Raw genomic sequence first — 56,305 nt, forward strand, 5'->3', positions numbered from 1 at the left:
GCATTCCCGCCGATGGCGGATACCGCAGGACAAGCACTCCCGACATCCTGCGGCAGGCCCCACAGGACCTTGAGCGCTGGCGGATGCAGTACGCGCTGTACAAGAGCGATCCGGATCTCCAGGCCGCGCATGCCCGGTTCCCCTGGGCGGTCACGTGGGACGATCATGAGGTAAAAAACGACTACGCGGGCACGCGCCAGGAACACGCGGGCGACATCAGCGCGTTGCGTGCCGCCGCTTACCAGGCGTGGTATGAGCATCAGCCGGTGCGGTTCCGGTCGCACATCTACCGGCGGCTGCACTGGGGCAGGCTCGCCCAGCTCGATCTACTCGACGGTCGGCAGTACCGCAGCGTGCCGCCGTGCGGCTGGGGCGAGGCGGACGCCTGCACCGGTGGTTACGCGCCGGACGTGACCATGCTCGGTTTTCCGCAGGAGAAGTGGCTGTACAGCGGGCTTGCCACGTCGTTGGCGCGGTGGAACATCATCGGCAGCAACGTGATGGTGGGGCGGTTGGACCACGACGGCGCCAGCGGCAACAAGCTGTGGCACGACGCGTGGGACGGCTATCCCGCCGCGCGCAACCGGCTCACTGACGCGTGGACGCGCCACCGCGTGAGCAATCCGGTTGTGGTGACTGGGGACTGGCATTCGACATTCGTCAACGACATCCACGAGGACTTCGACCGGCCGTCGTCCCGAGTTGTCGCGACGGAGTTCGTCGGTACGTCCATCTCGTCCAACGGGGACGGTGAGGTGTACGGGCCGTACTACGGTCCGATGATCAAGTACAACCCGCACATCAAGTTCTTCGACGGCGACCGGCGCGGGTACTTCCGCTGCCACGTGCGATCCACGCAAATGACCGCGGACCTGTGGATCGTCAGCACGGTCAGCCGCCGGGACGCGCCGGAGTCGACCTACGCCTCCTTCGAGGTGGAATCCGGACGACCCGGGGCCATCAAGCGGTAAATCTTTCACCTGTTCGGTCCATTGAGGAAACGGATCATCCCGGCGCACGCTGGGGATCCCTGCATCGACGCTGGAGGACACCATGCGCCGGTTATCCGTGCTGTTCCTGTTGGTCGCGTTACCGAGTGTGCTCGGTATCCAAAGCGCACAAGCCGCTGCGGGCGCGTACACCGCGCTGGGCGACTCGTACTCGTCGGGAACGGGCTCGCGGACCTACTACCCCGACAGCGGCGACTGCCTACGCTCGCAGTACGCCTACCCCGTCCTCGTCGCGCAGCGCAACGGTTCCGCGCTCACTTTCGCGGCGTGCTCGGGTGCCCGGATCGCCGACGTGCAGAACAACCAGCTCGGCAGCCTCAACTCCGGCACCGCCTACGTGACCGTGTCCGCCGGGGGCAACGACGCCGGGTTCAGCTCGGTGATCACGCAGTGCGCCAAGCCATGGCCGTACACCTGCACGAACGAGATCAACGCCGCCAACACGACCATCCGGGACGCCATCCCGGGCCGGCTGGACGGTTTGTACAACGCCATCAAGGGACGCGCGCCGAACGCGAAGGTGGTCGTGGTCGGCTACCCGCGCCTGTTCAACGGCGAGGAGTGCAACGCGCTGGCCAGGATCAGCCCCGGCGAGCAGGCCGAGTTGAACAAGAGCGCGGACCTGCTCGCCGGGGTGATCTCGGCACGGGCCGCCGCACACGGATTCGCTTTCGTCGACCCGCGTCCAGCGTTCACGGGTCACGCCGTGTGCGACGACACCGAATGGCTCAACGGCCTGTCCAACCCGATCTCGGAGTCCTACCACCCCAACCGGACCGGCCAGTCATCCGGCTACACGCCGTTGGTCGCCGCCAAGCTGTAACTCTGTCACGACGCGGCGTTGAGCGGCAGGTGAGCCGCCAGCGCCGTGCCGCGGCGGATCTGGAACTCGTCCAGCGCCCCCGTGAGGCGGTTGGTGCCGTCCGGCTTGGCGCCGAGCCTGAAGCCCTGCACGACGAACGTGTCACCGTAGGTCGCCGATCCGCTCGCAGCCGTGCCGCCCACCGGGTTGCCGTCCACACTCAGGGTCAGTGCCCCGGCTTTGCGCGAGGCCACGTCGTGCGCCTGCGTGTACTGACCTTCGAAACCCCACCACAGGGCAGGCAGGTCGCCGGGGAACCTGCCGGTCGCCGCCTGGTCGAGTTCGACCGCCGTCAGCGCCCTGCGGTACAGCCGGAAGTCGTCCAACGCGCCCTGCATCACGTCCGTCCCGTCCATCTTGGACCCGAGACGCAGTCCCTTGGTGGCGTCGGCCTGGTCGGCGCTCACCGATCCGGTCAGCCCGGTGGCTGTCGCGGGTGTGCCGCCGTCGACGCTGAGCTGGACCTGGTCACCGGTGCGCGTCAACGCCAGCAGATGCCAGTGGTTGTCGCCGAAAGCGACACGGCTTGTGTTGTCCACCAACGGGATCGCGACTTGGGCCGTGTCCGTCCGCACCCACGCGTAGAGCCGGTCCTGACCCGTCGGCGGAGAACGACACGCCGCCCTCGTAGAGCGCGCCGATCTCGCCGCCGGTCAGCTCGGCGGCCGTCGTTGGCCGACCGGCGCACCACCAGGTCGATGTCACCCCGGTCGGCACGACGGGGACTTTCGGGCCTCGGCGAAGGCCAGCAGCGTCCCAGCGGTGGTCCTTGCCAGGACTGGGATCCGGAAGCAGCCGTATCCGGCTGTGCCGCCCCGGTAGAGCACCTGCTGGACGCCGACCAGCGCCGACGACTGCGAGACGCCGCTTGCCACCGCAGTCGACACCGCAGTCGCAGGTAAGGCCACGAGAAGAGCGCAGACGAGTGCCAGAAGTCTTCGAGACACGATGATTCCCTTGCTCCCCCAAGCCTGGGGATACCGTATCGCGGAACGGAACCGTTGCCGGTACGTTTCGCTGATCACCGAAAACCCGTGGCCGCGGTGAGCACCTACCTGGCATCGTCCGCGCCGTGCGCCTTGCGACTGTCGGGGATGTCCCGGGGATCGGGGCGCTGATGCGTGCCTCGGCGACGGAACTGTTCCCCTTGTTCTACTCCGAACAGCAGGCGGCCAGTGCCGCGATCCACCTGACCGAGCCGGACCTGGCGTTGATCGAGGACGGTACGTACTTCGTGCACGAAGCGGGCGGCGAGATCGTCGCGTGCGGCGGCTGGAGCAGGCGCAACAAGCTCCACGCGGGATCAGGCGCGCGGTCCGACGACGACCGCGTGCTCGATCCCGCCACCGAGCCCGCGCGGGTGCGCGCGATGTTCGTGCGCCACGACTGGACTCGGCGAGGTCTCGCCAAGGCGATCCTCGACGCCTGCGTCCAGGCAGCGCGTGACGAGGGATTTCGCTCACTCGCGCTGATGGCCACGCTGCCCGGCGTGCCGCTCTATCGCGCGTTCGGCTTCTCCGAAACAGGCAAGGTCATGCTTCCACTACCCGACGGAGTGCGCCTCGAAGGCGTGGCGATGACGTTGGACCTCGTCTCCTAATCACTTCTCCCGCGTTTTCGCAGATAAAGTGGCGCGATCGGCACAATGCGAGATCCGATGATCCCCACGGCCTGTCAAGAGAATGTGACCAACATTTCCCCTGTGGTCACGTTCACCCGACCGGAGCACCGGGGCCCATACCTGCGATGATCACGCAGCGTCTCCATTTCCCACGTCCCACCTGCACACGGCGCGCCCGAGCTGTGATAGAACTCCCCGGCTCGGTTAGTCCAGGAAGACCAGACGAAAGGGAAGCCGGACGTGCGGACAGACCCTGCGCCAGCCGGATTCTCCCGGTCCGGAAATGATTGTGTTCGCCATCATTCGAAAGAAGCCAGCCCGCCGATGTCGAATTCCAGGTGAACACGAAACAGCGGGGAACCCATTTCATGAAACAGAAACCCGATCTGAACTGGCTGCTCGACGACATCGTCGGCCGGGTGATCGGCATCCAGCACGCCGTCGTGTTGTCCGCGGACGGCCTGGTGCTCGGCCGCTCGGCGGGGATGGGCGAGGACGACTCCGACCGGCTGTCGGCCGTCGCGTCCAGCCTGCAGAGCCTCGCCAAGGGGGTGAGCAGGCACTTCGACCGGGGCCAGGTGCTGCAGAACGTCATCGAGATGGAACAGGGCTACCTGTTCGTGTCCGCAGCGGGCCACGGCGCCTGTCTCGCGGTGCTCGCCGAGCAGAGCGCGGACGTCGAGATGATCGCCTATGAGATGAACCGCCTGGTCAAGCGGGTCGGCGGCTACCTCGTCCCCGCGCCGCGGGTCGCCGCGAAGACGGCGGAGAGGGCGTAGCCGTGAGCGAGGCGACCGCGACCGGCACCGGCCCGATCCCGACCCCGGTCAAGATCATCGTCGCGGGCGGCTTCGGCGTCGGGAAGACCACACTGGTCGCCTCGGTCAGCGAGATACCGCCGTTGACGACCGAGGAACTGCTGACCGAGGCGAGTGCCGGGATCGACGACCTCGCCGGGATCGAAAGCAAAACCGCGACGACGGTGGCGCTGGACTTCGGCCGGATCACCGTCTCGCCGGAGTACGTGCTCTACCTGTTCGGCGCGCCGGGCCAGGAGCGCTTCTGGTTCATGTGGGACGAACTGGCCCGCGGCGCGATCGGTTGCGTCGTGCTCGTCGACACGCGGCGGCTGGACAGCAGCTTCGCGGCCATCGACTTCTTCGAACGGCGCCGCATCCCCTTCATCGTCGCGGTGAACCGCTTCGACGACGCCGAACGGTACGCGGTGAACGAGATCCGCGCGGCACTGGCCGTTCCCGCGCGCGTCCCGATCATCCTGTGCGACGCGCGCGACCGGGCCTCGGCCAAGCTGGCGCTGATCCGCCTGCTCGAGCACGCGATGAGCGAGTTGCCCATCGGCTGAGCCGCGCAAGGCTCACCACGCCACCCATTCGGGGAGCTGTTCACACGCTTGGAGCCACGTGCCCGGCACAGTCGCGAAACCGGGACCCGCGGCGATGATCCCGCCTGTGATGGCGCACACGGTGTCCAGATCCGACGCGACCCGCGCGGCCGTCCACAGTGCCTCCTCGTAGGCGCCGAGGTTGCGCGCTGCCAGCCACATCGCCAGCGGCACGGTGTCCTGCGCACTGGTGCTGTGCCCGGTGCCCAGCCGCGCCCCCGCGTCCGCCGGATCGTCGGCGCCGAGTACGTCCAACGCCGCGTGGATTCCGCGCCGCACCTCGCTTCCGGGCACGCGGGACGCGACCGCCCGCAGGAATTCGCCAGGCGCGATTCCCGGTGTGGTCGCGGCGATCGCCGCGGCCACCGCGACGGCGATCGCGCCCGCGACGCCCTCGGCGTGGGTGTGGGTCACGACCGCGGACTTCGCGGCCTCGTTCACCACAACGTCCAGGTCCGGCCCGTACCACGCGCCCAGCGGCGCCACCCGCATCGCGGCACCGTTGCCCCACGACCCCGTGCCGCCGAACATGGCGGGAGCGACCTCCCGCCACGACTCGCCTTTGCGGTAACGCAACAGCATCCGCTCGGCACCGCTGCCGTAGCCGCGATCCGGATCGAGGTGCGTGGCGAACGACATGGCCAGCGCGTCCTGTTCGATGTGGCCGTACCGCGCCAGTGTCGAGTAGATCGAGCACGCCATCTCGGTGTCGTCGGTCCAGTTCCACGGGGTGGGCGGCAACCGCCGTTCGAGCACCGCCGGGTGGTCGCCCGGCATCAGGATCCCGCTTCCGAACGCGTCGCCGACCGCGAGCCCGAACAGGCTTCGCACGGCTGGGTGGCTGGTGTCCACGGCCAACACCGTAGCGAGCTCACTCACTGAACCATTCGCGGACGTCGTCGCGGCTGAACATCGACAGCACCCCGATCGCGATCGCGATCCCGGCGATCGCGGTGAGCTGTCCGCTGAACAGGTTGATCACCCCGCTGATCAGCCCGATGACCTCGATCCCGATCACGGTCGGCCGGATCCACCGCTGCCGCGTCGCGGCCATCAGCACGCACCCGAGCAGGACGAGCGCGATCCCGACGGACAGGAAGCCGACGAAGTACAGCAGGCCGGAGTTCGGCGTGCGCGCGCCGTGGCTGCCGCGCCCGGTGACCGTGTCGATGATCAGGTATCCGATGAAGCCGTTCGACAGCGCCTGGAACACCAGGATGCCCATCGCCAGCTTCAGCTTTCCCGGCATACGCTGCCGGTCGGTGCCGTTCGCCATTTCGTGCTTTGTTTCGTTCGCCATGGCCAGAACACTGACGAGTCGCCCCCGACGCCGACAACCGGAACATTCCGCTTGTGCCCGCAGTCGCCGACGTCCGCCGTGTGGCGGATTCGGGCGCCCGGTCAGTGCCGGGATCCAGCCGTCGGTTGCCGACGCGGCCGCGAAGCTCTGCGGGACATCCACACCCGGCTGGTTTGAACACCCGGCCGGCCTGGGCACCTGCGTGCCATGAAGCGACTGCTCAGTGTCCTGGTCGGCGCACTGGCCGCCGGTGTCGCCGGGTACATCAAGAGTGGTGACGAGGCCACGGCGAGCGGCGTCGCCGTGGCGTTCGCGATCCCGGTGGCCATCAACACGATCGGGCTGCCCGGTCTGCGCGCACTGGTGCCCGCCGCGGTGTACGTGGCGTTGATGCTGGTCTTCGGGCCGACCTCCCGGCCGGAAGGCGCGAACATCCTCAGCGGCTGGGCGTTCCTGTGGATGTGCTGCACGATCGCGGCCCTCGTGGTGACGGTGTGGTTGCTGGTCAGTCGCCGCCGGAAAACGTCACGGCCGCAGTAGCAATCCTCGCCTGACGAGACAAACGCCATCCGCCACAGCACCCACGCAGGGCCTCCGGGACGGGTGGCGCTCTGCCATATAGTCCGCTTAGACTATTCCGGTCAGACTATCGATGCAGGGGGACGGATGCGGACACTCACCTCGCTGGGGCTGACGGTGTTGCGGTTGCTCGACACGCAGCCACAGCACCCGTATGAACTGCGGCAACAGATGCGGGAGCAAGGGCTCGACCGCATCGTCAAGGTGACGCACGGCGCGCTCTACCACACGGTCGAGACGCTGGCGAAGGCCGAACTGATCATGCCGACGGAAACCACGAGAGAGGGGAAGCGGCCGGAACGGACGGTCTACGCGATCACCGGCGCCGGGCGGGAGGCTGCGCGCGACCGGCTGCGTGAACTGCTGATCACGGTCACGCCTGAGTATCCGGCGTATCGGGCCGCACTGGCGTTCATGGGGATGCTGCCGGAAAAGGATGCCGCTGACCTCCTCGAACGCCGGGCCATCACGCTGGACGGCGAACTCGCGGCACTCCAGGCCGGCTACGACGCCGCCATCAAGCAAGGCCTGCCCGCGATCGCCCTCGTCGAACTCCAGCACATGCAGGCCCACGTCCGCGCGGACGTGGAGCTGACCAAGGCGCTGGCCGACGACATCAGGGAAGGCAGGCTCACATGGCGGTGAAGGGCAACCCCTGGGCGGTCCTCGTCGCGTTGTGCCTCGGCTTCTTCATGACACTGCTGGACACGACGGTCATCGGCGTCGCGGTCCCGGACATCCTCAGCCAACTGGGCATCACCTACAACGAAGTGCTCTGGGTCAGCAACGCGTATGTGCTGGTCCTCGCCGTCCTGCTGATCGTCGGCGGCAGACTCGGCGACCTGTTCGGCAAACGGCGGATGTACCTCGTCGGCGTCGCCGTGTTCACCGTGGCGTCCTTGATGTGCGCGCTCGCGCAGGACGCGCCCCAGCTGATCGCGGCACGGTCCCTGCAAGGGCTCGGTGCGGCTTTGCTGATCCCGCAGACGATGTCGATCATCTTCATGGTCTTTCCCGCCGAACGGCGTGGCTCGGCACTCGGTGTGTGGGGCGCGATCGCCGGGCTGGCCACGATCGCCGGGCCACCGCTCGGCGGGTTCCTGGTCAGCGCGTTCGGCTGGCGGTGGATCTTCACCATCAACGTCCCGATCGGACTCGTCGTGCTCGCGACGGCACCGCTGATCATCCCGTTGTTCGACAAGGCACCGCGGGCGGGCAGGTTCGACCTGCGCGGCACGGCCTTGCTCGTCGCGGGACTGACCTGCGTGACACTCGGGCTGCAGGAAGGGCAGCGGCTCGAGTGGAACCTGACCGTGCAACTGCTGCTGGTTGCCGGAGTGGCGCTGGTGGTGGGGTTCGTCCTGGTCGAGCGCAGACCGGGTGGACGGCAGCCGCTCGTTCCGTTGACGCTGTTCGGCAACAGGAACTTCTCGCTGATGAACACCGCCGCGGTGACGTTGTCGGTGGGGATCATGAGCATGGCCATCGGCTTCCAGTTGTACGCGCAGACCGTGCTGGGGATGTCCGCGCTGGAAGCGGGCGCGGTCAACGCCCCGCTGTCGTTGATGACCGTCGTCCTCGGGCCGTATGCCGGGCGGCTCACGGACTCCTACGGCGGGAAGTTCATCGTCCTGAGTGGGCTTTCACTCTTCACGGCCGGGGTGGTGCTCTGCGGCCTGACGACCGGCGTGGACAGTGCGGTGTGGGATTTTCTGCCGAGCCTGGTGGTGATGGGCGCCGGTCTCGGCCTGACGTTCGCGCCGCTCAGCGCGGTGGCGATGCACGGTGTCGAGCCGATGTCGGCGGGCGCCGCGTCCGGGATGATCAACGCGACCCGCCAGTTCGGCTCGGTGCTGGGCACGGCGGGGTTCGGTGTGCTGCTGCAGAACCAGCTCGTCGGGTCGCTTTCGGCGCACGCGCGGGCCGTCGCAGGGGATTTGCCCGCCGAGGTGCGCCAGGGGTTCGTCACGGGTGTCGAGCAGGCCGCCGGGCGTGGCGTCGACTTCGACCGGTTGCGGGACGGGACCGCTGTCGCCGTGCCGGACGGGGCGTCCGACGAGACCGTCCGGGTGATCGGGGACACCGCCAAACGGGTGTTCTCCGGCGGGTTCGTCGACGCTTTCCACACCGCACTGGCGTTTCCGGTGATCGCGCTGGTCATCGGCGTCGGCTGCTGCCTTTTCGTCCGGGTCAGTCGCAGGTCCTTTGTGGACGTGTAACGAAGCCCGCCGCGACGTGGATGGGATGGTGTGTCAGTCGGCAGCCCAGGAGGTTCGATGAGTGGCCTGTTCATGCTTCCGACCGAGGTGGCGGTCACTGTCACCCGCGAGGAAGACCACCAGCAGCACCTCACGCGATATCCCGTCGAGGGTGGCCAACTCGTCGCCGAACTGGCGTGGTGCACCGTCCCATCCGGCAGACACCAAGGGCAGCGCAGGATCGAGGTCCGGCTCGACGGGGTGCGGGTCGGCGAGCTGACCGCCGCGATGTCGGACCGCTACGCCGCGCTGGTGACCGAAGTGACCGACCGCGGCCACCGGCCGGGTTGTGTGGCCGTGCTGCACGAGGGAAAACGTGGCACCGAGGTCACGTTACGCATGCCGCGAGCGGACACCGTCGTCGTTGTCCCGCTCGCACAACCCGCGGACTCGCCCCAACCGTCGCGGCCACGCCGCCGCAAGCCGGTGGTGATCGCGGCGGGCGTGGTCGGCGCGTTGCTGATCATCGGCGCGATCGCCTCGAACGAGGACGAACCCGCTCCCACGGCCAACGGGGTGACCTCCACCTCGACGCCCGCCACGACAACGACAACCTCCGTGGTGGCGTCCCCTCCACCGCCGTCCCCGGTTGTCACCACAACGGTTCCCACGACGCAGAAACCAACCACTACCAGGCAGACACCGACGACGACCCGTGCACCGGAACCTCCGGCCGAGCCGCAGAACGCGCTCGGTTGCGACCCGAACTACGACCCGTGCGTCCCGATCGCCTCGGACGTCGACTGCGCAGGCGGAAGCGGCAACGGCCCCGCGTACGTCAAGGGCCCGGTTCGCGTGATCGGCAGGGACATCTACAAACTCGACAACAACGGCGACGGCGTCGGCTGCGAGAAGTAGCCGCCGCGGCGGTGGGAACCCCGCACCGCGAGGGCATGATGACTTCCGTCATGGATTTCACTCCGCCGGAAAAGGGGCAGACATGATCGGGGTACTGGGGCCGGGCGGGATCGGTGGCATGGTGGCCGGGCGGTTGGCGGCGGCCGGGCAAGACGTGACCATCGTGGCCAGTGAGACCACCGCCGCGCAGATCACCGCCCGCGGCTTGAGCTTCACCGCGCCCGGGGCGCCCGAGGCCGTTTCCCACCCGGACGCGCGGACGTACCTCACCGAGCCGGTGGAGGTCTTGTTCGTCGCGGTCAAGGCCACTGACCTGCTGCCCGCGTTGCAACGGGTTCCGGCCGCGGTGCTGGGCAACGCGACGGTTGTCCCGTTTCTCAACGGGGTGGACCACTTGCCTTTGTTGCGGGCGACGTACCCGGCGGCGAACGTCGTGGCCGCCACGATCTCGGTCGAGGCCACGCGGCACCGGCCTGGCGTCGTCGAGCAGGTCAGCGAGATGAACGCCGTGGTCACCACGGACGAAGCCGTCGCCGAGTTGCTCGGCAAGGCCGGGATCGACGCGTCCACTCACTCCGACGAGGACACGGTGATGTGGCGCAAACTGGCTTTCCTCGCACCGTTCGCCTTGCTGACGACGAGCGCCAACGCCGCGCTGGGCGAAGCGAGGGACAAGCGCGGCGAGCAGCTGAGGCCCTTGGTGCGTGAAGCGGCCGCGGCCGCCGGGACGCGGAAGGCCGACGTGGACGCCGACGCGATCGAGGCTCGCCTGCGAGGCATGCCCGCCTCGTTCCGGTCGTCGATGCTCAAGGACTTCGCCGCCGGGCGGCAGCTGGAGCTGGACGCGATCGCCGGGCCCGTCATCCGCGCACTCGGTGCGGACAACGCCCCGGCCACCGTGGACACCGTGCGGACGATCCTGGACGCCCGCAGGCCCTGAGTCTCTGGACTCCGGCGCCCCTGACGAGCATCTCCACCGCGAGGTCCGCCGCCTGGGGCGCCGGGATCCGCGGGGAGCCTGACCGATGCGTGGTGCCGGTGTCCGGGAGATCGCGAAGGGGCGTGCCCCGCCGGGACACGCCCCTTTTCACGATCGCGTCACGAGGTCAGCAGCGTGACCCCGTAGTAGTTCGCCGCGTCCACGACTGGCTGGTAGAACGAGTAGAAGCCGGTCGCGTTGGCACCCTGGTTGTAGCCGCACTCCGAGTTGCTCGGGCCGCCGGAGGTCATGCCCTGTGCGGTGTTGCCGGAGATGTACGCGCCGCCGCTGTCGCCGCCTTCGGTGCAGACCGTCGAACGGGCCAGCCCGGTGGTGGTCACGGACTCACCGGAGTACTGCACGGACTGGTTGTAGTGCGTGATCTTGCCGCAGGTCCAGCCGGTGGTGTTGCCCGCCTTGCAGATCGTGGTGCCGACCGGGGCCTTCGACGAACCCGTGATCCGGACCGTCGTGCCGTTCCGGGTGTCCACATAGGCCCGTTGGGTGTCCTCGGCGTCGATCTTCACGATGCCCATGTCCACCGACGGGAAGCGGGTGCCCGCGCCCTTGCCGATGTGGGTGCCGTTGGCGTCCAGGATGTCCGGGTTGCCCTCGACGCAGTGGCCCGCGGTCAGCAGGACCTTGGCGCCGTTGCGCGTGCCGTTGAAGCCGAGCGAGCAGTTGGTTCCCGGGACGAGGTCCATGATCCGGCCGGGCACGACGTCGGCGTTGCGGACCAGCTTGGCCGAGCCGGTCTCGACGACCACGCCGTCCATCTGCGACAGCCGCAGCACCAGCGCGTCACTGGCGGTCGGTTCGACGGTCACCACGACGCGGTCGATGGCGACGTCCGGGCCCCAAGTCTGCACCTGCGCCTTGTCCGCGCCGATCGCCTGCTGCACGCGACCTGACAGGTCGTTGAGCGCGCGCTCGCCCTTCACCCCGGCACGCGGGGTCAGCCCTGCGTCCTTGGCGCGCTTGGCGTCCGAAGTGGTCACGACCAGCGCGCCGGTCGAGTCGAAGAACGCGCCGTCGGTCGGCATTCCGGACGCCTGCAGGTCGGCGAGCGTGCGGGACAGCCGCTGCTCCTGGTCGAGGCGCTGCGCGGCCCGCGCGGGAGACAGTCCCAGCTGGACCGCCGCGGCGTTGACCATGGCCTGGTCGAACTGCGGCGCGGCGACCGCCGAAGGCGCCATGAACACAGCACTCACCGCGGCACCTGCCGCGAGACAGGCGCCGAGAATACGAGTTTTCATTTGTTGTCCATCTTCTTCGCAGGGGAAAGAATGCGGGAATCGCCCTCGGTGAATCATTCCCGTGGCGTTCACGGTAGCGTCGCGATCTGGCCACCAATACCTTCGAAAGTAGGCCGTTCGGCCGGGCGTCGTACGGCTGAACGCGCACGCCACTGGCGCCGGGCACCGCGGTGTGTTCTCATTCGCCCGCGCCGCCTGTTCGCTTGCCGCACAACCGCGGTGAGCCCCTGCCGCAGAAGACAGGAGGTCGGAGTGCGACCACAGCACGTCCGAAAACATATTCGCCGATGGCCATCAGTGATGCTGGCCACGATCCTCGGAATGCTTTTCGTTTTCGCCGGAACAGCGCTCGCGGAACCGCCGAAGGCAGTGGACTGGAACGCGCCGACGCCTGACCGGACCTACGAACCCGCCTTCGACTACGACGGCGACGGCTGCTACCCGACACCGGCGATCGGCCGTGACGGCACCATCGCGCCGGGCCTCGACCCGGGCGGTGCGGTGAACGGCCAGTGCCACGACCAGTCCGATTTGGACAACACCAACGCCTACTCGCGCGTGAAGTGCGACAACGGCTGGTGCGCTTACCTCTACGCGCTGTACTTCGAGAAGGACCAGGCACTGCCGGGGTCCGGACTCGGCGGGCACAAGCACGACTGGGAGCACGTGGTCGTGTGGGTACCGGACGGCGGCTTGCCGCAGTACGTCTCGGCGTCCGCGCACGGCAAGTACAACACCAAGTCCCGCAACGACATCCCGTGGGACGACAGCGGGACCCACCCGAGAATCATCTACCACAAGGACGGCATCGGCACGCACTGCTTCCGGTTCGCCGCGTTCGGCGAGCAGCCGGAGAACCACGAGAAGGCGTGGCAGTACCCACCGCTGGTCGGCTGGGACAACTACCCGACTGGCCTGCGCGACAAGCTCACCGGCGCCGATTTCGGTGCCGCGCGACTGGGCATCCGGGAGGGTTCGTTCAGCAACGAGCTCTCGAAGGCCAAACCGGCCGGGATTCCGTTCAACCCCAACGCTTGAGTGCCACGGGGATGACTCAGGCAACAGCCTGGGTCATCCCCGCCACAGTTTGTCGTCGGCGATGACGAAGACGCGGTCGCCTGCCTTCACCGCGGACGTGACCGTCCCGCCCGGACCGGCGATGGGCTCGGCCGTCCACTTGTCGCCGTCCGCGCGGACGATCTTCACCTGGCCGTTGTCCGAGACGACCTGGGTCAGCTGTTCGTCCAGCGGCGGCGCCAGTTTGTCGCTGTCCTTGACCGGGATCGGCGGCGTCCCGGGGAGCCGTTTCCAGACGCCGTCGGCCAGCCGCCACAACGCCAGCGTGCCGTCGACGGACCCGGCGGCGCCGCACACCGCGCCCCAGCACCGGATCGCCGACACGACCCCGAGCTTTCCCCCGTCCGGCAACGATGTGGCCGTCCAGCCCGTGCCCGACGCGGCAGGCTGCCACACCATCGGGATCTCGCGGCCGTCGGTCAGCCTCATCCCGGCGAGCAGCGCGCCTTTCCCGTAGGGCGCGACGCCGTTCGCGAAGTTGAGGGTGTGCCGGTCGCTCTGCAGCTCCGTCCCGGCCGAGTCCCGGCGTGTCCAGGTGTCGCCGTCGGGTGTCCACACCGCGACGTCCAAACCGGCCTTGGCGCTCTGCCACGACCCGACCAGCATCGGCGTGGACGGCGTCAGCACGGCACCGGTCAGCTCGCCCGCTCCCCAGCCGCCGAACGTGCTGAACCCCTGCACCTTCTCGGTGATCCCGGCGGCCGTTCCCGTCCACACCGACCACCGGACGTTCGCGTGCGCGCCGCCGCGTTCGCCGCCGACGGCCAGTATCCGCTCACCGTCGGAGTCGATGGCGTACCACTTCGCCAGCAACGCGTACGGACTCTCACCGCGCACCGGGATCTCGCTGATCGCGCCGTCCTTGGTGGCCCGCAACAAGCCGGGCACGACCGGTTGCCCGTCACGACGGACACCGATCAGCACGTCACCGCCGAAGGCCGCCAGGAGCACCGGGCGCGCGCCCGGGGGCAGGTCCACCGCGCTGTACGCGGCCGGTTGCGCACCGCAGCCACCCACCAGGACAAGCAGGACGCACACCACCAGCAGACGCATCCGTCCATAGTCCAGGATCAACGCCGCTCGTCCACCGCCAATCGCTAATGCAGTGGCATGATCGGACAAACACTCCATAGTGTGTCGGGGTGAGTGACTCGAAGTCGAGCGGCAAACGCCTGGACACGCGTGCGCCCGGCACACGCACCTTCCTGCGGCTGCTGGTCAACACCGTGCTCGTGTCGGTCACCAACTACACCGTGTGGTTCGCGATCACGTTCTACGTGTACCTGGAGACCAAGTCGGTCTTCGCCACTGGGGTGCTCGCCGGGCTGTTCCTGCTGATGACCTCGGCGACCGGCATCTGGTTCGGCAGCCTGGTCGACCACCACGACAAGAAGACGATGATGCTGCTGTCGGGCATCGGGTCGCTGGGGTTCTACGCCCTGTCGTTCATCGTGTACCTCAGCGCCCCGGACGGCACGTTCAAGAACCCGGCCAGCGTCTGGCTGTGGGGGCTGGTCCTGCTGCTGATGCTCGGGGTGATCACCGGCAACATCCGCACCATCGCGCTGCCGACCATGGTCACCGCCCTGATCGACGAGGGCAGCAGGGACCGGGCCAACGGACTGGTCGGCACGACGACGGGCATATCGTTCCTGGTCACGTCGGTGATCAGCGGTGTGCTCGTGGCACAGGGCGGCATGACGTACGTGCTCATCGTCGCCCTCGCCGTGCTGACGCTGGCCAGCCTGGACATCTCCGCGACCAAGGTGCCGCGGATCGTCGCGTCGGAGGGGACCGACGGGCCCAAACGCGCGGACGTGCGCGGCACAGTGCGGATCATCCGCGGCATTCCCGGCCTGATGGCGATGGTGCTGTTCGCGACGCTGAACAACTTCCTCGGCGGCGCGTTCATGGCGCTGATGGACCCGTACGGCCTGTCGCTGGTGTCCGTCGAGGTCTGGGGCTTCCTGTGGGGCGCGCTGAGCGGTGCCATGATCATCGGCGGGCTCGTGGTGGCCAGGACGGGTCTCGGGCGCAACCCGGTACGCACGCTGCTGCTGGTCAACATGGTGCTGTGGACGGTCTTGATCGTGTTCCCGATCCAGGCGTCGTTGGGACTGCTGATCGGCGGTCTGCTGGTCTACCTGCTCCTGATGCCCGCCGCGGAGGCCGCCGAGCAGACGATCCTGCAGAAGGTCGTGCCCTACGAGCGCCAAGGCCGGGTCTTCGGCTTCGCGCAGAGCGTCGAGCAGGCCGCGTCGCCGCTGACGGCGTTCCTGATCAGCCCGATCGCCCAGTTCGTGTTCATCCCGTTCATGACGACCGGCTCGGGCGTCGACCTGATCGGCGACTGGTTCGGCACCGGCCCCGACCGTGGCATGGCCCTCGTCTTCATCATCACCGGGTTCCTCGGCGTGCTCGTCACCGTCTTCGCGTTGCGGTCCAAGTACTACCGGGGCCTGGCACGCCAGTACCTGGAGACGGACGAGGTCGTCACGCACTGAGCGGGTGCGGTCCCAGGTCGATGCCCCACTGCAGGCGCAGGTAGGTCTCCACCAGTTCGATCAGCGACTGCTCACGGACCAGCCGCGCGAAGTGCCAGGACATCCGGGAGTCGTAGGCGTCGGTCAGGTGCACGACCCGCCTGCGCAGCACCGGCCGTAGCTCACTGTCGGTGACCACGTACTCCAGGTGGTACAGGGGTTGCTCGGTGCCTGCCCACTCGTGCGTGCCATCCGGCGTGGTCATGTGCGCGGTTCCCAGGTGGAACACCGCGTGCCTGTCCCTGTCGACGTACACGCGCTGGATCACCTGGGTGTAGCGGGATTCGTCGGTCCACAGACGCTGGTCGGACACACGGACGAAGTCGGGTTCCTCGGTGGAGTACATACGCGCGCTGCCCGGCCGGACGCGGCCGGGTATGTAGGTCTCCGGTGCGTACGCCTGACGCACAAGCATGTCCCACACCATGCTTTGCGTGACCACGACGGTGCCACCAGCTCGGCGGTGCCGTCTGACCAGCGCGTTGACGTCCAATGGCGGGAACTCGACCGGGGTGTTCTCCGCCGCGGTCCACTCCCGGTGGAATTCCGCCGCGTAGTCCTGTGCCAGTTCCGTCGCCATACCGGGCTCCTGTCCCCGACGGGCCGGTGATCACCGGCCCTCAGTGATCACGAGACTATCCCCGCGACCTGTTGACCTACAATGACTCGTGCCTCACACGACGCGCTGACCAGCACGTTCCCACGGCACGAAGACGCCACTTGCGTCAACTGCACGCAATCCGCCCGTGCCCGGGGAAAAGGGACGCCGGGGCACAGCGTCCCTTTTCGACAGTGTCAGTCAGCCGCCGGTGTCACAGCACCCCGGGCGGGATTGGTCACCGAGTCGTATAGTCACCAAGAATGACTAATCGCGGAGCCAAGGGCGCGAATCTGCCCGGTATCAAGGCGTCCTTCGACAGCATCGAGTCGCTCGTGTCGGCGGAGGAAGGCACCCTCGCCGACGGCTGATCACTGTGTGAATGACCAGCCGCCGCGATCAGAGGGTGTTCACACCTGGTCGGGCACCCGCTCCGCCTCCGGTGGCGGTCCCGGCGGGGTGCCGTCGCCGAACGGCCTGCCGCCCAGGTCCTCCCGGCCGTGCGGTGTCAGCCAGCCGGAGTTGTCCGGGCCGACCGGCACGATCCCGGTCGGGTTGATCGTCGTGTGCACCACGTAGTAGTGCTCCTTGATCTGCGGGAAGTGCGTGGTGTCGCCGAATCCGGGCGTCTGGAACAGGTCCCGCGTGTACGCCCAGAGCGCGGGCATCTCGGTCAGCTTCTGCCGGTTGGTCTTGAAGTGCCCGTGGTAGACCGCGTCGAACCGGACCAGCGTGGTGAACAGCCGCACGTCCGCCTCGGTGATCGTGTCGCCGACCAGGTAGCGGCGGGTGGTCAGCCGCTCCTCCAGCCAGTCCAGGCGATCCCACAGCCGCTCGTAGGCCCGCTCGTACGCCTCCTGCGACGAGGCGAACCCGCACCGGTACACGCCGTTGTTGACGTCCTGGAACACCTTCTCGGCCACGTCGTCGATCTCGTCACGCAGGTTGTCCGGGTAGAGCTCCGGCGCGCCCTGCCGGTGGTACGCCGTCCACTCCGTCGACAGGTCCAGCGTCATCTGGGCGAAGTCGTTCGTCACCACCGCGCCGGTCGGGATGTCCACGATCGCCGGGACCGTGATGCCACGCGGGTACTCGGGGTCGCGCTTGAAGAACGCCTCCTGCAGCCGTTCGATCCCCAGCACCGGGTCCTTGCCGCCCGGGTCGAGGTCGAACGTCCAACTGCGCTCGTCGTGCGTCGGCCCGGCGATCCCCATGGACAGCACGTCCTCGAGGCCCAACAGCCTGCGCACGATCGCCGCCCGGTTCGCCCACGGGCACGCCCTGGCCACCACCAGGCGGTACCGGCCGGGTTCGACGGGGTAGCCATCTCGTCCGTCCGCTGTGATCCGTGTGGTGATGTAGTTCTGGTCGCGCTTGTACTCGCCGTCGCCTGCCATGGGCTCAAGTTTCCCAGCGCTGGGCCGCGGCGCGAGCCGAACAATCGAGCCGCTCGCGATATTCCGCCCACCACGCCTCGTCGCCGGGAACCATAGTGGACATGCCGGGCAGCCGACCGGCGGCGCCGTCGATCGTCTCGCGCAGGATGTCGGCGTGCCCGGCGTGCCGGTGGGTCTCGGCGATCATGTGGATCATCGCCCGGTGCAGGGTGATCTCGGCGCGGTCGGCGGGCCAGTGCGGCACGCGGGCGGTCGCGTCGAGGTCGAATGCCTCGATGGTGGCGTCGGAGTGCGCCCAGACGTCGCGGTACAACGTGACGATCTGTTCGCGCGACTCGTCCTCGGTCGCCCACATGTCGGCGTTGGCGTCGGCGTCGTCCGCGAACCACGACGGCTCGGGGGTCGAACGGCCGCCCCCAGGTCAGGCCGAAGTACCCGATCTCGCACGAGGCCACGTGCTTGACCAGGCCGAGCAGGTTCGTGCCCGTCGACGTCATCGGGCGCCGGATGTCGTACTCGCCGAGCCCGTCCATCTTCCACAGCAGTGCGTCACGGGCGTCCTGCAGGTACAGCCGCAGCTGCGCTTTCGGATCCGTGCTGTTCATCCTCAAAGCATCTCAAGCCGGGCGCACCCGTGTCAGACTTCCGGGTGTGACCGAACCGGCGTTTTCCGAACCGCCCAGCCCGCCCCCGCCGCCTGCCCCGAAACGCCAGCCGTGGTTGCTGTACGTCATCGTGCTCGTGGCGGTCGCGGGCGCGGGAGTCGCGGTCGGCGCGCTGATCTGGGGCGGCGACTCGAGGAACCAGGCCACCGAGCCGACTCCCGAGGAGGTCCGCGTGCAGGCCGCCCGCGACCTGTGCGTCCGGTCCGTGAACATGTACTTCAACGACAGGTCGGGCGCGGACGAGAAGATGCGGCAGGCCGCGGACCACCTGCGCGGCGACCCGCGGTTCGAGAAGGTGGAGGCGCTGACGAAGCGCGAGAACTACGAGAAGTTCAAGCGGATCTACGCCAACCAGCCCGAACTGCTCGACCTGACCAGGCCGGAATCGCTCCCCGCGACGGTCAACCTCGTCGTGCGCGACGGCTCGACCGGCGAGGAGGTCGCGGGCGCCCTGCGGCGGAAGTTCGCCCAAGCCGAAGTGCAGACCCTCCAGCCCTACTGTGACAACCCTCCAGGCGACAACCCTCCCGGTTCGCTCCGCCCGATTCCCACATCGTGAACCTTCTCGATTCGGATGGTCATCAGGACGGACAATCGGGCCGCGGCCGACCGTCGGCCGGGGAGGAGCCACGACCGTGCCGTCGCCCGGAAACGCACTGCGCAAACTGGGATTCCTGACCATCGGGCTGTTCGACGAGCACAACCCGCGCCAAGGCCACGAGTCGACACTGGACATCATCGTGCTCGGCGAACAGCTCGGCTTCGACAGCGCGTGGGTGCGCCACCGGCACCTGCAGTACGGCATCTCGTCGCCGGTCGCGATGCTCGCCGCGGCCTCGCAGCGCACCAGCCGCATCAACCTCGGCACCGCGGTCATCCCGCTCGGCTGGGAGAACCCGCTGCGGCTGGCGGAGGACCTCGCCACCGTCGACGTGCTGACCGGCGGACGGCTCAACCCCGGCGTCAGCGTCGGCCCGCCGTCGCGGTGGGACGACGTCAAACAGGGCCTCTACCCGGACACAGCCGAGGCCGAGGATTTCAGCTATACCCGCGTCCGCAGGCTGCTGGACCTGCTCAAGGGCGAGCCCGTCACCGCGGGGCCGGTCGCGGTCGGCATCGAGGAGTTCTCCGACCGGGTCCAGCCGCACTCCCCCGGGCTGGCCGACCGGGTCTGGTACGGCGGCGGCAGCGAGCGCTCGGCCCGCTGGGCGGCCGAGAACGGCGTGAACCTGCTGGTCAGCAACGTCGTGCAGGCCACGGAGATCGAGGACTTCGCCCAGCTGCAACTGGGGCTCGTGCGGGCGTTCCGAGCGGAGAGCAAAGCCCGGCTCTCCCAGGGGCTGGTCGTGATCCCGACCGACACAGCCACGCCGGACCAACGCGCGAAGTACGAGGCGTACGTGGCGAAGCGGTCGGACCGCGTCGGTGCGACGCACGGGCCGCGCCGGATGATGTTCGCCCGCGACATCATCGGCACCTCGGCGCAGATCGCCGAGCAGCTCTACGCCGATCCGGCGTTCCGCGAGGTCGACGAGGTCGCGTTCGCGTTGCCGTTCACGTTCGAGCACGACGACTACGTGCAGATCCTCACCGACGTCGCCACGCGGCTCGGCCCCGAGCTCGGCTGGAAGCCCGCCACCTCGGACTGACCAGCCCGCTCAGCGGAAGATCGCGATCGGGTGCAGGACCAGCCGACCGTCCTCGGTGACCTGCTCACCCCACCACCGGCCGTCGAAAATGGCCATGGAATTCCTTCGCTGCCTTGGCGAACACCGTCACGACGGACACTGGCCCACGCGGACGCCTCAGGAAACCGCGGCGCGACAACGGCGGTTGCTGTGGGCGACGAACCCGTAATCGGGGTTCGCTCGTCTCGCTCCCCGTCGAGGTGCTCACAGTCGAATCCTGCCAGGTCCAGGCCGGAAACCGACAGAAGTTCATGAAATCGTGGTGATTTCGCGCACCACCCGATCCGGTGACTGAACCGTCCAACTTGGATAGTGCGCCCGCACCATGGGTATCTGACGTGCGGACACAGCGAAGGGAGCGACGACCATGGGGTCTTGGAATGTGGCGGCGGTGGACATAGGTGCGGGACTCACCGACGCGTGGCGCAGCGTGATGACGTTCGCACCGAAGCTGCTGGCCTTCCTCGTGATCATGGTGATCGGCTGGATCATCGCCAAGGTCCTGGCCAAGGCGGTGGGCAAGCTGCTCAACAAGGTCGGCTTCGACCGGATCGCGCAGCGCGGTGCGCTCAAGCAGACGATGGAGAAGTCGAAGTACACCGCGTCGGACATCGTCGCCAAGCTCGTCTACTACGCGATCCTGCTGATCACGTTGCAGATCGCGTTCGGCGCGTGGGGCCCCAACCCGGTGTCGGCGCTGCTCACCGACATCGTCAACTGGCTGCCGAGGGCTGTCGTCGCGATCATCATCGTCGTGGTCGCCGCGGCGATCGCCGGTGCGGTGAAGGACCTGATCAGCGGCACCATGAGCGGCCTGTCCTACGGCCGGGTACTGGCCAACATCGCGTCGATCTTCATCCTGGCGCTCGGTGTGATCGCCGCGCTCAACCAGATCGGTGTCGCCACGACCGTCACCACGCCGGTGCTGATCACCGTGCTCGCCACGATCGGCGGTATCGCGATCGTCGGCGTCGGCGGCGGCCTGATCCGGCCGATGCAGCAGCGGTGGGCCAGCTGGTTGGACAAGGCCGAGCACGAGATCCCGCGGATGCGCGAGACTGCCGACTCCGACAGCACCACCACCGGCACCGTGGAAGCCGCGACGACGGCCGACGCGGGCCGACGCCGCGGCAAAGTCTGAATCCACCGCGACCAGAGCACGGTCTCCCGTCGACGCGTTCGACGGGAGACCGTGCTCGTTGCTGAGCGCTCACCGATGAGTCGGGTCAAGGCACTGACCACTGTGGACTGACTACACGCGCCAGTGCCAGGATCGCCACGCGCGAGGTGACCACGACGTTTACCTTGCTGCGTAAGGGTTTGGGGCTGTGGCGCGGCGAGCCGCTGTCCGATGCGCCCTCCTACGTACGCTGTTCGGACATCGTGCCCGCGCCGCACGAACTCAGGCTGTCGTCCGCACCGGAGAGTTCCCCCAGCCGCAAAGGATCGATCGCATACCTCATGCGGTGATCACGGCATTTCTCCACTTCACGGGCAGCCTCTTTACCCGGTGCTCGAGGTTGCCCAAGTCCCGTGGTCGCAGCCTGGATATTGCCGGACGCTAATACCTACGAAGGTCTATTGAACGACCCTGGGTTAAGGGTTTACCTTGCGGAAGTCCACTTGGTGAGGTTTGCCCTCACCGTCACTACCCTGCAAAGTGAAGGACACCGTTCATGCTGAAAAAGCTGTGCTCCCGCTATGGGTTGGCGATTTTCGCCGGTCTCTCGTTGGCGTTCCTCGGTCCTGCCGTCCAGGTCGACCTGGACTCGCACGACCACGCCGCCAACGCTCCACACGCCACGTCCGTACTGGAGGTCGAGGCAGGCTCCCTGCCCGCGACCCCGGCCGCCCTGCCTGGTGACGTCGGAATCCAGGCCTGGCCGGTCCCGACGAGGCGGAGCTACTACATCACCTCGTCCTGCTCGCAACACGCCGCCGCGATCCGCCGGGGCGCGGCCGCGTGGCAGGGCCTGACCGAAGGTGGTGGCACGCCTGTCGAGTGCCGCAACTCCTACATCACCGACTGCGGTGGTGGCGGCCGGATCGTCGGCTGCAACTGGGGTCAGGGCCAACGGATCGCGCTGTACATGGGCGGCGTCGGCGACGACGCGCTGCTCGCGGCGCACGAGTTCGGTCACGACTGGTACGGCCACTCCTCGTACCGGTGCGCGGGATGGGGCAGCGCGTCCGAGGTGATGGCTCCGTCCATCTGCACGTTGAAGGGGTCACCCGAGACGCGCCAGTAACCTCGTTCCCACCCCTGAGAAAGGGCGGGCCCGTGCCGGATCCCCGGCACGGGCCCGTTCCATCTACATAGGACTTTCCGGCCGCCGCGTAGGCTTGTCGCCGTTATGAGCACTGAACTGACCGACCTGACCGAAGACCTGCGCACGTCCGTACGGGGTGGCGTCGCGGCCGACACGGGCACGCGGGCCATGTACTCGGCGGACGCGTCGAACTACCGCCGGATGCCGCGGGTCGTGGTGTTCCCGCGGGACAGGGACGACGTGATCGCCGCTGTGGCCGCGTGCCGTCGTCACGACGCGCCGATCACGTGCCGCGGCGGTGGCACGAGCACCTCCGGCCAAGCCGTCGGTGACGGCGTCGTGCTGGACTTCTCCCGGTACTACAACAAAGTGCTCGCCGTCGATCCGCACGCCATGACGGCGGTCGTCGAGCCGGGGATCGTGCTGGACGACTTGCAGTCGGCCGTCGCGGGTCACGGTCTGGTGTTCGGGCCGGACCCGTCGACGCACGGCCGGTGCACGATCGGCGGGATGATAGGCAACAACGCGTGCGGGTCGCATTCCCTTGCGTGGGGCAAGACCAGCGACAACGTGCTGGCGCTCGAGGTGATGACCTACGACGGGACGATCATGACCGTCGGCCCCGCGACCCGCGCGGAACTCGACGAGGCGATCGCCAAGGGCGGCGAACCCGGCCGGATCCTGGCGGCTGTCCGGGACCTGGCGCTGGACGGCCTCGGCACGATCCGCACCGAGTTCGGGCGTTTCCCCCGGCAGGTGTCCGGGTACTCGCTCGAGCACCTGTTGCCGGAGAACCGGTTCGACCTCGCTCGGGCCCTGGTCGGCACCGAGGGAACGTGTGTGGTGGTGCTGTCGGCGACCCTCCGGCTGGTCAGGCGGCCCGAGCGGCGTCAACTGCTGGTGCTGGGCTACGACGACACGTTCGCCGCCGCGGACGCGGTGCCCGCGTTGGTCGCGTGCGGCCCGATGACGTTGGAAGGCCTCGACCGCGAACTGACCAGGATGGTCACGCGGCCCGCCGCGCTCGACCGGCTGCCCGGCGGCGACGCGTGGCTGTTCGCCGAAATCGACTCCCCGGCCACGGCGGAATCGTTGGTCGCGGCGGCATCGGCGACCGCCGGGTTCCGCGGTTGGCACCTGGCCACGGATCCCGCGGACCAGCGTGTGCTGTGGAGCATCCGGGAGGACGGCGCCGGTCTGGCGACGCGCCTGCCGGACGGATCGGAGGCGTGGCCCGGCTGGGAGGACGCCGCCGTGCCGCCGGAGAACCTCGGTGCGTACCTGCGTGAATTCACTGAGTTGCTGGCGCGGTACTCGCTCAGGGGTGCCACGTACGGGCATTTCGGTGAAGGCTGCCTGCACGTCCGGTTGTCGTTCGACTTCGGCACCACGCGGGGTACGGAGGCGTTCCGGCGATTCCTCGGCGACGCTGCCCGGCTGGTCGCCGCGCACGGCGGATCGCCGTCCGGTGAACACGGTGACGGCCAGGCCCGGTCCGACCTGCTCGGCCTCGTCTACAGCGAGCGGGCGATGGCCTTGATGGCCCGGTTCAAGCGGATCTGGGATCCGGTTGGGCTGCTCAACCCCGGGATGGTCGTGGCCGCCCGTCCGTCCGATCAGGACCTGCGGGTCGCACCGTCGCGCGTCCCGCTGAAACTGGAGACAGTGTTCGGATATCCCGAGGACGGCGACGATTTCGCCAAGGCCGCCAGGCGGTGCGTCGGCGTGGGCAAGTGCCGGAACACGGCGGGGTCGGTGATGTGCCCGAGCTACCGGGTGACCCGGGAAGAACGCGACTCGACCCGGGGCCGCGCGCGGTTGCTGTACGAGATGACGCAGGGCGAGGTGATCACGGACAGCTGGCGCTCGGCAGAGGTGCATGACGCGCTCGACCTGTGCCTGTCCTGCAAGGCGTGCGCGTCGGACTGCCCGGTCGGGGTGGACATGGCCACGTACAAGTCCGAGTTCCTGTACCACCACTACCGCCGCAGGCCACGGCCGATGTCGCACTACTCCATGGGATGGCTTCCTTTGTGGTCGCGCTTGGCCTCAGGCGCGCCACAGCTGGTCAACGCGGTGACACAGTCCGCGTTGGCGCCCGCTGTCAAGCAGCTTGGCGGGATCGCGCCACAACGAGCCATTCCCCGGTTCGCCACACGAACTTTCCTGGACTGGTTCCGCAAGCGTCCTGTCCGCGGCGGGCGCCCGGTGGTGCTGTGGGTCGACACGTTCAACAACCACTTCACCCCGCACGTGCTGCGTGCGGGCGTCGAAGTGCTGGAATCGGCCGGTTTCCGGGTGATCGTGCCCCCGGGCACCCGGTGCTGTGGCCTGACGTGGCTGACCACCGGCCAGCTCGGCACGGCACGGCGGGTCATGACGAGAACAGTGCGTACTCTCGACCAGGCACCCGACATCCCGATCGTCGGCATGGAACCCAGCTGTACGGTCGCACTGCATACAGACGTGCCGCGCCTGCTCGGGACGCCTGCCGCGCGCAGGACCGCCGATCGCGTGCGCACGTTCGCACAGTTGCTGGTCGAGCACGACTACCAACCGCCGGTCCGGGTCACGAAAACGATCAGCCAGACCCATTGCCACCAGCACGCGGACACCGGGACGGCCGCGGACGCCGAGCTGCTGCGCCGGGCCGGTGCCGACAACACGTCGATTCCGGCGAGTTGTTGCGGTCTGGCGGGAAACTTCGGATTCGAACGAGAGCACTACGCGGTCTCCGTCGCGGCCGCCGAGCAGGCCGTGCTGCCCGCTGTCCGCGCGATCGGCGACGACACGGCGGTGCTGGCGGACGGATTCAGCTGCCGTACGCAGATCACCCAGCTGACCGGCCGGACGGCCGTGCACGTCGCGGAACTGCTGGCCCAGCGTGTCCAGAATGGAGAGACACGGCACCGTCCGCGCGGGTGAGGCACCGGCGGCCACGGCGTTTCGCGACGCGGAGAAACACTCCGGAGGTGACTCCCACCATGATCTGGGTTACCGTTGATCCATGGTGCGGGCGCCCCTGACACCCCAAGAACGGGAACGCGGCAAGCAACTGGCCGCGGTGCTACGAGCGGCACGCGGCTCGATGAGCCTGGTGCAGTTGGCAGGCGAAACAGGCCTGTCCCACGAGACGTTGCGCAAGATCGAGGCGGGCCGGATTCCGAGCCCCTCGTTCTTCACGGTCGCCGCGATCGCGGACGCGCTGGACATCTCACTGGACTACATCGCCTCGTTGTGCGCAGATGTCGGCGAACCGACACAGCTACCGGCATGAGCACCGGGTAAACCGTTTCGCGTGCGGAGTCCCCGGCTGCTAGGTTCCTCGGGCCGGCCGTGGGACTCCGGTGCGACTTCCGGAACATGCCTATTCAGCTTTGCTTCGCAGTTCGTGCCTCCATTCCCCGGCCGGTTTTCCAGGCCCATGGAGGGGACGATGGATCGCGTCGCAGCCGAGGACATGCTCATGTTCGTCAACGCCGCGATCACGTCGAGCGGGCAGCGCGAGTTCCACAACTCGGCGCAGGAGCAGCATCTGTCGCTCGGGTTCCTGCACGAGTACATGATCGGCAACTACCGTGACCTGTACGCGGCCACCCTGGCGCTGGACATCAACGACCACAACGCCGTGCTCATCGCACACAGGCTGCTGGCCACGCCGGGTGAGGCGGATCTGGAGCTGCGGCGCCTCGAAGGTGAGCTGATCGGCCGCAGGTTGCGCCTTGTGGCACCGCAACGGGTGTACCGGCTGTTCCGCGGGCTGCGACAGTCGCGTGTGAACAATCGACGGACGCGTGCGATCGTGCGGGACTGGCTGGCGCACCGGCCCGACCCGGCCTTCGACGCGGTCAAGTACCGCTCCCAGTTCAAGCACGCGCTGCGGCACGCGCACATCGAGCCCACGCACGACGAGCTGGGCGACTTCTTGTTCGGCGGTAGAACCCGTTACAACACGCCGATTCTGGAGACGTGGCGGCGGGCGCACTACGAGCAGGCCTCGGTGTACGACCTGCCGTACACGGTCGCGGAGGGTTTCGCGGCGAAGCACAAGATCGACCGGGCGACGTTCCTCGAGCGCATCGCGCCCATGATGACCCGGGTCGAACAGTTGCGGACGCAGGCAACCGCCGAGCGCAACAACGTCGACACCGCCGTGGACCTCGCCAGGATGCCGCTGACGCGGCTGGCGTCGTACGCGCTGTCCTTGCCGTTGTCCGAGCGGATCGACCGCCGTACCGAGCTGACAGGGGCGTTGCGGGCCGCGGCGGCACGCGTCGCCGGGCGGGACGCGGGGCGTTGGGGCCGCGTGGCCGCGGTGCTGGACGACAGCTTCTCCACGTACGGGTCGGGTCAGAAACGCAGGCGTCCCCTTGCCGTCGCGCTCGCCTGTTCGTTCCTGTTCGAGGCGCTGGCGGACAGCTACGTTCCACTGTGGACGTCAGGCCGGACGGACGCGCTGCTGACGTACCCCTACGACGTCACCCCGCTGGGCGAACGCGTTCTCGACGGGCTGGAGCACGGCCCGGACCGGCTGCTGATCGTGTCGGACGGGTGGGACAACGCCCCGGTCGGGATGGCGGCCGAGGTGCTGAGGGTGTGGCGGACCCGGCTGGACCCGCGGCACAAGGTCAGCGTCGTGCACCTCAACCCGGTGTACGACGCGGACACGTTCGACGTGAAACGACTCGGCCACGTGTCGACGGTGGGCGTGCGTGACGCCGAGGACGTGCCCGCACTGGTGGAGTTCGCCCGGTTCACCGAGGGCCGCACGGGTCTGGCGGAACTGCGGGCGCACTTCGACGACCGGATCACCCGGTTCAAGGAGGGGTGATGGCCACACTCGACCTCACCGGCCTGTCCGTCCAGCCTGACCAGGTCTGGGGCGGGGTGCGGCTCGTCCCGCTGGTCCGGGACGAGCCGATCGAGACGCTGCGGCTGCACGCCAAGCTCTACGGCACCGAAGCCGCCTTCGTCGCGGTCGACAAGCGCAGCGCGTACACGGCGTCGTACGTACCGCACGGGTTCGTGGCGACATGGACGGAAGACGGCGCACCAGCCGCGGCGTACGGCACCGAGATGGTGGACGCGATCGAGCCGTGCTCACCCGTGTGCGTGCCTGTGCGGTACCACCGCAGGATGGCGCGCCGCACGGACAAGAACCGGTTGCGTTTCCTGCCGATGCACCTGGCGGTCGAGGGCTACCTGGCGCTGCACTTCGGTGGCCCGGAGATCCTGTGGGAGCAGTGGTCGCAGCGGGCGATCCGCAATGGCCTGTCCCCACGGGCCGAGGAGACGTACACGGGCGCGCAGGTCAACGGCCTGGCGGACGCGTTGCGGATCTTCGAGATCCACCCGGGTCAGTGCGGTGCGCTGGTCTACGTGGCCGACGCGCTCGCCGCCGCGTTCGTGGTACCGCACCCGGACGACTACCGCGCGCTGCACCCCACGCTGATCACCGATCTGTACGGCGAGCTGATCTACCACTACGCCATGCTGACCGCGCCGGTCCCGCAGTTCCACGCGCGGCTCAGCGACACGCATGTGAACACGCTGGCGGATCTCAGGGCGGCCGTGGCACGGCAACGGTCGGTGTGGCCGCAGTTCCACGACACGATGGTGTCCGGGCTGCTGGACGCCCAATACAGCATGCGCCGTGTGTACCGCCTCGGTGACTACTCGCTGACCCGGTTCCTGCCCGGTTTCCTGCCCAAGCAGGACAACCACATCGGCGAGCTGATCACCGACCAACGGGGCCGGACGGCGTACCTGAAGACGTTCCGCCTGTCGGAGAAGCAGGTCCGCCGCGGTTACCTGCTGCAGCAACTCGCGGCGCACGACTGGCACATGCCGAGCACGGCGGAAGCCCTCGGCACGACCGAGGCGCAACTGGGCCTGCGGCTGGAGTCGGCGGGGTTCGGTCACCTGCTCAACGAGCACACGCTGGCGCACTACCGCGCTACTCAGCGAAAACCTCAGCGGCGATGACATCGAGGACATCGCGGTCGACCACGTCGAGCGCCTCACGCCAGTGCCGCAGGTGCAGGACCCGTGCGGCGGCCCGGCCGGGCAGCTGACCGGCCAGCGCCAGCCAGGCCGTCGCCTGGTCGGCCGGATCCGCAATGGACAGTGCGAACGCCTCGGCGCGGCCGGGCGCGCCGGTCAACGCGCCCAGCACGTCCCTGATCGCGCGGGTCCGCGTGTTCCGGCTCGACACCTGCGGCAGCAGCGCCCGGATCCGGTCGAGCAGGTCCGGCCGTCCGTCGTGCGCGATCAGCCACGCGAAGGCCTCGACCTGGTAGTCGCGGTTCGGGATCAGCTCGGCCAGTGCGACGGCCGCACCGGGGTCGGGATGCGACTTCACGACGCACAGCAGCGCCTCCGCCTGCCGTCCGGAGTGCTGGATCGTGACGGCAAGCGCTTGCGCGCGGTCGAACTCGCCGCTCGTGACCAGGGCCTTCACCAGCGCGGCAAGGACTTCGGCCCGGCGGCCATGGCGGTCGATCGTCATGGCCAGCGCTTCTGCCTCGTCCAGTTCACCCCGTGCGGCGAGAGTTTTTACCACCGACGCGAGCATGTCGGCGCGGCGGCCCGGATGCGGCACGAACCTGGCGGCCGTTTCGGCTCGCCGCAGGAGTCCATGCGCCAAGGTCGCGTGTCGCGGCGTATTCATCAACTCGACCAGCTTCAGCAACGCCCGCGCTCGGCCGTATGGGCTGGTTATCTCGTCGGCACACGCCCGTGCCCGGTCGAGGAAACCGCGTGCCCGTTGGTTCTCTCCGTGGTCCAGGAGTGATTTCGCGGCGGCGAGGTACACGCGGAACCGCCATTCCACCCGCGGGATCTGGTCGACCGGGTATCGGCCAACCAAGCCGGGGTGGCGGACGAGGGCCTCGGTGTACCAGTAGGCATCGGTGATGTGCCGGATCACCGGTTCCGGGTCACTGGGGTCCAGCAGCGCGACAAGGGTTTCCATTCGACGGTTGTCGTCGCCGATCGTGGTGGCGACGGCGAGTGCGACGTCCGGATAGCCCGACAGGTGAGTCGCCAGCGATGCCGACACCTTGTCCTTGTCGCCCTTGGTCTGGCTGGCGATCTGTTCGGCGCGGGCACGCACGACGTGCGGCCTGTCGAGGCTCAGCAACGCTCCCACCTGGTCTTCCGCGTCGGGTATCGAGGCGATCAGGTTGCCTGCCATGTCCACTTCACCCAACCGGGCAAGACATCCGGCGAGTGTCGCCGTCGGCTCGGCTGCCCACCGGTGGACCTCAGGCATCGCCCTGCCCGCGACCCGCAGCGCCAACTCGTGTGCCCTACGCAGGTGACCGGCCCGCTCCACAGCATGCACAACGGCAAGCGCCGCCCAGGTCCACTGCTGCACGCTCACGGTGGAACGTGTGGTCATCTCCGCTCGTACGGCCAACGCTCGCGCCTGCTCGGCTTGCCCGCCTGCGAGGTGAGCCTCGGCCAGGGTTACAAGCGCCTCGGCCCGGGCACGCGACCCGGTGATCGAGGAAATCACCTTGTTCGCGTAGTCGAGTTCTCCGGACTCCGCCGCCGCCGTCACGGCCGAGACCAGCATGGTGTCCCTGTGGTGGTCGTCGGAGATCTCCGCCAGCCATTGTTTCGCCTTGTCCATGTCACGACTTGCCACCATGGCGGCGACGGTCGCGGCGGCCGAGTCGGCCGGACTGTCCGCATCGCGCAAGTGCCTGGCCGTTGTCTCGGCCTCGTCGGCCAGCTCGCGTGCGGTGTCCGGATCACCGGCTTTCGCGACGGCCTGGGCGATCGACGCGATCGCCTGTGCTCGCTCGTCCGCATTGGAGATCTGCCGCGCCCAGCGCAGCGCGACGTCGAACTGCCCGGTTGCCACGGCCGCGTCGACCATCCGGACCCGGCCGTAGATTCCCCTGTTCAGATCGACGATCGTCTGCAGCAGGCGCTCGGCCCGGTCGCAGTCACCCGTTGTCACGACCCCGCCAGCGACCCGGATCAGTGCCCCGGCGTACAAGTACGGCTCCGCGATGCCCTTCGCCAGCTGCTCGGCGGCGTCGATCAGCACCTGCGCCTGCGCGGAGTCGTTGTCCACCAGGGATTCGGCGAGCTCGACCACCGCTTCCACCTGCCAGCCCGTCGTCGGCATCAGCTGGGCGATCCGGCGCGCGGCGGCGACTTCTCCCCGCCGCACCAGCGGTTTGATCATGGCGACCCGTGCTTCGGCCCGGTGTTCCACCGAGGTGATCGACGCGGCGACCGATTCCGCCGCGTCAGCGTCGCCCTGCCCGGCCAGTGCTTCGGCGAGGGACACCGCGGCCGGACCGCGATCGGCCAGCGAGATGATCATCCGCAGCAACGCCTCCGCGCGGGACCGCTGGCCGAGCATCGCCCACAGCGCGGGCAGGTGTCGGGGGATGTTGCCGTTGCGTTCGATCAGCCGGTCGCGGTGAACGGCCAGCCGTGCCATCACCGCCAGGTCCGGGTCCTCCTGTGCCAGAACGGCTTCCTGGCACGCGAGCAGCTCGGCGATGGCGTCGAGGTCACCACCGGAAAGGTCGAGCAGGCGGTCCTGGCGCGCCGGGTCCGTCGCGCACTCCACCATCCTCGGCAGGTCGCCGCGCGCGGTGAGCATCCGGAAGTAGCCGCGTAACAGGTATTCCGGCGAATCCTCCGGCCAGCCGCGCCCACGACAGGCGTCCGCCCAGGCGTGCAGGCGCTCGCGATACGCCTCCAGACGCGCATCGCCGAACTCCTCCACCGCGGTCGCCTGCAGCTCCTCGTGCCCGAGCAGGTAGAGATCCGGCCCACGCCAGTGTCCTGGCCGGGTGTCGAAACTGCGGGCGGCGACCGTGCGCAGGTCACGGCGGACGGCCGACGGCGTCGATCCGATCAGCTCGGCCAGGTCCGCGCCGCTCAGGCCACCGGCCGCGGCCGTGAGCAGGCCGAGCAGGTCCTGTTCGGCCGGTGTGCCGGTCAGCAGCCGGGTCAGTTCCAGTTCCATGTCGTCACGGATGACACGGGCCGCGGGCGACGTGGCGAGCGGCCGGACGATGCCGGGGTCGCGCAAGGGGTGATCGCGGTCGACGTCCTGGGGCACAGGCGGGTTGGGCCGTCCCGCGACGATCACCTTCATCCCGTCCGGCGGTTTGACCGGCAGCAGCGCCGCGATGCTGTGCGACTGCGCCGTACCCCGGTCCTCGTCGAGGCCGTCGACCACCAGGACGAGGTGTTTCCCGTCGGCGCGGCACAACTGCGCCGCCTCGGCGAGCATCCCGACCAGGTGGTGCTCCCTGGTGACCTCCGGCAGGAACGTGGGCAGCGGTTCGCCGAGCAACTCGGCGAGCTGTTCCAGCACCACGTCCACGAACGCGCCGCGGTGGTCCTGACCGGCGAGACGGCCGGTGACGAAGAACGCGACGACACGCACGTCCGCGGGCGGGTGCAGCACGAACCACGCCATCAACGCGGACTTGCCCGCCCATTTCGTCCCACGCCACCAGGCATACGACTCGGTGCCCGCGCAGAACGCCGCCAGCTCGGCCAGTTCGCTGTCCCGGCCGATCAGTTCGGGCGGGGCGATCTGCCTGACCTGCTCGCGGTAACGCGACCGGGCACGCGGATAGGAGTAGATCGATCCGATGTGCACGCCGCTGTTGGCGTAGCCACCGGACGCCGCTTCCGCCGAGCCTGTCCGGTTCGCGTCGACCCTGCGTGGCAGGCGCTCGTCGTCAGCCATCTACACCGGTGTTCGCCGAACCACCGTCGGACGCGGACGCCTTCCCTGTCCGGTCCGCCCGCACTGTGCCCGTCGCCTTGCTCACGCGCACCCCGGTGTTGGCGGAGCCGTCACCGCGTGCCGTGGCATCGCCGGTGCGGGACGCCCGGACGGTGTTACCGGTGTTGCTTCTGAGCGCCGCCCAGATCGCCACACCGACCGCCGCCACGGCACCCAGCGCCGAGAACACCGTGGCGACGCGGTTGGCCACGTCCCACTGGGCCAGGGCGAACCAGGCACCGAGGCCCGCCACGACCAGGCAGGTCAGGATCAGGATCACGCGTCCGGCCCGCACACGCCACCTCCTGTCATTGATCGGCCGTCATTCTCTGGCGAGCTGGGCCACTTCGGCCGCCATCGCCGAGTTTCCCACCTGGACGTAAAGATCGTGCGCGGCCCGCAAAGCGTTGCGGGCCGCCTGTGGGTCGGTGTCCGCGTAGGCCCTGCCGAGGGTGGTCAGCGCGGTCGCGTGGAACGAGTGCCAGCCCCGGTTGCGCCAGAGCGCGACGGACTCCTCGAGACAGGCGACTGCCGCGGCGTTGTCGCCGTCAGCCAGTTCGATGCCGCCGAGGATCTCCAGCGCCTCGGCGAGGTGGTGGCTCATGGTGTTGTCACGGCTGAGGGCGACCGCGGCCTCGGCGGTGGGTCGCGCGGCGGCGTCGCCGATCCGGAAGTACAGGCGCGCCAGGCCGAGCAGGGTGAGCGCCTCGGTGTAACTGTCGCGATAGGACCGTGAGATGGCCAGTGACTCGTCCAGCATCCGCCTGCTCGCCGCGAAGTCGCCGAGCATGTGGTGGCCGATCCCGGTGAACTGCAACGCGGTGGCCACGCAGCGGGCGTTGCCGAGTTCGCGTGCGCGGTCGAGCGCGTTGCCCGCGTGCTCCATCGCGGCGGTGAAGTCGCGGTTCTCGAAGTGCGCCAACGCCAGTGAGATCTCGGCTCGCGCCTGGCCGCCGACGTGACCGGACCGGGTGGCCAGGTCGAGGGCCTCGTTGGCGGCTTCGATCGCGTCGCCGTAGGAGCCGTTCGCGGTCAGCGACCACGAACACATCAGCGCCGCGTCCGCACTGCCCTGCGGCAACCCCAGTTCGGTGAACATCCGCTTCAGCCGGGTCGCCTCGGTGTACTGACGCGCCATGGCGTCCGTGCTGTCGGTGGCCCAGGTGGTGACGTCGATGAGGCCACGCAGCATGACCGCCTCGCCCAGCGCGTTGCCGGTTTCCCGGCACAACGCCAGCACCTCGGTGTTGAGCGCGATCCAGTCGGTGTACATGCCGCGCACGTCGAAGTACTTCTCCATCCGCGCGGCCAGGTCGAACGCCATGTCGGCCATGCCGAGCCGGCAGGCCTGGCGGACCGCGGCCAGCAACGCGCCGCGTTCGGCGTCGAACCAGTTCACCGCCCACTCCGGCCGCAGGTCCGGTAGGACGTGCCCGGTCGGCGGGCGCGGCGCGCGGCTGCCGATCGGCGCGAAGCACGGACCGGGCACCGACGCGGCCATCCGCTCGGCCAGGCCGAGCCAGCCGCCGAAGCCGCGGGCCAACGCGCCGGTGCGGCTTTCCGCCGTCTCCTCCGCCTCGGCCCGTTCGGCGGCGAACAGCCGGACGAGGTCGTGGCACCGGTAGCGGTACTGGCCCGCCGCGTCCGCGCCGGATGTGGTCAGCAGGTGCGCGTCCACCAGCGCCTCGGCGTACCCGGTGGCCTCGTCGACCGCGCAGTCCAGCAGCACGGACGGCAGCCACGGCGGGAAGTCCGGCGTGCTGAACAGGCCGAGCAGCCGCAACAGCCTGCGCGGCTGTTCGGCCAGGCCGCGGTAGCTCAGAACCAGCGAGGCGCGGACAGCCAGGTCACCGACGGACAGCTGGTCCAGCCGTCGTCGCTCGTCGCTGAGCATCGCGGCCAGGTGCGCCAGCTTCCACGCGGGCCGCGCGGCCAGTCGCGCGCCCGCGATGCGCACAGCCAACGGCAGACCGCCGCACAACTCGACGATCTCGGTGGCCACCTGGCGTTCCCGCCTGACGCGGTCCTCGCCGACTATGTGGGTGAACAGGTCGACGGCCTCGTCCGCGGCGAACACGTCGAGGTCGATTCGGTGCGCGCCCTCCAGCCCGGCGAGGCCCGCGCGGCTGGTGATCACGACGGCGCAGGTCGGCGCGCCCGGCAGCAGCGGCCTGACCTGTTCTTCGGACGCGGCGTCGTCCAACAGGATCAGGATCCTGCGGCCGTTGACCAACGTCCGGTACGCCGCGACGCGTTCGTCTGGATCGACGGGGATGGCGCGTTCCGGAACGCCCAGTGCCCGCAGGAACCTCGCCAGCACATCGGTGGGATCGGCCGGGGTCGCGCTGGCACCGCGCAAGTTGGCCCATAACTGGCCGTCGGTGTACGAGGCAGCGGCGTTGTGCGCGGCGTACACGCTCAACGCCGTCTTCCCGACACCTCCCATCCCGACGATCGTGGTGACGGCGGCCCCCGATCCCCATTCGTGGTTCAAATGCTTGAACAGCAGGGCGGTCTCGGCCATCCGGCCGGTGAAGTCGGGAACGCTCGGCGGAAGCAGCGCGGGCGCCGACCACGCCCGCGCCTGTTCACCCGGCGCGGCAGGTGGCCGCACGGGCTCGGCGGCCGCGAGCAGCCCGGGGTCGGCGTCCAGGATGCGCTGGTAGAGGCCCTGTAACTGCGGGCTCGGCGGCACACCCAATTCGTCGGCCAGCCTGGTGCGCGTGCGCTCGTAGCACGTCAGCGCCTCGGCCTGGCGGCCGTGCCGGTACAGCGCCAGCATCAGTTGTCCCGCAACGCGTTCGTTCATCGGATCGGCTTCGTACGCGCCCGACACCTCGGAAAGCACCTCCGCGTGCTCGCCGCGGCGCAACCTGAGGTCGCGCAGATCGACCTCGGCGGACTCCCGTTCCCGCAGCAACACGGCACGCTGGTTGTTGAACCAGGGTTTGTCGACACCGGCGAACGGTTCACCCCGCCACAGGTCCAACGCCTGGTTGAACAACACGATCGCCCGGTCGGGCTCGTCGGTCGCCCTGGCCTGGCCCAGCAGTTGCCGGAACCTGTGCAGGTCCACCGTCGCCGGTCTGACCGCGGCCATGTAGCCACCCGGCTGGCGCACGATCCGCATGTCCCGCTCGATCGGCGCCAACGCCTGCCGCAGCCGGGACACGTACCCGTAGAGCGGGGTCAGGCCGCTGTGCGGGATGTTGTCGCCCCAGATCCGGTCGGCGAGGTTCCCGACCGGCACCAGTCGGTCGGCGTCGACGAGCAACGCGGCGAGCACCAGTCGCTGCCGGGCGTGCCCCAGGTCGACCTGGTGGTTGCCGGAGCGTGCCTCGATCGTGCCGAGCAGCCCGAATTCCACCGCAGTCACCCTGCCCCCAGTGCGTGCTCCCGCCGTCAGTCGCCCCAGCCTAACTGTCGTGGACCAGACCGTGGCCCGCGCAGATCCTCCTCGTGAGTGTTTGCCGGGGTTCTAACCCCGGCAAACACTCACGAGGTCACTTGTCGACGGGTCGGGACGAGCCGATCTCGGTTTGGCGAGCGGTTCGGCTCCGGCCGAAGTCACGGGAGGTGGGCACCAGTGCGGCGATGGCCGGTGCGGCGAAGCAGATCACCGCGCAGCCAGCGAGCACCGCGGTGGTCCCGAAGGCGTCGATCGCCGGTGCGATGAGCGCGAGCCCGAGCGGCGCGAGACCGTACGACAACAGGAAATCCAATGAGGACACGCGGGCGAGCAGGCGCGGTTCGACCTCGCGCTGGGTGGCGGTGAACCACGGCACGTTGAACAGTTCGATTCCGATGCCTGTGACCACATAGGCCGCGATGAGCGTCACCGGCCCCAGGTCCGCGAGCAGGCTCAGCGGCGCGAAGCCGTAACAGGCAAGACCGGCCAACGCCGCCCAGCCCTGCCGTCGGGGCCGCCAGCGGGCGATGATCAACGCTCCGGCCAGCGCTCCGGCCGTGTACGCGGTCAGCGCCGCCGCGAGGACCGCTTCGGATCCGCTCAGCAGCGGCAACGCCACCCCTGTCGCCGAGTAGCCGGTGAAGATCACGGCGGACAGCGCGCCGAGACCGGCGACGAACCACGGGTGCCTGCGTGCTTCCCTGATGCCTTCGGCGAACTCGTCGATCAACCGGGGACGGGTGTCCTGTGTTACCGGCTTGCCCGCTCCATTGGGCGGCAGGAACGCGGCCACCAGCCACAGCAGACCCGTGCCGACAAGCAACCAGCCGGTGGTCACGACCGTCGCCAGCAACGCGGTCAGCCCAGGGGCCAGCAACGTTGTCACGCGGACCGAGAGCGTCATGGCCGCGTTGGCCTGCTGACGGCGTTCGACCGCGACCACTTCGGCCACCAGCGCCTGGAACGCCGGGCGGCACGCGCCCTGGCCGACGCCGACGACAGTCGCCGCCACAGCCATCAGCGGCACGGAACCCATGGCGATCACCGGGGACGCGACGGCCGCGATCAAGCCGGACCACAGGACGACGGCACGGCGCGAGTACCGGTCGGCCAGCACTCCGCCGACCGGCACGGCCGCGAGGAAGCCGATCGTGCGTGTGGCGAGGACCACGCCGAGCGCGGCCGGGCTGAGGGACTTGTCCAGCACCGCGAGGCCGAGGATGAACGGCAACGCCCACGTGGCCAACCCGGACGCGGTCATCCCGGTCCACAGCCGGAGAAACGCGGCGTTCGGCACCTCCACCCCCTTCTCGTTAGTGAAAACCATTGTCAATGAGATACCGTGCTTGTTGCAAGTTACATGCGACAAGGAGGCCGACTTGATCCGGTTAGCCGCAGCGCTCGCCGCGACGGTGCTGGTGGGCGCGTGCGCCGCACCAGCCGACACGTCCGCGTCAGGCCACAGTGCGACCACGGTCACCAACTGCGGGCGGCAGCTGCGCTTCGACCGGCCGCCGAGCCGGGTCGTCACCGTGGAACAGTCGTCCACCGAGACCCTGCTGGCACTGGGGCTCGGCGAGCGCATGGTGGGCACGGCCTTCCGCTCGGGCAAGATCCTGCCGGAGTACCAGGCGGCGTACGACAAGATCCCGGTCCTCAGCGCCAAACAGCTGACCGGCGAGCAGTTGCGGGCCGCCACACCGGATCTGGTGGTCAGCTCCTTCGCGTCGAACTTCGTCAAGAACCAACTCGGCACACGCGAGGAGCTCCAGGAACTCGGTCTGCCGTCCTACATCAGCGCGGTGGAGTGCCCGCGTGACGAGTCCGGGACGCCGTTCGAGCGGCTGTTCCGGGACTACGAGAACTACGGCAGGATCTTCGGCATCCCCGACCGCGCGAACGCCCTGATCGCCCGGCAACGGGACGCGCTCAGGCAGTCCACGCTGACGTCCGGCAAACCGACCGTGGTCTACCTGTACTCGGTCTTCAAGGACTCCCCGTATGTCGCCGGGCACAACGGGATCCCCAGTGACATGAGCCGGATCATCGGCGCCCCCAACGCGTTCGACGACGTCGACGAGGAATGGCCGCAGGTGTCGTGGGAGGAGATCGCCAAGCGGGACCCCACCGTGATCGTCGTCGGCGACCTCGCCGACCGGGGCATCCCGGGTGACAGCGCGGCCGAGAAGATCGCGATGATGCGCGCGCACCCGGTCATCTCGCAACTGGCGGCCGTCCGGGAGAACAGGATCATCCAGGTTCCCGGGATCGAGCTCGACCCGACCGTGCGCAGTGCCAACTCCTTGCGGCTCGTCGCCGAGGGATTGAAGTCGCTCGGTGTCGCGCGCTAGACGGATCGCGCTGGCGGCAGCCGCACCTCTGGCGCTGATCGTCACCCTCGTCGTCGCCGTCCGGATCGGCGCGGCCGGCATCGGCTACGCGGACATCGGCCGCGTGATCGGTACCCACCTCGGCCTGCCGGTGCCGCCGCTGCCCCGGCTGACCGACTCGGTGATCTGGCAGTTGCGGATTCCCCGCGTACTGCTGGCCGCCCTGGTCGGGGCCGCGCTGGCGGTCTGCGGCGCCGTGCTGCAGGCGATCACGCGCAACTCGCTGGCGGATCCGTACCTGCTCGGCGTCTCCAACGGGGCGTCGGCGGGCGCGGTCGCGGTCGTCGTGCTCGGGGTCGGCGCGAGTTCGCTCGGCATCACGGGCGGCGCGTTCGCCGGCGCCGCGCTGGCGTTCATCTTCATGCTGGTGTTGTTGCGCCGCAGCAAGTTGCACACGGTCAGGATCGTGCTGATCGGCGTGATCGTCGGGCAGCTGTTCGCCGCGATCACGTCGTTGATCCTGATGGCGTCGGCGGACCCGGACACCACGCGCGCGATCACCTACTGGCTGTTGGGGTCCCTGTCCTCGGCGCGGTGGGACTCGGTGCTGGTGACCGCGATCGCGGCGGCGGTAGGCCTCGGGGGCATCTGGTTGTGCGCGCGGCCGTTGGACATCCTCGCGCTGGGCGCGGAAACCGCCGCCGGGCTGGGTGTCGACGTCCGCCGGACGCGTCTGGTCCTGCTCGTGGCGACCGCGCTGCTGACGTCCGTGGCCGTGGCGTCGGTCGGGGCGATCGGGTTCGTCGGGCTGATCGTTCCGCACGGCGTGCGGTTCCTGGTCGGCCCCAAGCACCGCGTCCTGCTGCCGTACACGGCGTTGGCCGGTGCGGTGTTCTTGGTGTGGACCGACGCGCTGGCGCGGGTCGCGTACGCGCCTCGCGAGGTGCCGGTGGGCGTGTTCACCGCTCTGGTCGGTGTTCCGTTGTTCCTGCTCGTCTCCCGCAAACGCGGGGAGTTGTGACCGCGTTGTCAGGGATTTCATCTCGGATAAGATGATCCGACACCTGACAAACGGGGGTCGCTGATGACCGACTACGGGCACGACCTGGTGCTGGGCACGTTCGTCACACCGTCAGCCCAAGAGCCGGACCGCGCGGTCGGGCTGGCCGAGTTGACCGAGACCGCCGGGCTCGACGCGGTGGCGTTCCAGGACCACCCGTACAACGCGGGCCTGCTGGACGTCTGGACGCTGCTGAGCTGGGTCGCGGCGCGAACGAACCGGATCACCGTGTCCAGCAACGTGATCAACCTCCCGCTGCGGCCGCCCGCGGTGCTCGCCAAGGCGGCCGCGAGCCTGGACCTGCTCTCCGGTGGGCGGTTCGAGCTGGGAATCGGCGCGGGCGGGCTCGCCGACGCCATCCACGGCATCGGCGGCGGGCGCAGAACGGCAGGACAACGCATCGAAGCCCTCGCGGAGGCGATCGACGTCCTGCGCGGCCTGTGGGACACGAACACGCGCGGGATGTTCCGGTTCGACGGACAGCACTACCAGGTCCCCGGCACCAAACACGGGCCCGCGCCGCACCACGACATCTCCATCTGGCTCGGCGCGTACAAGCCGAAGATGCTGGCACTGACCGGCGCCAAGGCCGACGGCTGGCTGCCGACGCTGGACTACCTCAAGCCGGGCGACCTGGCCGAAGGCAACGCGAGGATCGACGAGGCGGCGGCCAAGGCCGGCCGTGATCCGCGCGAGGTCCGCAGGTTGCTCAACATCATGAGCGCGAGCTACGACCGCACGGACACGCCGCTGCACGGCACGCCCGCCGACTGGGTCGAGCAACTGCTTGAACTGGTTCTCGACCACGGCGTCAGCGCGTTCTTCATCGGCGGCGACGACCCAGCGGTCATCCAGGCCCTCGGCGCCGAGGTCGCCCCCGCGTTGCGCGCGGCCGTCGCCACGGAACGCTGACTCAGCTGCCCGCGCGCTCGAACACCGCTTTGATGCTCGTCTGGTCGTGACCGCTGATCAGCAGGTGGCGCACCAGGATCCGGGCTTTCACCGGGTCGAGGAAACCCGCGGGGATCAGGCCACGGCCGAGCAGATCCGTCTCGGATCCGGGGAAGGCGTACGTCCGGGCCAACGTCGACCCCGCACCGCCCCGGGAGGCGAGGACGACGGGGATGCGAGCGGCCAGGCCGCCCAGGATCTCCACGAGCGCAACGGGTACGTGCCCCGCCCCGAAAGCCGCGACGACCAGACCGTCCACATGGTTCGCGACGGCTCGCAGAGTCACTCCGGTGTCGCCGAGGACCACGGGAACGACGGCCACTTCGGCTTCGCGGCCAGTGGCGGCGGGAAGGGTGACACGGGCAGCCGGGCGGTTGACGATCCGGGGTTCGCCTTCGACGACGTAACCGAGCGGACCGCCGTTGGCCGACTGGAACGTGTGGCCGCTGGTGGAATGCGTCTTGCGGACACGGACGGAGGAGTGGATCTCGTCGGCGAACACGACCAGGGAACCGAGGTCGCGTGCGGTGTCCGCCGCCGCGGTCTGGATCGCTGCCAGGATGTTGGCCGGGCCGTCCGCTCCCGCCAGGGTCGGGTTGCGCATGGCTCCCGTGACCACGATCGGTTCTGGGCGGGTGTGGGTGAGGTCCAGGAGGTAGGCGACCTCTTCGATGGTGTCGGTTCCTTGGGTCACCACGACACCGTCCGCTCCTGTGGACAGTCGCTGCTCGATGGCTGCGGTGAGTTCTCTGATGTCCTCGAAGGACAGGGAAGCTCCCGGGATGCGGCGGAAGTCCACCACGTCGACTTCGATGTTCGTCTCGGCCAGGCCTGGTACTGCCGCCACCAGTTGTTCGGCCGAAAGGGCGGGGACTACTCCTCCTGCCTTGTCCGCCGTCATCGAGATGGTTCCGCCTAGCCCGAACACCGTTACTCGCTTCATGACTCAACCGTATTGCTCATGCTCTTGACTTGGGCTCATGGCGGGTTGGGGCGGCGCCGATTTGACATGGGACGAGTGCCCTGCCTCTTGTCGCTGTGCTGTCCCAAGGCGCTGCGCCTGTCTTGGGGAGGGTGGCCTCTTCGAGCGTAAAGGAGGAGCCTCTCGCTGGAGGCCAAACCGCGAGTTGTCGCGCTGCCTATCCGCGACGAGCCTCTGCCACCCTGCTCATGATCTCGTTCTTGAGGGCTGGGGTTATCGCGATCGTGTTGGCGGAGTCGGAAGTGTGCTGGCTGCCGTCGTGGTCCAGAACCAGACCACCGGCCTCACGGACCAGGAGCACCCCGGCCAAGGTGTCCCACGGCTTGTTGGACAAGTTGATCGTCGCGTCCAGCCTGCCTTGGGCCACCCACGCCAGGTCCGTCGCCGCTGTGCCGATCATTCGGATTCGTTGTGCGTTGGCGCCGAGTTCGGCGAGCAGGGCCAGGCGTACGCGGTTCTTCGGCGCCGCGCCGTCGCCGACCGCGAAGTCACCGATCGAGATGACGGCGTCGGACAGGTCTTTCACCGCCGAGCAGTGCATGGGCTCGCCGTTCGCGTATGCTCCGCCGCCTGCCCTTGCTGTGTACCAGGTGTTCATGAATGGCATGTCGATCGCCGCGAGCACTGCCTGTGTTCCGTCCACAAGGGCCAGGGACACCGCCGACAGCGGTATGCCACGGGCGAAGTTCGCCGTTCCGTCGATCGGGTCCAGGACCCACCACAGGTCCGACTCACTCGTGCCGGAGTCCCCGTGTTCTTCGCCCACCAGGCGGATGTCGGGTGTTTCCTTGGCGAGGAAGGCGCGTACCGCTTCCTCGACCGCCAGGTCCACGTCGGTCACCATGTCCCTGTCGCCCTTGGTGGTCACGGCGGCGGGCGCTCGGTGGTGGATGATCGTGCGTGCCATCGACACGGCCTGGGTGGCGATGGGCATCAGTTCCGCGTGATCAGCCATGAGGTCACCTTACGGGCCCGTGGGTGAGGTCGCGTGGTTCGAGCTTCAGTTCGTCAACTCAGAGCACCGCCGACGGTGTCAGGGGCGGCGGTTTCACCGGGCGCATCGCGACGTGGCCGACGTGGTTGCGCCAGGCGTGTCTTCCCGAGCGGCGCAGCACGTCGACCGCTTCGGCGACGAATCCCTCGTCGTCGAGGTGGGCGGCCAGGATCGAGCTGCAGCGGGCCCGGTCCTCGGCGGGCATGTCCGCTGGGGCGTGGCCGAGGTAGCCGTCGGAGTCGCGGGGGCACATGTTGAGCTGGGTCAGCAGTGCGTCCATCCGGCTGTCGAACCTGCGCAGGAACGGCGTGTCCGCGCGGACTGTGCCCACCGCGTGGGCGTTCGACAGGTTCTCGAGGTTGTCGTCATGCAACCCGTACCACGGGGCCAGGTCGATCGGGCGGACGTTGTCGATGCTGAAGGCGAACTCCTTGGGGACCAGGCGGTCGTCTTCCTTGCGGTACACCGTGTAGCGGGCGCACGCCGAGTCGATCCAGTTGCTGCCGCAGAGCAACAGGCCGCCGGGGCGCAGCAACGTCGTCGCCCACGCCAGCGCCCTCTCGCGGAACGGGTGGTCGAAGTACATGAACACGTTCATGCACCTGATCACGTCCACGCCGACGTCCGCTGTGTACTCGCCGATGCCTCCGCCGACGAGTTCGAGGTTGTCCGTCTCGTAGTGGCGCATGGGATCGCGGACGAGCTTGCCGCCTTCGTCGGTGACTTCGTCACCGGTCAGCCTGGGTAGCAGGCGGTCGAGGATCTCCCGGAACCGCCGTTTGCTGTTGTCCCTGTCGGGGTCGTACGTGCCCGCCTGGTAGTAGCGCAAACGTAAGTCCTCGTCGTAGCAGGCGTACGCGCCCTCGGTGTTGTAGACGACGTATCGGCTGAACGCCGGGTCGACGCCGATGACGCGCCAGGTGGGCAGCCGCTGCGCGGTCTCCATCGTGGTGAACGGCGGGAACCCGCAGCCGACGTCGACGAAAACACCTCGTTCACCCGGCCGGTGCCACGGATTGCGGGCCACGTATTCGTCGAGCACGCGGTGCCTGCCTGCCATGGTGACCGGCGGAACCGTGCCCGACCAGGCACTCGGGACCGTTCTCGGCACGCTGAAACCGATCAGCCACGCGGTGAACACCGAAAGGTCGGTCGGCCGCAACCCGGCGGCGAGCATCAGCCGGAAGGCCCGGTCGGCCAACGCCAGCGCGTCGTCCGGCGCGTCAGCCAGTTCACGCAGTTCGGCGAGTACCCCAGTGGAAAGACGGCCCTGGAAGTACGCCGTGTTCCACCGATCCACGATCTGGACCACACACCACATGTACCGAATGAGCAGCCCTCGCGCCACAAAAAAGACATACCGGCGACCCCGCCCGGCTGGTGGGCCGGGCGGTCGTCCCCGGTTCGCGCCCCGGTCAGCCGCCTGCCGGGGTGTCCATCGCGCGGATCAGGCTCGCCGGACGCATGTCCGTCCAGTTCTGCTCGACGTAGTCGAGCGCGGACTGGCGGTCGGTCTCCCGTACCACCACAGTCCAGCCGGACGGCACGTCGGCGAACGAAGGCCACAGCGAGTGCTGCCCCTCGTCGTTCACCAGCACGTGGAAGGTGCCGTCCGGGTCGTCGAACGGGTTGGTGCTCACTGCCGACCACTTCCTCCAGTCGGTGGAAACAGGGTCATCGAATGTATTCCGGCAGCACCGCCGGTGGCCAGGCGGTGTGGTCGAAGATACCCATCGAGTACACCCTGGAGACCAGTGCGGCCCGGTTGGGCACCTGGAACTTCCTGAGCATCAGGTTGACGTGGTATTCGACCCCCTGCCTGCTGAGGTACAGTTCCGACGCGAGTTGGACCGTCGAAGAGCCCACGGCGACGCCCTCGAGGACCTTCGCACTCAGCACGCTCAACGTTGTGGACGATTCCACGAATGATTCACAGGACATCGGGTTACTCCCCCGAAAAGTCATCCCCATCAATGACAAGCACGAAATGTGCCGCACTGCCTCACCTCAGCGTTTCGCACACTCCCATCGCTTGTTCGCCACCGGATGCGACTTCTCTCCGAGAATGCCATCACGCATGACGGCCACGCAAGAGCCGTACGTCGCGACGCGGTGTGATGTCAGCCAAGCGCAGGTCAGGGCCATAGACGCGAGATTGCCCACATCGTGGGCACGGACTTGCCGTTTATGCGGTCAATCCCCGGGAAAACTCACTGTAATGGGTTTCCCCCACTCGGATGAAAATCCATACATCTCTTTGGCCACGCCATCACTGTGCGCCATCACGGCCGAATCTCGCCGAGATTCGAACACTATTCAACAGCCGATGATCAGCCGACCGGACGCCCTTGTTCACACAGCACGGTCGTCCCCGATTTCAGGGCGGACAACGCCGCCTCGACCCGACCGGCCAACCGCTCGCGCAGCAGGTGCCGCGCTTCGGCGATGTCGTGGAAACCGGCGGAGAGGATCTCGCCGTCCACGAACTCGATCTCGTCCACTTCGGACTGGGTGAGCACCCCGCCGTCGAAGACGAAGACCACCGCCTCGGTCCACGGCTCCTGCGGCAGGACGTGGTCGACGACCAGCAGACGGCCCGGTTTCCTCGTCATCCCGAGCTCTTCGGCCAGTTCACGGCTCGCCGTCGCCCACGGGGACTCGTTCTCGTCCACCGAGCCGCCGGGGATCTCCCACTCGGGCTTGTAGGACGGTTCGACCAGCAGGACCCGGTCGTGGCCGTCGGTGAAGAGGACGCCCGCCGCCATCCGTTTCCGGTTCAGGCCGGCCACGAACTTCTCCACCGACCACGTTTCCGCCACGGGGACGGAGTTTATCGTCCGCGCCGGGAGCGGTCGTCATGGAGCCTCGGGATCACGCGGGTCACCTCGGCGTCGCCACCGGCACCGTGCTCGCCGCCGGGGACCGGCAGGACCTGGGTGGCCTCGGGGTCACCCGCCTTCGCCTTGCGCTTGGTGCGCAGCCGCAGCACGACGAACAGCACGACCGCCAGCGCGACGGCGACGATCACGACCTTCTGGAAGACGCCCGCGTACTCGTCGACCAGGTACCAGTTCTCCCCCAACTGGTAGCCCGCGACGACGAAGATGGTGTTCCACAGCAGACTGCCCGCCGTGGTCAGCACCAGGAACTTGGGGAAGTTCATCTTCTCGACGCCCGCCGGCAGCGAGATGAAGCTGCGGAACAGCGGGACCATCCGGCCGAAGAACACGGCCTTGGTGCCGTGCTTGGCGAACCACTTCTCGGTCTTGTCGAAGTCGGTCACCTTCACCAGCGGGATCTTGCCGACCAGCGCGCGTGTGCGCTCACGGCCGAGTAACGCGCCGGCCAGGTAGACGACGATCGCGCCGACGACCGACCCGAGCGTCGTCCAGAACAACGCACCCGCCAGCGTGAACACACCCTTGCTCGCCGAGAACCCGGCCAGCGGCAGGACCAGTTCGCTGGGGATCGGCGGGAAGAGGTTGTCCAGCCCGACCACCATCGCCGCGCCGAACCCGCCGAGGCTGTCCATCAGGTCGACCGCCCAGCCGGCCATGCCGCCGACCGGCTCGTTCGCGTTCCCGGCCATCAGGTATCCGAACATCAACGCTCTCTTCCGCGAATTTCTTTGTGACACAACAAGCCTAGGAACGCACTCCCGGCCGCGGAAGGATGCTGGCCCCCCACTTGCGCCGTGTCCGTCCGCACCACACCCACTGTGGAAAACCACAGGGCGGCCCGTCGGCGTCGGCGAGCCCGGCAAGATCCCGACCAGGATAGCTCGATATCGGACAGCCCGGTCATTGCGGACCTTGGGGACAAATGCCCGACGTGTTCGCAGTCACATCATCGAGTCGTCCTGCGTGCCCGCCACCCGGTGGCGGTGAACGCTCACAAGTCGTGGTCCAGCCCGTAGCGGACGGCTTCCGCCCGGTGGCGCACCCCGATCTTGGCGAAGACGTTGTTGATGTGGGTCTTCACGGTCGCCTCGCTGATGAACAGCTCGGCGGCGATTTCCGGGTTGGTGAGGCCGCGCGTGATCAGCCCGAGCACCTCGACCTCCCGCGCGGTGAGGCCGTCGGGCGCCGCCTGCTTGTCACGCGGCCGTCCGTCGAGCGCGGCGACCAGCCGTTCGGAGACCTTGGCGTCGAACGTGGACTGCCCGGCCGCGGTCGACCGCAGTGCCATGGCGATCTGCGCCCGCCCGGCGTCCTTGGTCAGGTAGCCCCGGGCGCCTGCCCTGAGCGCGTTCGCAATGGACGAGTCATCGGCGTACGTGGTCAGCACGAGCACGGCCGTGCCCGGGTGGTCGCGCGTGATCATCCGGGTGGCGGCCACCCCGTCGAGTTCCGGCATGCGGAGGTCCATGAGGACGACGTCGGCAGGCGTCGTCCGCAGGACGTCCAGGGCCTGACGGCCGTCGGCGGCCGAGCCGACCACGCTCACGTCGTCGAGCAGATCCAGCAGCGCCACCAGTCCCTCGCGAACCACCTGCTGGTCGTCCACGACAATGACCTTGATCACCCGGGCACCTCCGCGACCACTTGCCACCTGCCGTCCCGCTGCCCGGAAGTCAGGCTGCCACCGGCGAGCGCGAGGCGTTCCCGCATCCCGGCGAGCCCGAACCCGCCACCCGGACAGGCCGACGAGTCCGATTCGGACGGGTTCGTCACGGTCAGCCGAACGACTCCCGTGCCATAGACCAATCTCAGGGTGAGCGGCTGCCCAGGCGCGTGTTTGCCCGCGTTGGTCAGCGCCTCCCTGGAAACACCGGCGAGCGAGACGACCACAGCCGACGGCAGCGGCCGTGGCGCACCCGAGGTGTCCAAGTCCACCGTCACCTGGTGGTCGCGCCTGTGCGTCGCCGCCAGTTCGGCGAGCGCGTCGGGCAACGGCAGCACATCACGCCGCAGCGCCGCGACAGCCTCTCTCGCCTCAACGAGCCCGGCGTTGGCCAACCGCCTCGACCGCCGCACAGCGTTGCGGATACCCTCCATATCGGACTTCTCGGCGAGCGCCTCCGCGAGTTCCAACTGGACACTAAGAGCCCCAAGGGAGTGCGCCAGCACGTCATGCAACTCCCGCGCGATCCGGGTGCGCTCGTCCAACGCGGCGGCACGAGCGTGTTCCGCCTGCGCGAGCCTGGTCTGTTCCAGCAACCGTCCGGCTTGGATCGCCTGGATCTCGTACTGGCGGCGGTTGAGCCCCAGCAAACCGAGCAGCAGCATGAACCCCGCGTTGCCTGCCGCGTCGAGCAGGCTGCCCCCGGCGAGCGCGGTGGAGGCGACAGCCAAGGCCATGTCGACGAGCGCGACGGTGATGATCGCGGCGACACTGAGCCCGGTGAGCGTGGCGAACCGGCCGATCGCGATGAGGCTGAGCAGAACGGCCGAACTGTCCTGCGCCCAGCCGAGCGCGGCAGCAGGCAGAACACTGGAGACGGTCAACAGGACGGCCGCCGTGACCGGACGCCGGTGCGCTGTGGCGACAAAACCCGCCCAGCACACCGCGGAGAGACCGTAGACCACCCAGATCCACGGCTGGTTCTCCCGCGCGGTGAGCAGCGTCGCGGCCACGAAAAGGGTGCCGAACAGCTGAACGACGAGCCAGCTGGGCGCGATGGTGTCCGGCAACAGCGGCCGTGTCCGACTCGGCATCGTCCCCTCCCCGTGCGACCACCTTCCGCGAGGATCGCCCCAGTTTTGATCGCCTCAGTTTGATCGTCTCAGTGATGATCGCTGATGGTGGTGACGAGCTCAACGAGGATCAACCGGTAGGCGATGAACCCTCCGAGCACGACCAGCGCCAGCACCACGAGCGCGACCAGCGCCTTCGTGTTCACCTTGCCTCCCCGTACGGCGTCCTGCGCCTTGTCCGCGGCCAGCTTGAGCAGCTTGTCCTTGTCCATGGCACAGACCGTACGAACGAGCCCGGGTGGATTCGGACCATCGCTGGGTGGAGACCTGGGTGGAGTGTGCACCCGCGCCCCTCGGCGGCTGCCCGGGGAACGCGGGTCCGGTGGTTACGCGTCCTTGCCGAACAAGGCCCGCAGTGCGGCGCGGTTGGGGATGCGCAGCTTGCGGTAGATGCGGGTGAGGTGTTGCTCCACCGTGCTGACGGTGATGTGGAGTTTCACGCTTATCTCGCGGTTGCGGTGGCCCGCCGCGGCCAGGTCCGCGACTCTGCGTTCCGCGACGCTCAACGCGCCGGGCCGTGGCCGATCGCCGCCCCACGGCTCGTGCTCGACCAGTTCCATGCTGACCCCCAGGTCTGCTGCTGTCACAACGATCCTTTGGCAATAGCGAACCAGCTCGCGATCGTCAACGGCTTTAGGGCCAATCGGGTGGGTCTGAAACTGATACCGACAGCGCGGCTTTCGCCGACGAGGCCGTACCCGGTGTGCTGGGTCAGTTCATCCGGCCGGCCCCCTGACCGGCCCACGAAATCGCGCGGCAACTGGACCACAGGGAACCGTGGTCCAGTCGTACGGTGGAGGTATGCGGATCTTCCTCGCGGGCGCCTCCGGTGTGATCGGTCGGCGAGTGACCACACTGCTGGTGGCACAGGGGCATCAGGTCGTCGGCGCGACCCGGCGCACTTCGGACGTGCTGGCACGACTGGGCGCCGAGGTGAGCGTCGTGGACGTGTACGACCGTGACGCGTTGGCCGGTGCGGTCCTGGCCGCGCGGCCGGATGTCGTGATGCACCAGCTGACCGACCTCAGCGGCGGCAACAGGGCCGCGAACGCCCGCGTCCGCGAGGAAGGCACCCGCAACCTGGTCGACGCGGCGCTGGCCGCTGGCGTACGACGAGTCATCGCCCAGAGCATCGCCTGGACCTACGAACCCGGAACGGCACCAGCGGCCGAGGACGTCCCGCTCGACCTGACGTCCGGCGCGGACCGCCTGGCGACAGTCGAAGCCGTGCACACGCTGGAGGAAACCGTCGCACAGGCCCCGGAATGGGTGGTGTTGCGCTACGGCTTGTTCTACGGCCCGGAAACCTGGTACGCGCCCGGTGCGCTGATGGCCAACCTCGCCGCCAAGGGCGAACTGCCCGCGAGCGCGGACGTGACCAGCTTCGTCCACGTGGACGACGCGGCTGAGGCAGCGGTGTCGGCGTTGGAATGGCCGACCGGCGCGGTGAACGTCTGCGACGACGACCCCGCGTCTGGCTATGACTGGACGCCCGCGTTCTGCCGGGCAGTCGGCGCGCCGGAACCGGCCCGATCTGACGCCCCACGCGCGGGCTGGGCCCGTGGCGCCGACAACCGCTACGCGAGGCAGGAATTGGGCTGGACGCCCCAGCGGAAGTCCTGGCGGGACGGATTCGCCGCTTTCTAGGGCGAGACCACGGGAACGCCGATCAGGACGCGCAGGGTGTTCACCAGCGCACCGATCGGCAGTTTGGGTTCGACCGAGCGGAAGACCCCGAGCCCGACACCGAGGCTGAGCATGGCGACACCGATCTGGTCGGCAGGCATCATCAGCTTGATGCCGTCGGTGTCCTCGAAGCTCCGCACACCCTGTGCGATCAGCTCGGTGAGCGCGACGATCCGGGTGGCGAGTTCCTCCCTGAGCTTCTCGTCGCCGCTCGACTGCACGCCGAACTCGAGCTCGAGCCGCGTCCACCCCGGATCGCCGACGACCCGCTCGGCCCATGCCTCGAACAGGTGCACGCGCTCGTCCAGCGTGTCGGCACGCAGGATGGCCAGGATGTCCTCGACGCGGGCGGCCCTGATCTCGTCGAGCACCGCCATGCAGAGCTCGTCCTTGTTGCGGAAGTTCGAGTAGACCGCGCCCCTGGTGTACCCGGCCGCGTCGGCCACCTTCTCCAGTGACGTCGCCGCGTACCCGTCGCGCAGGAAGAGCTCGCTCGCGACCTCGAGCAGTCGTGTCCTCGTCCTGGCCTGGCTCTCGGCGCGCGTCAGTCTGGGCACGTTGACACCCTACCGGACTACGCATACTCTGCGAATCCAGATACAGACTGTATCTGAACTGGAGGCGCAGTGACGCGACGCGGTTTGGTGCTCGGGTGCGGCGGCACGGTCGGCAGCGCGTGGCAGGTCGGCGCGCTCGCGGCAGTGCGGGAGCAGTGGGGCTGGGATCCGCGGGACGCGGCCGTGATCGTCGGGACGTCCGGCGGGGCGAGCCTGGCCGCGATGCTCGGCTCCGGCGTCGGCACGGAGGAACTCGTGGCCGGGCAGCGTGGGCAGGCCGATGCGCGGGAGTCCGTACGACGGTTCTTCACCGAGCCGCCCGCCGCGTTTCCGGCGTTCCCCGCGTTGAGCGGGTCGTGGTCGCTGGTGAAGGCCGGGCGACGACAGCGCGCCTCGCTGATGACCATGACCGGCCTGGCTCCGGCCGGACGCACGGATCCGGGCTTCCTCGACGCCCTGGTGGACGACCTAGTACCGGACGGCGGCTGGGTCGCGCACCCCGCAGTGTGGGTCGTCGCGATGGACGCCCAGACCGGCGAGCGGACCGCCTTCGGCTCCCCCGCAACGCCCCGGGTGGCCCTGCGGGACGCCGTGCGGGCGTCCTGGGCCGTCCCCGGCTGGTATCCCCCGGTGCGGATCGGGGGCCGTGCGTACCTGGACGGCGGAGTGGCGTCGACGGGGTCGGCGGATCTGCTGGTCGGCCAGGGCTTGGACGAGGTTCTGGTGGTCACGCCGATGGCGTCGGACAAGGGCGTCCGGGTCGGTGGCGTCGGCGGGCGGTTCGAGTCCCTGATGCGCAGGCCGATGAGCCGTGGCCTTGACCGTGAACTCGCCGCGCTGGCGGCGGACGGCGTGCGTGTCGTGCGGATCTTCCCGTCCACGGCCGAACTCGCCGCGATGGGCCCGAACTTCATGAACCCGCGGCGGCGGCTGTCCGCGATGCGGACCGCGTTGGCCAACGTGCCACAACGACTTGATGCCCAGCTTGGAGGTACGCAGTGAGGTATCCCGCGATCCCACTCGGCGGCGCGGTCGTCCTCGTGACCGGCGGCGGACGGGGAATCGGTGCGGCGACAGCGAGACTGTTCGCCGACCGCGGTGCCACCGTGTGGCTGGGCGATCTGGACGCCGACGTCGCCGCGGAGACCGCACGCGAAATCGGCCCGACGGCCCGCTCGCGCCCGCTCGACGTCACCGACCGCGACTCGTTCACGGCGTTCGCCGATGCCGCCGTCGCCGAGCACGGCCGGATCGACGTGCTGGTGAACAACGCCGGTGTGATGCCGCTCGGGGACTTCGTCACCGAGCCGGACGCCACCAGCGCCACCACGATGGACGTCAACGTGTGGGGCCTGATCAACGGCATGCGCACGGTGCTGCCGCACATGATCGAACGAGCACGAGGCCACGTGGTCAACGTCGCTTCCATGGCGGGCAAGGTCCCCATACCCGGCATGGCCGTGTACAACGCGAGCAAGTTCGCCGCCCTCGGCCTGTCACTGGCCGTCCGCGAGGAGTACGCGGACAGCGGGGTGAGCGTCAGCGCGGTGCTCCCGTCGGCCGTACGAACCCGGTTGTCCTCGGGAGTCCCGCTCGGGCACGGCATGCCCACGGTCGACCCGGAGGACATCGCCCGCGCCATCGTGGGCAGCGTCTCCCGTCGACGTGCCGAGATCCCGGTACCCGGTTACCTCGCCGGGTGGGGACTGTTGAACACGGTCATTCCCGAACCGGTGATGCGACTGGGACGCCGGGCCATCGGTGACCGCCGCGCGCTCACGTCCGTCGACCCGATCACCAGGGGCGCGTACGAACGCGCCATCGACAGCCAGACCCAGTCCCGCAAGCCTCGCAAGCAAGGAGCGGCATCATGACCGCACAGCACGAAGCGGTGATCATCGGCGCGGGTTTCGGCGGGATGGGTGCCGCCATCCAGCTCGACCGGCTCGGCATCCGCGACTACGTGATCCTCGACCGCGAGACCGACCTCGGCGGCACGTGGCACGTCAACCGGTATCCCGGGCTGGCGGTGGACATCGCGTCGGTGACGTACTCGTACTCCTTCGAGCCGAACCCGAACTGGTCACGCCTGTTCGCGCCGGGCGCCGAGCTGAAGCGTTACGCCGAGCACGTCGCCGACAAGTACGACCTGCGACGCCGCATGCGGTTCGGCACGACGGTCACGAGCGCGCGGTGGGACGAGGCGGCACAGCGCTGGCAGATCACTGTGGACGGTGCGGAGCCGTTGTCGGCCCGGTATCTCTTCACCGCCACCGGTTTCCTCTCGCAGCCCAAGACCCCGGACATCCCCGGGATCGAGACGTTCGCCGGGAAGGTCATCCACAGCGCCGACTGGGACGACAGCTACTCGCTGGCGGGCAAGCGCGCGGCGATCATCGGCACGGGCGCCACCGCCGTGCAGCTCATCCCCGAGCTCGCGGCGAAGGTCAAGGAGCTCACGGTCTACCAGCGCACGCCGATCTGGGTCGTACCGAAGGTCGACACCCCGATCCCCCGGCCGGTCCGCCGCCTGTTCGCGCGGTTCCCCGGCGTGCAACGAGCGGCCCGCCTGGTCAACTCGGCCGCGTTGGAGACGCTGTCGACGGTCGGCGTCCTGCACTACCGGCAGGCCCGCCTCGCCGCCAAGGGTGCCGAACTGCTGGCCCGTGCGCACCTGCTCGCCCAGGTGCGCGACCCGGCGACCCGGCGCAAACTCACCCCGCGGTACTCCTTCGGCTGCAAGCGCCCGACGTTCTCCAACAGCTACTTCCGCACGTTCAACCAGCCGCACGTGAAGCTGGAGACGTCGTCGATCGACCTGATCAGGCCGCACGGCATCACCACGGCCGACGGGCAGACGACCGAGATCGACCTGCTGGTGCTGGCGACCGGGTTCGACCTGTGGGAGACCAACTTCCCGGCGATCGAGGTGATCGGCCGGGACGGACTGGACCTGGGGAAGTGGTGGCGCGACACCAGGTTCCAGGCGTACGAGGGGGTCACGGTGCCGCGGTTCCCGAACCTGATCAGCCTCAACAGCCCGTACTCGTACACCGGGCTGTCGTTCTTCTGGACGATCGAGGGGCAGATGAAGCACATCGCCAGGCTGTTCGGCGAGATGCGACGGCGCGGGGCGACCACGTTCGAGGTGACCGAGCGGGCCAACGACGACTTCCTGGCGAGGATGACCCGCAGGCTCGGGGATTCGGTGTTCTACCGGGGAAACTGCGCCACCGCCCGCAGCTACTACTTCAACCCGCACGGCGAAGCCGCGCTGCTGCGGCCCGTGCCCGTCGTCACCGGGAACCGCGACGCGCAACGGTTCCCGCTCGACGACTACACGTACACCGGTTCCGTCGCAACGACAACAGCCGAAGCGCGCAGTCGCGTGGGTACTCAGTAGGCAATGACATCCTTCGTCGCGGCGGCGAGGCATTCCTCGACACGCGTGACAATGCTCGGCGTCCGCGCCGTGGCGAGTCTGCACGTGTACAGGAAACGAACCAAGGGCTTTTCGGCGATCGGCACGGCCACGACACCGTCGACGGTGTCGGCCAAGGCCAGCGTGGGCAGGGGCGCGATGCCCAGGCCGTGCGCGACCAGGCTCAGCACCGTCCGGAAGTCGTCGCCGTCGAAGGCAAGGCGTTGCTTGAAACCCGGTGAGCGGGCCAATTCGGCGAGCAGGCCCAGGTGTGCGTCGGTCACCGGGGTGCCGATCCACGACTCGTCGGCGAGGTCGGCCAGGCGCACCGATTTCCTGTCCGCCAACGGATGCGTCGCGGGCAGGGCGACCACCACCGGGTCGCGGCACAGTCGTGTCCGGTGCAGGCCGGCCGGTTCCGGTTGGGGGAAGCGGTCGTAGTCGAACGTCACGGCGAGGTCGACGTCACCGCGTAGCAGGCCGTCGTAGCTGTCCGCGGTCTCCAACTGCGTCAGGCTGACATCGACGCCGGGGTGGGTTGCCCGCAGCATCCCCAGTGCCGCGGGCACGATGCTGTTGGCCGCCGACACGAAGGCGCTCAGTCGCACCGAGCCCGCGCGGCCGTCGTCGAGCGCGGTCAGTTCCGCGGCGGCACGGGACATCGCCGCGCGGACCTCGCCCGCCACCCGCAACAGGACCTTTCCCGCTGCCGTGGGGCGGACCGGCCGCCGGTCGAGTACGCGCAGTCCCACGCGCCGTTCGAGGTCCGCGATCTGCTGGGACACCGCGGACTGGGTGTAGCCGAGTTCGTCCGCTGCCGCCGCGAACGACCCGAGGCGGACGACCGCGTCGAGCGTCGCCAGCAGGCGTGGATCCATCACGAACATCAGCGTAGCTAATGTCCGGGTAAGTTTTCTTCTCTTGCGCTTATCAGCGTACCGGCTGGACCATGGCATCCATGGACAGCGCTGAGTTGGACCGACTGATCGCGAAACTCCCCCGCAAGCGCATCGGCTTCTACCCGACACCGTTCCACCGCCTCGACAACCTGTCCGCGACCTACGGCGTCGACTTCTTCCTCAAGCGCGAGGACATGGCCGGACCCGGCGCCGCCAGCGGCAGCAAGACCCGGCTGGCCGAGTTCATCCTCGGGCAGGCACTGGCCGACGGCGTCACGCACGTCATCACCCAGGGCGTGTACCTCACCAACTCCGGGATGCAGTTCGCCGTGGCCTGCCGGGTCGCCGGGCTGACCCCGATCCTGTTCCTCACCCGCGACGAGAGCCGCCACGGCGAGCTCACCGAATACCGGGGAAACCTGCTGCTGAACAAGATCATGGACGTCGAGGTGCACGCCATACCCACCAAGGGCGGCGCCTACTGGGACGAGCCCGACGAGCAGAAACGCGTCCTCGACGCGATGAACGCCCGCAAGGCCGAACTGGAGGCGTTGGGGCACAAGGTGATCGTGGTCCCGACGGGCGGTGCGCACCCGGCCGGGTTCGTGGCGCACGCCTTGACCTTCAAGGAGATGATCGAGCAGGCCGCGCAGTCCGGGGTCGACCTCGACTACGTCTACCACACCGCGGGCACCGGGACCGCGTTGCCGGGGCTCGTCGCGGCGAAGCTGATGACCGGCAGTCGCGTGCGGTTCAGGTCGATCGCGATCTGCGCGTACCGCGCGGGCGACTGGATCAACGAGGGCGTCATCGTCGACCGGGTCAAGGACATCCTGCACACCCTGGGCGCGCCGCTGCCCGCCGACGACGTCATCCGCGCGGAGATCGACGTCGACCAGCGGTTCATCGGCGAGGACTACGCGGTTCCGTCGCCGGAAGGCGTCGCCGCCATCAAGGAACTGGCCGTGTCCGACGGCGTGTTCATGGGACCGGTCTACACCGGCAAGGGATTCGCCGGGCTGCTGGAGCACGTGCGGACCGGCAAGGTCGAACCGGGCAGCAAGGTGGCGTTCCTGCACACCGGCGACCTGGGCAACCTCTTCGAGATCCCCCAGGTCGTCGGCCCGGTCGCGTCAGCCGGCTAGTGCAGCGAACGCGGCCCAGTCCACCTTCGGGCGGGCCAGGCCGCGCCTGCGCAGGTAGTCGCGTGTGTTGCGGCGCCCTTGCCGCAACACAGCCCAGTTCGACCCGATGGGGTTCACGACCCGCGACGGGACGAACGAGTCGCCGGTCAACCGCCCGCGCACCAACGCCAGGCGCAGGTTGTCGATCAGTTCGTCGTGGCTGTGCACCAACAGACTCGCCGGGCCCGGCTCGACCGGCACATCCGGGGTGACCCGGTAGCCGGTCCCCGTCGGCTCGGGCCGGACCCTGACCAGCACCGGTTCGCCGGTCGCGGTCCTGCCGCCGAGCACCGCGGTCTCGAAACTGTCCACAATAGACTGTGCCGGTTCCGTCCTCGGCCGGCTGACGAGCGGCGGCCGGGTGGTGACGGTCTCCGGCGTGATCGTGATGACCAGGCGCATGTAGTACCAGTCGCCCAGCGGCCGCATCAACGGGCTGAGGTGCGCGCGGCCGGACGGCTGGCGCTCGAACAACATCGACCAGTATTCGGCCAGGTCACCGGGCGCGGTGGAGATCTCCTCGGGACAGCTCGCCGTCGCGGTCACGAAGATCTGCTCGGGCGCGTCGAGCCCGCTCCCCGTCGGGTCGGAGAACAGCATGGCGACCCGGCTGTCACGGCGGATGTTGTACGCCTTGTACGGGAAACCGAGTGACGTCGTCAGGACGAATTTTCCGTCGTCGCGCAGCCACGGACTCGTCGGCCAGGTGATCGGGGTGCCGTCCTTGGCCAGTGTCGCGAGCTCACAGGTCCGGTACGCGGTCATGACTTTGGCGAGGTCTTCGTCAAGCACCGCGCGAACTTAGCGTCTCCCCGATCACCCGTGAAGGCTTTTGTCGGAAACTCGCTACAGTTCCGCCACCGAAGACGACTTCCTCGCGCCTCTCGACACCGGGTGCGCGGAACCCGCGTCGATGCCATCGCGAGTTCCCTAACCTGAACGCATGAGTCGAGACACGTCCACGGTCGCGGTGGTGATGTTCGACGGTGCGCCGCTGTTCGAGA

The 56,305-nt window shown here is 68.6% G+C and carries 55 protein-coding genes and 3 pseudogenes (2 of these 58 cut by a window edge); 30 read left to right on the top strand and 28 right to left on the bottom strand.

What is annotated here, in order from left to right; all coding sequences use genetic code 11:
* Window positions 1-971, top strand: the 3' portion of a protein-coding gene (locus ALI144C_RS40585; RefSeq protein WP_143231155.1) for an alkaline phosphatase D family protein. The gene continues 565 nt to the left of window position 1, outside the view; only the last 971 of its 1,536 coding nucleotides appear in the window; its start codon lies off the left edge, out of view; the stop codon is at window positions 969-971.
* Between the two features lie 82 nt (window positions 972-1,053).
* On the top strand, window positions 1,054-1,833 hold the full coding sequence (locus tag ALI144C_RS40590) for an SGNH/GDSL hydrolase family protein (RefSeq protein ID WP_076992524.1): 780 nt from the start codon (window positions 1,054-1,056) through the stop codon (window positions 1,831-1,833).
* Window positions 1,834-1,838: 5 nt separating this feature from the next.
* On the opposite strand, the pseudogene ALI144C_RS40595 reads toward ALI144C_RS40590, so the two are convergent.
* Window positions 1,839-2,459: pseudogene (locus ALI144C_RS40595) on the bottom strand (LamG-like jellyroll fold domain-containing protein); the annotation flags it as partial.
* A gap of 114 nt (window positions 2,460-2,573) precedes the next feature.
* Window positions 2,574-2,819 (bottom strand): sialidase family protein, encoded by a 246-nt coding sequence (locus ALI144C_RS54945; RefSeq protein WP_143231156.1) that lies wholly within the window; start codon window positions 2,817-2,819, stop codon window positions 2,574-2,576.
* Window positions 2,820-2,944: 125 nt separating this feature from the next.
* On the opposite strand from ALI144C_RS54945, the gene ALI144C_RS40600 reads away from it, so the two are divergent.
* The 3 genes from ALI144C_RS40600 (at window position 2,945) to ALI144C_RS40610 (ending at window position 4,856) form a co-directional block, all read left to right on the top strand.
* Window positions 2,945-3,472 (top strand): GNAT family N-acetyltransferase, encoded by a 528-nt coding sequence (locus ALI144C_RS40600; RefSeq protein ID WP_237774547.1) that lies wholly within the window; start codon window positions 2,945-2,947, stop codon window positions 3,470-3,472.
* Window positions 3,473-3,861: 389 nt separating this feature from the next.
* Window positions 3,862-4,272: a roadblock/LC7 domain-containing protein gene (locus tag ALI144C_RS40605; protein WP_076992825.1), complete on the top strand. Its 411-nt coding sequence runs from the start codon at window positions 3,862-3,864 to the stop codon at window positions 4,270-4,272.
* 2 nt (window positions 4,273-4,274) lie between these two features.
* Window positions 4,275-4,856, top strand: coding sequence for a GTP-binding protein (locus tag ALI144C_RS40610; RefSeq protein ID WP_076992527.1), 582 nt, complete (start codon window positions 4,275-4,277; stop codon window positions 4,854-4,856).
* A 12-nt stretch (window positions 4,857-4,868) separates the two neighbouring features.
* Here the strand turns inward: ALI144C_RS40610 and ALI144C_RS40615 are convergent, their stop codons facing one another.
* Together ALI144C_RS40615 and ALI144C_RS40620 are read right to left on the bottom strand one after the other, a co-directional pair.
* On the bottom strand, window positions 4,869-5,747 hold the full coding sequence (locus ALI144C_RS40615; RefSeq protein ID WP_237774548.1) for an ADP-ribosylglycohydrolase family protein: 879 nt from the start codon (window positions 5,745-5,747) through the stop codon (window positions 4,869-4,871).
* 19 nt (window positions 5,748-5,766) lie between these two features.
* A complete protein-coding gene (locus tag ALI144C_RS40620; RefSeq protein ID WP_143231157.1) occupies window positions 5,767-6,195 on the bottom strand; it encodes a hypothetical protein in 429 nt (142 codons plus the stop codon).
* A gap of 207 nt (window positions 6,196-6,402) precedes the next feature.
* On the opposite strand from ALI144C_RS40620, the gene ALI144C_RS40625 reads away from it, so the two are divergent.
* From ALI144C_RS40625 to ALI144C_RS40645, 5 genes are all read left to right on the top strand, one after another.
* Window positions 6,403-6,735: a hypothetical protein gene (locus tag ALI144C_RS40625; protein WP_076992529.1), complete on the top strand. Its 333-nt coding sequence runs from the start codon at window positions 6,403-6,405 to the stop codon at window positions 6,733-6,735.
* A 126-nt stretch (window positions 6,736-6,861) separates the two neighbouring features.
* Window positions 6,862-7,419 (top strand): PadR family transcriptional regulator, encoded by a 558-nt coding sequence (locus ALI144C_RS40630; RefSeq protein ID WP_076992530.1) that lies wholly within the window; start codon window positions 6,862-6,864, stop codon window positions 7,417-7,419.
* Window positions 7,410-8,993, top strand: a complete 1,584-nt coding sequence (locus ALI144C_RS40635) for a DHA2 family efflux MFS transporter permease subunit (protein ID WP_076992531.1) — start codon at window positions 7,410-7,412, stop codon at window positions 8,991-8,993. Before ALI144C_RS40630 ends, ALI144C_RS40635 begins: the two co-directional genes overlap by 10 nt.
* A gap of 57 nt (window positions 8,994-9,050) precedes the next feature.
* Window positions 9,051-9,890, top strand: coding sequence for a hypothetical protein (locus ALI144C_RS40640; RefSeq protein ID WP_076992532.1), 840 nt, complete (start codon window positions 9,051-9,053; stop codon window positions 9,888-9,890).
* An 82-nt stretch (window positions 9,891-9,972) separates the two neighbouring features.
* Entirely contained in the window at window positions 9,973-10,830 is an 858-nt protein-coding gene (locus ALI144C_RS40645; protein WP_083753812.1) for a ketopantoate reductase family protein, read from the top strand.
* A 158-nt stretch (window positions 10,831-10,988) separates the two neighbouring features.
* On the opposite strand, the gene ALI144C_RS40650 is transcribed toward ALI144C_RS40645, so the two are convergent.
* A complete protein-coding gene (locus ALI144C_RS40650; RefSeq protein WP_076992533.1) occupies window positions 10,989-12,125 on the bottom strand; it encodes a trypsin-like serine protease in 1,137 nt (378 codons plus the stop codon).
* Between the two features lie 321 nt (window positions 12,126-12,446).
* Between ALI144C_RS40650 and ALI144C_RS40655 the strand changes: the two genes are divergently transcribed.
* Window positions 12,447-13,163, top strand: a complete 717-nt coding sequence (locus ALI144C_RS40655) for an NPP1 family protein (RefSeq protein ID WP_237774549.1) — start codon at window positions 12,447-12,449, stop codon at window positions 13,161-13,163.
* Window positions 13,164-13,196: 33 nt separating this feature from the next.
* Here the strand turns inward: ALI144C_RS40655 and ALI144C_RS40660 are convergent, their stop codons facing one another.
* Window positions 13,197-14,255: a hypothetical protein gene (locus tag ALI144C_RS40660; RefSeq protein ID WP_076992535.1), complete on the bottom strand. Its 1,059-nt coding sequence runs from the start codon at window positions 14,253-14,255 to the stop codon at window positions 13,197-13,199.
* Window positions 14,256-14,344: 89 nt separating this feature from the next.
* Between ALI144C_RS40660 and ALI144C_RS40665 the strand changes: the two genes are divergently transcribed.
* Entirely contained in the window at window positions 14,345-15,706 is a 1,362-nt protein-coding gene (locus tag ALI144C_RS40665; protein ID WP_202819166.1) for an MFS transporter, read from the top strand.
* Here ALI144C_RS40665 and ALI144C_RS40670 read toward each other — a convergent pair.
* From ALI144C_RS40670 to ALI144C_RS58790, 4 genes and pseudogenes are all read right to left on the bottom strand, one after another.
* Window positions 15,696-16,325, bottom strand: coding sequence for a hypothetical protein (locus tag ALI144C_RS40670; RefSeq protein ID WP_076992536.1), 630 nt, complete (start codon window positions 16,323-16,325; stop codon window positions 15,696-15,698). The two genes, ALI144C_RS40665 and ALI144C_RS40670, sit on opposite strands and share 11 nt — an antisense overlap.
* Before the next feature lie 428 nt (window positions 16,326-16,753).
* Complete coding sequence (locus tag ALI144C_RS40675; RefSeq protein ID WP_076992537.1) at window positions 16,754-17,740, bottom strand: glutathione S-transferase family protein; 987 nt, start codon at window positions 17,738-17,740, stop codon at window positions 16,754-16,756.
* A 4-nt stretch (window positions 17,741-17,744) separates the two neighbouring features.
* Entirely contained in the window at window positions 17,745-18,095 is a 351-nt protein-coding gene (locus ALI144C_RS58785) for a mycothiol transferase (RefSeq protein WP_330359643.1), read from the bottom strand.
* A gap of 88 nt (window positions 18,096-18,183) precedes the next feature.
* Window positions 18,184-18,345, bottom strand: a pseudogene (locus ALI144C_RS58790) (mycothiol transferase); the annotation flags it as partial.
* A gap of 46 nt (window positions 18,346-18,391) precedes the next feature.
* On the opposite strand from ALI144C_RS58790, the gene ALI144C_RS58080 reads away from it, so the two are divergent.
* The 9 genes from ALI144C_RS58080 to ALI144C_RS40720 all read left to right on the top strand — a co-directional run bounded on the left by ALI144C_RS58080 (window position 18,392) and on the right by ALI144C_RS40720 (window position 28,348).
* Entirely contained in the window at window positions 18,392-18,964 is a 573-nt protein-coding gene (locus ALI144C_RS58080; RefSeq protein WP_076992538.1) for a permease-like cell division protein FtsX, read from the top strand.
* Between the two features lie 76 nt (window positions 18,965-19,040).
* The gene (locus ALI144C_RS40690; protein WP_076992539.1) at window positions 19,041-20,054 is read left to right on the top strand and encodes an LLM class flavin-dependent oxidoreductase; all 1,014 of its coding nucleotides are present in this window, start codon (window positions 19,041-19,043) and stop codon (window positions 20,052-20,054) included.
* Window positions 20,055-20,460: 406 nt separating this feature from the next.
* Window positions 20,461-21,234, top strand: a complete 774-nt coding sequence (locus tag ALI144C_RS40695) for a mechanosensitive ion channel family protein (RefSeq protein ID WP_083753813.1) — start codon at window positions 20,461-20,463, stop codon at window positions 21,232-21,234.
* A 107-nt stretch (window positions 21,235-21,341) separates the two neighbouring features.
* Entirely contained in the window at window positions 21,342-21,563 is a 222-nt protein-coding gene (locus ALI144C_RS59255) for a BTAD domain-containing putative transcriptional regulator (RefSeq protein WP_143231182.1), read from the top strand.
* A gap of 206 nt (window positions 21,564-21,769) precedes the next feature.
* Window positions 21,770-22,342: a hypothetical protein gene (locus ALI144C_RS40700; protein ID WP_076992540.1), complete on the top strand. Its 573-nt coding sequence runs from the start codon at window positions 21,770-21,772 to the stop codon at window positions 22,340-22,342.
* A gap of 105 nt (window positions 22,343-22,447) precedes the next feature.
* On the top strand, window positions 22,448-25,288 hold the full coding sequence (locus ALI144C_RS40705) for an FAD-binding and (Fe-S)-binding domain-containing protein (protein ID WP_076992541.1): 2,841 nt from the start codon (window positions 22,448-22,450) through the stop codon (window positions 25,286-25,288).
* Window positions 25,289-25,370: 82 nt separating this feature from the next.
* Window positions 25,371-25,640, top strand: a complete 270-nt coding sequence (locus ALI144C_RS40710; RefSeq protein ID WP_042191572.1) for a helix-turn-helix domain-containing protein — start codon at window positions 25,371-25,373, stop codon at window positions 25,638-25,640.
* A gap of 159 nt (window positions 25,641-25,799) precedes the next feature.
* Window positions 25,800-27,194, top strand: a complete 1,395-nt coding sequence (locus tag ALI144C_RS40715; RefSeq protein ID WP_202819167.1) for a hypothetical protein — start codon at window positions 25,800-25,802, stop codon at window positions 27,192-27,194.
* Window positions 27,194-28,348 carry an ARPP-2 domain-containing protein gene (locus ALI144C_RS40720; protein ID WP_076992543.1) on the top strand — a complete coding sequence of 385 codons (1,155 nt, stop codon included), beginning with the start codon at window positions 27,194-27,196 and terminating at the stop codon, window positions 28,346-28,348. Before ALI144C_RS40715 ends, ALI144C_RS40720 begins: the two co-directional genes overlap by 1 nt.
* Here ALI144C_RS40720 and ALI144C_RS40725 read toward each other — a convergent pair.
* From ALI144C_RS40725 to ALI144C_RS40740, 4 genes are all read right to left on the bottom strand, one after another.
* On the bottom strand, window positions 28,320-32,093 hold the full coding sequence (locus ALI144C_RS40725) for a hypothetical protein (RefSeq protein WP_076992544.1): 3,774 nt from the start codon (window positions 32,091-32,093) through the stop codon (window positions 28,320-28,322). The two genes, ALI144C_RS40720 and ALI144C_RS40725, sit on opposite strands and share 29 nt — an antisense overlap.
* Window positions 32,086-32,427 carry a hypothetical protein gene (locus ALI144C_RS40730; RefSeq protein ID WP_202819168.1) on the bottom strand — a complete coding sequence of 114 codons (342 nt, stop codon included), beginning with the start codon at window positions 32,425-32,427 and terminating at the stop codon, window positions 32,086-32,088. Before ALI144C_RS40730 ends, ALI144C_RS40725 begins: the two co-directional genes overlap by 8 nt.
* Window positions 32,428-32,454: 27 nt before the next feature.
* Window positions 32,455-35,499, bottom strand: coding sequence for an AfsR/SARP family transcriptional regulator (locus tag ALI144C_RS40735; RefSeq protein ID WP_076992830.1), 3,045 nt, complete (start codon window positions 35,497-35,499; stop codon window positions 32,455-32,457).
* A 136-nt stretch (window positions 35,500-35,635) separates the two neighbouring features.
* Entirely contained in the window at window positions 35,636-36,868 is a 1,233-nt protein-coding gene (locus tag ALI144C_RS40740) for an MFS transporter (RefSeq protein ID WP_076992545.1), read from the bottom strand.
* Between the two features lie 52 nt (window positions 36,869-36,920).
* Here ALI144C_RS40740 and ALI144C_RS40745 point away from each other — a divergent pair, with 52 nt between their 5' ends.
* The 3 genes from ALI144C_RS40745 to ALI144C_RS40755 all read left to right on the top strand — a co-directional run bounded on the left by ALI144C_RS40745 (window position 36,921) and on the right by ALI144C_RS40755 (window position 39,843).
* Complete coding sequence (locus tag ALI144C_RS40745; RefSeq protein ID WP_202819169.1) at window positions 36,921-37,892, top strand: ABC transporter substrate-binding protein; 972 nt, start codon at window positions 36,921-36,923, stop codon at window positions 37,890-37,892.
* Window positions 37,879-38,892: a FecCD family ABC transporter permease gene (locus tag ALI144C_RS40750; protein WP_083753815.1), complete on the top strand. Its 1,014-nt coding sequence runs from the start codon at window positions 37,879-37,881 to the stop codon at window positions 38,890-38,892. The genes ALI144C_RS40745 and ALI144C_RS40750 overlap by 14 nt, the downstream gene beginning before the upstream one ends.
* Window positions 38,893-38,955: 63 nt before the next feature.
* On the top strand, window positions 38,956-39,843 hold the full coding sequence (locus tag ALI144C_RS40755) for an LLM class flavin-dependent oxidoreductase (RefSeq protein WP_076992546.1): 888 nt from the start codon (window positions 38,956-38,958) through the stop codon (window positions 39,841-39,843).
* Between the two features lies 1 nt (window position 39,844).
* On the opposite strand, the gene ALI144C_RS40760 is transcribed toward ALI144C_RS40755, so the two are convergent.
* From ALI144C_RS40760 to ALI144C_RS40810, 11 genes and pseudogenes are all read right to left on the bottom strand, one after another.
* The gene (locus ALI144C_RS40760; RefSeq protein WP_076992547.1) at window positions 39,845-40,825 is read right to left on the bottom strand and encodes an asparaginase; all 981 of its coding nucleotides are present in this window, start codon (window positions 40,823-40,825) and stop codon (window positions 39,845-39,847) included.
* Window positions 40,826-41,021: 196 nt separating this feature from the next.
* Window positions 41,022-41,819, bottom strand: coding sequence for an inositol monophosphatase family protein (locus ALI144C_RS40765; RefSeq protein ID WP_076992548.1), 798 nt, complete (start codon window positions 41,817-41,819; stop codon window positions 41,022-41,024).
* A 58-nt stretch (window positions 41,820-41,877) separates the two neighbouring features.
* Window positions 41,878-43,158, bottom strand: coding sequence for a CheR family methyltransferase (locus ALI144C_RS40770; RefSeq protein WP_168211480.1), 1,281 nt, complete (start codon window positions 43,156-43,158; stop codon window positions 41,878-41,880).
* A 115-nt stretch (window positions 43,159-43,273) separates the two neighbouring features.
* The gene (locus ALI144C_RS40775; RefSeq protein WP_076992550.1) at window positions 43,274-43,498 is read right to left on the bottom strand and encodes an MbtH family protein; all 225 of its coding nucleotides are present in this window, start codon (window positions 43,496-43,498) and stop codon (window positions 43,274-43,276) included.
* Window positions 43,499-43,532: 34 nt separating this feature from the next.
* On the bottom strand, window positions 43,533-43,799 hold the full coding sequence (locus ALI144C_RS40780; protein ID WP_237774550.1) for a LuxR C-terminal-related transcriptional regulator: 267 nt from the start codon (window positions 43,797-43,799) through the stop codon (window positions 43,533-43,535).
* 389 nt (window positions 43,800-44,188) lie between these two features.
* Window positions 44,189-44,677 (bottom strand): NUDIX domain-containing protein, encoded by a 489-nt coding sequence (locus tag ALI144C_RS40785; RefSeq protein ID WP_237774551.1) that lies wholly within the window; start codon window positions 44,675-44,677, stop codon window positions 44,189-44,191.
* Window positions 44,678-44,814: 137 nt separating this feature from the next.
* Window positions 44,815-45,462, bottom strand: a pseudogene (locus ALI144C_RS40790) (DedA family protein); the annotation flags it as partial.
* Window positions 45,463-45,749: 287 nt separating this feature from the next.
* Window positions 45,750-46,382: a response regulator gene (locus ALI144C_RS40795; protein WP_076992552.1), complete on the bottom strand. Its 633-nt coding sequence runs from the start codon at window positions 46,380-46,382 to the stop codon at window positions 45,750-45,752.
* Window positions 46,379-47,515 (bottom strand): sensor histidine kinase, encoded by a 1,137-nt coding sequence (locus ALI144C_RS40800; protein ID WP_076992553.1) that lies wholly within the window; start codon window positions 47,513-47,515, stop codon window positions 46,379-46,381. Before ALI144C_RS40800 ends, ALI144C_RS40795 begins: the two co-directional genes overlap by 4 nt.
* A gap of 68 nt (window positions 47,516-47,583) precedes the next feature.
* Window positions 47,584-47,766, bottom strand: a complete 183-nt coding sequence (locus ALI144C_RS40805) for a hypothetical protein (protein WP_076992554.1) — start codon at window positions 47,764-47,766, stop codon at window positions 47,584-47,586.
* A 114-nt stretch (window positions 47,767-47,880) separates the two neighbouring features.
* On the bottom strand, window positions 47,881-48,141 hold the full coding sequence (locus tag ALI144C_RS40810) for a helix-turn-helix domain-containing protein (protein ID WP_441297595.1): 261 nt from the start codon (window positions 48,139-48,141) through the stop codon (window positions 47,881-47,883).
* 214 nt (window positions 48,142-48,355) lie between these two features.
* Between ALI144C_RS40810 and ALI144C_RS40815 the strand changes: the two genes are divergently transcribed.
* Window positions 48,356-49,201 carry an NAD-dependent epimerase/dehydratase family protein gene (locus ALI144C_RS40815; protein ID WP_076992555.1) on the top strand — a complete coding sequence of 282 codons (846 nt, stop codon included), beginning with the start codon at window positions 48,356-48,358 and terminating at the stop codon, window positions 49,199-49,201.
* Here ALI144C_RS40815 and ALI144C_RS40820 read toward each other — a convergent pair.
* Entirely contained in the window at window positions 49,198-49,797 is a 600-nt protein-coding gene (locus ALI144C_RS40820; RefSeq protein WP_076992556.1) for a TetR/AcrR family transcriptional regulator, read from the bottom strand. The genes ALI144C_RS40815 and ALI144C_RS40820 overlap by 4 nt on opposite strands.
* Window positions 49,798-49,866: 69 nt before the next feature.
* Between ALI144C_RS40820 and ALI144C_RS40825 the strand changes: the two genes are divergently transcribed.
* The 3 genes from ALI144C_RS40825 to ALI144C_RS40835 are packed head-to-tail and all read left to right on the top strand — an operon-like array spanning window position 49,867 to window position 53,200.
* Window positions 49,867-50,799, top strand: a complete 933-nt coding sequence (locus ALI144C_RS40825; RefSeq protein WP_076992557.1) for a patatin-like phospholipase family protein — start codon at window positions 49,867-49,869, stop codon at window positions 50,797-50,799.
* Window positions 50,796-51,671: an SDR family oxidoreductase gene (locus ALI144C_RS40830; protein WP_076992558.1), complete on the top strand. Its 876-nt coding sequence runs from the start codon at window positions 50,796-50,798 to the stop codon at window positions 51,669-51,671. The genes ALI144C_RS40825 and ALI144C_RS40830 overlap by 4 nt, the downstream gene beginning before the upstream one ends.
* Window positions 51,668-53,200, top strand: a complete 1,533-nt coding sequence (locus ALI144C_RS40835) for a flavin-containing monooxygenase (protein WP_076992559.1) — start codon at window positions 51,668-51,670, stop codon at window positions 53,198-53,200. Before ALI144C_RS40830 ends, ALI144C_RS40835 begins: the two co-directional genes overlap by 4 nt.
* On the opposite strand, the gene ALI144C_RS40840 is transcribed toward ALI144C_RS40835, so the two are convergent.
* The gene (locus ALI144C_RS40840) at window positions 53,194-54,096 is read right to left on the bottom strand and encodes a LysR family transcriptional regulator (protein WP_237774577.1); all 903 of its coding nucleotides are present in this window, start codon (window positions 54,094-54,096) and stop codon (window positions 53,194-53,196) included. The genes ALI144C_RS40835 and ALI144C_RS40840 overlap by 7 nt on opposite strands.
* Window positions 54,097-54,176: 80 nt before the next feature.
* Between ALI144C_RS40840 and ALI144C_RS40845 the strand changes: the two genes are divergently transcribed.
* Window positions 54,177-55,262: a 1-aminocyclopropane-1-carboxylate deaminase/D-cysteine desulfhydrase gene (locus tag ALI144C_RS40845; RefSeq protein ID WP_076992560.1), complete on the top strand. Its 1,086-nt coding sequence runs from the start codon at window positions 54,177-54,179 to the stop codon at window positions 55,260-55,262.
* Here the strand turns inward: ALI144C_RS40845 and ALI144C_RS40850 are convergent.
* A complete protein-coding gene (locus tag ALI144C_RS40850) occupies window positions 55,251-56,093 on the bottom strand; it encodes a pyridoxamine 5'-phosphate oxidase family protein (protein WP_202819170.1) in 843 nt (280 codons plus the stop codon). The two genes, ALI144C_RS40845 and ALI144C_RS40850, sit on opposite strands and share 12 nt — an antisense overlap.
* A gap of 151 nt (window positions 56,094-56,244) precedes the next feature.
* Between ALI144C_RS40850 and ALI144C_RS40855 the strand changes: the two genes are divergently transcribed.
* Window positions 56,245-56,305 carry the start of a GlxA family transcriptional regulator gene (locus ALI144C_RS40855; RefSeq protein ID WP_076992562.1) on the top strand. It continues 914 nt past the right edge of the window, so only the first 61 of its 975 coding nucleotides appear in the window; it begins with the start codon at window positions 56,245-56,247; its stop codon lies beyond the right edge, outside the window.

The sequence above is a fragment of the Actinosynnema sp. ALI-1.44 genome, assembly GCF_001984155.1.
Lineage (GTDB): Bacteria > Actinomycetota > Actinomycetes > Mycobacteriales > Pseudonocardiaceae > Kibdelosporangium.

What these genes read in the sequence shown, in the direction of transcription:
- ALI144C_RS40590 (WP_076992524.1), top strand. Translation starts at nt 1,054, where the DNA reads ATGCGCCGGTTATCCGTGCTGTTCCTGTTGGTCGCGTTACCGAGTGTG.
- ALI144C_RS40605 (WP_076992825.1), top strand. Translation starts at nt 3,862, where the DNA reads ATGAAACAGAAACCCGATCTGAACTGGCTGCTCGACGACATCGTCGGC.
- ALI144C_RS40620 (WP_143231157.1), bottom strand. Translation starts at nt 6,195, where the DNA reads ATGGCGAACGAAACAAAGCACGAAATGGCGAACGGCACCGACCGGCAG.
- ALI144C_RS40625 (WP_076992529.1), top strand. Translation starts at nt 6,403, where the DNA reads ATGAAGCGACTGCTCAGTGTCCTGGTCGGCGCACTGGCCGCCGGTGTC.
- ALI144C_RS40630 (WP_076992530.1), top strand. Translation starts at nt 6,862, where the DNA reads ATGCGGACACTCACCTCGCTGGGGCTGACGGTGTTGCGGTTGCTCGAC.
- ALI144C_RS40635 (WP_076992531.1), top strand. Translation starts at nt 7,410, where the DNA reads ATGGCGGTGAAGGGCAACCCCTGGGCGGTCCTCGTCGCGTTGTGCCTC.
- ALI144C_RS40640 (WP_076992532.1), top strand. Translation starts at nt 9,051, where the DNA reads ATGAGTGGCCTGTTCATGCTTCCGACCGAGGTGGCGGTCACTGTCACC.
- ALI144C_RS40645 (WP_083753812.1), top strand. Translation starts at nt 9,973, where the DNA reads ATGATCGGGGTACTGGGGCCGGGCGGGATCGGTGGCATGGTGGCCGGG.
- ALI144C_RS40650 (WP_076992533.1), bottom strand. Translation starts at nt 12,125, where the DNA reads ATGAAAACTCGTATTCTCGGCGCCTGTCTCGCGGCAGGTGCCGCGGTG.
- ALI144C_RS40655 (WP_237774549.1), top strand. Translation starts at nt 12,447, where the DNA reads ATGCTTTTCGTTTTCGCCGGAACAGCGCTCGCGGAACCGCCGAAGGCA.
- ALI144C_RS40660 (WP_076992535.1), bottom strand. Translation starts at nt 14,255, where the DNA reads ATGCGTCTGCTGGTGGTGTGCGTCCTGCTTGTCCTGGTGGGTGGCTGC.
- ALI144C_RS40670 (WP_076992536.1), bottom strand. Translation starts at nt 16,325, where the DNA reads ATGGCGACGGAACTGGCACAGGACTACGCGGCGGAATTCCACCGGGAG.
- ALI144C_RS40675 (WP_076992537.1), bottom strand. Translation starts at nt 17,740, where the DNA reads ATGGCAGGCGACGGCGAGTACAAGCGCGACCAGAACTACATCACCACA.
- ALI144C_RS58785 (WP_330359643.1), bottom strand. Translation starts at nt 18,095, where the DNA reads ATGTGGGCGACCGAGGACGAGTCGCGCGAACAGATCGTCACGTTGTAC.
- ALI144C_RS40695 (WP_083753813.1), top strand. Translation starts at nt 20,461, where the DNA reads ATGGGGTCTTGGAATGTGGCGGCGGTGGACATAGGTGCGGGACTCACC.
- ALI144C_RS40700 (WP_076992540.1), top strand. Translation starts at nt 21,770, where the DNA reads ATGCTGAAAAAGCTGTGCTCCCGCTATGGGTTGGCGATTTTCGCCGGT.
- ALI144C_RS40705 (WP_076992541.1), top strand. Translation starts at nt 22,448, where the DNA reads ATGAGCACTGAACTGACCGACCTGACCGAAGACCTGCGCACGTCCGTA.
- ALI144C_RS40710 (WP_042191572.1), top strand. Translation starts at nt 25,371, where the DNA reads ATGGTGCGGGCGCCCCTGACACCCCAAGAACGGGAACGCGGCAAGCAA.
- ALI144C_RS40715 (WP_202819167.1), top strand. Translation starts at nt 25,800, where the DNA reads ATGGATCGCGTCGCAGCCGAGGACATGCTCATGTTCGTCAACGCCGCG.
- ALI144C_RS40720 (WP_076992543.1), top strand. Translation starts at nt 27,194, where the DNA reads ATGGCCACACTCGACCTCACCGGCCTGTCCGTCCAGCCTGACCAGGTC.
- ALI144C_RS40725 (WP_076992544.1), bottom strand. Translation starts at nt 32,093, where the DNA reads ATGGCTGACGACGAGCGCCTGCCACGCAGGGTCGACGCGAACCGGACA.
- ALI144C_RS40740 (WP_076992545.1), bottom strand. Translation starts at nt 36,868, where the DNA reads ATGGTTTTCACTAACGAGAAGGGGGTGGAGGTGCCGAACGCCGCGTTT.
- ALI144C_RS40755 (WP_076992546.1), top strand. Translation starts at nt 38,956, where the DNA reads ATGACCGACTACGGGCACGACCTGGTGCTGGGCACGTTCGTCACACCG.
- ALI144C_RS40760 (WP_076992547.1), bottom strand. Translation starts at nt 40,825, where the DNA reads ATGAAGCGAGTAACGGTGTTCGGGCTAGGCGGAACCATCTCGATGACG.
- ALI144C_RS40765 (WP_076992548.1), bottom strand. Translation starts at nt 41,819, where the DNA reads ATGGCTGATCACGCGGAACTGATGCCCATCGCCACCCAGGCCGTGTCG.
- ALI144C_RS40780 (WP_237774550.1), bottom strand. Translation starts at nt 43,799, where the DNA reads ATGTCCTGTGAATCATTCGTGGAATCGTCCACAACGTTGAGCGTGCTG.
- ALI144C_RS40800 (WP_076992553.1), bottom strand. Translation starts at nt 47,515, where the DNA reads ATGCCGAGTCGGACACGGCCGCTGTTGCCGGACACCATCGCGCCCAGC.
- ALI144C_RS40805 (WP_076992554.1), bottom strand. Translation starts at nt 47,766, where the DNA reads ATGGACAAGGACAAGCTGCTCAAGCTGGCCGCGGACAAGGCGCAGGAC.
- ALI144C_RS40815 (WP_076992555.1), top strand. Translation starts at nt 48,356, where the DNA reads ATGCGGATCTTCCTCGCGGGCGCCTCCGGTGTGATCGGTCGGCGAGTG.
- ALI144C_RS40835 (WP_076992559.1), top strand. Translation starts at nt 51,668, where the DNA reads ATGACCGCACAGCACGAAGCGGTGATCATCGGCGCGGGTTTCGGCGGG.
- ALI144C_RS40840 (WP_237774577.1), bottom strand. Translation starts at nt 54,096, where the DNA reads ATGGATCCACGCCTGCTGGCGACGCTCGACGCGGTCGTCCGCCTCGGG.
- ALI144C_RS40845 (WP_076992560.1), top strand. Translation starts at nt 54,177, where the DNA reads ATGGACAGCGCTGAGTTGGACCGACTGATCGCGAAACTCCCCCGCAAG.